Annotated in this window: 49 protein-coding genes (2 of these 49 running past the window's edge); 36 read left to right on the plus strand and 13 right to left on the minus strand. The window is 70.4% G+C overall.

Going from position 1 to position 57,293, the window contains the following annotated elements:
* Together A5481_RS01795 and speB are read right to left on the minus strand one after the other, a co-directional pair.
* Positions 1-541: the start of an SfnB family sulfur acquisition oxidoreductase gene (locus A5481_RS01795; RefSeq protein WP_048435453.1), read on the minus strand. The gene continues 716 nt to the left of window position 1, outside the view; the window shows 541 of its 1,257 coding nt (coding positions 1-541); it begins with the start codon at positions 539-541; the stop codon falls past the left edge of the window.
* Positions 542-1,105: 564 nt separating this feature from the next.
* Positions 1,106-2,002, minus strand: coding sequence for an agmatinase (speB, locus tag A5481_RS01800; protein ID WP_082173272.1), 897 nt, complete (start codon positions 2,000-2,002; stop codon positions 1,106-1,108).
* Between the two features lie 1,124 nt (positions 2,003-3,126).
* Between speB and A5481_RS01805 the strand changes: the two genes are divergently transcribed.
* Together A5481_RS01805 and A5481_RS01810 are read left to right on the plus strand one after the other, a co-directional pair.
* Positions 3,127-4,158, plus strand: a complete 1,032-nt coding sequence (locus tag A5481_RS01805; protein WP_048435451.1) for a Rossmann-fold NAD(P)-binding domain-containing protein — start codon at positions 3,127-3,129, stop codon at positions 4,156-4,158.
* Between the two features lie 146 nt (positions 4,159-4,304).
* The gene (locus A5481_RS01810; RefSeq protein WP_053082471.1) at positions 4,305-5,234 is read left to right on the plus strand and encodes a methionyl-tRNA formyltransferase; all 930 of its coding nucleotides are present in this window, start codon (positions 4,305-4,307) and stop codon (positions 5,232-5,234) included.
* A 172-nt stretch (positions 5,235-5,406) separates the two neighbouring features.
* Here the strand turns inward: A5481_RS01810 and A5481_RS01815 are convergent, their stop codons facing one another.
* Entirely contained in the window at positions 5,407-7,182 is a 1,776-nt protein-coding gene (locus A5481_RS01815; protein ID WP_048435450.1) for a glucan ABC transporter ATP-binding protein/ permease, read from the minus strand.
* A 281-nt stretch (positions 7,183-7,463) separates the two neighbouring features.
* Here A5481_RS01815 and A5481_RS01820 point away from each other — a divergent pair, with 281 nt between their 5' ends.
* From A5481_RS01820 to A5481_RS33215, 3 genes are all read left to right on the plus strand, one after another.
* On the plus strand, positions 7,464-8,237 hold the full coding sequence (locus tag A5481_RS01820; RefSeq protein ID WP_048435449.1) for a motility protein A: 774 nt from the start codon (positions 7,464-7,466) through the stop codon (positions 8,235-8,237).
* 40 nt (positions 8,238-8,277) lie between these two features.
* Positions 8,278-9,111 (plus strand): OmpA/MotB family protein, encoded by an 834-nt coding sequence (locus A5481_RS01825; protein ID WP_048435448.1) that lies wholly within the window; start codon positions 8,278-8,280, stop codon positions 9,109-9,111.
* A gap of 643 nt (positions 9,112-9,754) precedes the next feature.
* The gene (locus A5481_RS33215) at positions 9,755-10,480 is read left to right on the plus strand and encodes a DUF4760 domain-containing protein (RefSeq protein ID WP_156311960.1); all 726 of its coding nucleotides are present in this window, start codon (positions 9,755-9,757) and stop codon (positions 10,478-10,480) included.
* Between the two features lie 104 nt (positions 10,481-10,584).
* Here A5481_RS33215 and A5481_RS01835 read toward each other — a convergent pair whose 3' ends face one another.
* Both A5481_RS01835 and A5481_RS01840 read right to left on the minus strand, forming a co-directional pair.
* Complete coding sequence (locus tag A5481_RS01835) at positions 10,585-11,118, minus strand: CAP domain-containing protein (RefSeq protein WP_245239002.1); 534 nt, start codon at positions 11,116-11,118, stop codon at positions 10,585-10,587.
* Positions 11,115-13,805, minus strand: a complete 2,691-nt coding sequence (locus A5481_RS01840; RefSeq protein ID WP_048435460.1) for a DUF3772 domain-containing protein — start codon at positions 13,803-13,805, stop codon at positions 11,115-11,117. Before A5481_RS01840 ends, A5481_RS01835 begins: the two co-directional genes overlap by 4 nt.
* Positions 13,806-14,416: 611 nt before the next feature.
* Here A5481_RS01840 and A5481_RS01845 point away from each other — a divergent pair.
* Positions 14,417-14,965 (plus strand): HNH endonuclease, encoded by a 549-nt coding sequence (locus A5481_RS01845; protein WP_048431169.1) that lies wholly within the window; start codon positions 14,417-14,419, stop codon positions 14,963-14,965.
* A 31-nt stretch (positions 14,966-14,996) separates the two neighbouring features.
* Here the strand turns inward: A5481_RS01845 and A5481_RS01850 are convergent, their stop codons facing one another.
* On the minus strand, positions 14,997-16,058 hold the full coding sequence (locus A5481_RS01850) for an HD-GYP domain-containing protein (protein ID WP_048435446.1): 1,062 nt from the start codon (positions 16,056-16,058) through the stop codon (positions 14,997-14,999).
* Between the two features lie 306 nt (positions 16,059-16,364).
* Between A5481_RS01850 and A5481_RS01855 the strand changes: the two genes are divergently transcribed.
* From A5481_RS01855 to A5481_RS35880, 3 genes are all read left to right on the plus strand, one after another.
* Positions 16,365-18,041 carry a methyl-accepting chemotaxis protein gene (locus A5481_RS01855; RefSeq protein WP_048435445.1) on the plus strand — a complete coding sequence of 559 codons (1,677 nt, stop codon included), beginning with the start codon at positions 16,365-16,367 and terminating at the stop codon, positions 18,039-18,041.
* Positions 18,042-18,337: 296 nt separating this feature from the next.
* Positions 18,338-20,278, plus strand: a complete 1,941-nt coding sequence (locus tag A5481_RS35875; protein ID WP_053082470.1) for an autotransporter-associated beta strand repeat-containing protein — start codon at positions 18,338-18,340, stop codon at positions 20,276-20,278.
* 38 nt (positions 20,279-20,316) lie between these two features.
* The gene (locus A5481_RS35880) at positions 20,317-21,957 is read left to right on the plus strand and encodes an autotransporter family protein (protein ID WP_425339756.1); all 1,641 of its coding nucleotides are present in this window, start codon (positions 20,317-20,319) and stop codon (positions 21,955-21,957) included.
* A gap of 119 nt (positions 21,958-22,076) precedes the next feature.
* Here the strand turns inward: A5481_RS35880 and A5481_RS01870 are convergent, their stop codons facing one another.
* Entirely contained in the window at positions 22,077-22,274 is a 198-nt protein-coding gene (locus A5481_RS01870; protein WP_048435444.1) for a hypothetical protein, read from the minus strand.
* 400 nt (positions 22,275-22,674) lie between these two features.
* Between A5481_RS01870 and A5481_RS01875 the strand changes: the two genes are divergently transcribed.
* The 4 genes from A5481_RS01875 (at position 22,675) to A5481_RS01890 (ending at position 27,263) form a co-directional block, all read left to right on the plus strand.
* Complete coding sequence (locus tag A5481_RS01875; protein ID WP_082173269.1) at positions 22,675-24,048, plus strand: MFS transporter; 1,374 nt, start codon at positions 22,675-22,677, stop codon at positions 24,046-24,048.
* Positions 24,049-24,229: 181 nt separating this feature from the next.
* Positions 24,230-25,882 (plus strand): OFA family MFS transporter, encoded by a 1,653-nt coding sequence (locus tag A5481_RS01880; RefSeq protein WP_048435443.1) that lies wholly within the window; start codon positions 24,230-24,232, stop codon positions 25,880-25,882.
* A 134-nt stretch (positions 25,883-26,016) separates the two neighbouring features.
* Positions 26,017-26,397 carry a hypothetical protein gene (locus A5481_RS01885; protein WP_245298614.1) on the plus strand — a complete coding sequence of 127 codons (381 nt, stop codon included), beginning with the start codon at positions 26,017-26,019 and terminating at the stop codon, positions 26,395-26,397.
* Positions 26,398-26,567: 170 nt separating this feature from the next.
* A complete protein-coding gene (locus tag A5481_RS01890) occupies positions 26,568-27,263 on the plus strand; it encodes a DUF4142 domain-containing protein (RefSeq protein ID WP_064503744.1) in 696 nt (231 codons plus the stop codon).
* A gap of 63 nt (positions 27,264-27,326) precedes the next feature.
* Here the strand turns inward: A5481_RS01890 and A5481_RS01895 are convergent, their stop codons facing one another.
* Complete coding sequence (locus tag A5481_RS01895; protein WP_064503745.1) at positions 27,327-27,932, minus strand: DUF4142 domain-containing protein; 606 nt, start codon at positions 27,930-27,932, stop codon at positions 27,327-27,329.
* A gap of 298 nt (positions 27,933-28,230) precedes the next feature.
* Between A5481_RS01895 and A5481_RS33220 the strand changes: the two genes are divergently transcribed.
* The 5 genes from A5481_RS33220 to A5481_RS01915 all read left to right on the plus strand — a co-directional run bounded on the left by A5481_RS33220 (position 28,231) and on the right by A5481_RS01915 (position 31,768).
* A complete protein-coding gene (locus tag A5481_RS33220; RefSeq protein ID WP_156655605.1) occupies positions 28,231-28,401 on the plus strand; it encodes a hypothetical protein in 171 nt (56 codons plus the stop codon).
* 85 nt (positions 28,402-28,486) lie between these two features.
* Positions 28,487-29,005, plus strand: coding sequence for a Spy/CpxP family protein refolding chaperone (locus A5481_RS01900; protein ID WP_064503746.1), 519 nt, complete (start codon positions 28,487-28,489; stop codon positions 29,003-29,005).
* A gap of 286 nt (positions 29,006-29,291) precedes the next feature.
* Positions 29,292-29,618, plus strand: coding sequence for a hypothetical protein (locus A5481_RS01905; protein WP_053082559.1), 327 nt, complete (start codon positions 29,292-29,294; stop codon positions 29,616-29,618).
* A gap of 91 nt (positions 29,619-29,709) precedes the next feature.
* The gene (locus tag A5481_RS01910; protein ID WP_048436533.1) at positions 29,710-30,591 is read left to right on the plus strand and encodes a branched-chain amino acid aminotransferase; all 882 of its coding nucleotides are present in this window, start codon (positions 29,710-29,712) and stop codon (positions 30,589-30,591) included.
* Positions 30,592-30,670: 79 nt separating this feature from the next.
* Positions 30,671-31,768 (plus strand): calcium:cation antiporter, encoded by a 1,098-nt coding sequence (locus A5481_RS01915; protein ID WP_048436532.1) that lies wholly within the window; start codon positions 30,671-30,673, stop codon positions 31,766-31,768.
* Between the two features lie 566 nt (positions 31,769-32,334).
* On the opposite strand, the gene A5481_RS01920 is transcribed toward A5481_RS01915, so the two are convergent.
* Positions 32,335-33,369 carry a glutamine synthetase beta-grasp domain-containing protein gene (locus A5481_RS01920; RefSeq protein ID WP_048436531.1) on the minus strand — a complete coding sequence of 345 codons (1,035 nt, stop codon included), beginning with the start codon at positions 33,367-33,369 and terminating at the stop codon, positions 32,335-32,337.
* 404 nt (positions 33,370-33,773) lie between these two features.
* On the opposite strand from A5481_RS01920, the gene A5481_RS34505 reads away from it, so the two are divergent.
* Complete coding sequence (locus A5481_RS34505) at positions 33,774-33,962, plus strand: DUF2735 domain-containing protein (protein WP_048436530.1); 189 nt, start codon at positions 33,774-33,776, stop codon at positions 33,960-33,962.
* Positions 33,963-33,994: 32 nt separating this feature from the next.
* Here A5481_RS34505 and A5481_RS01930 read toward each other — a convergent pair whose 3' ends face one another.
* Positions 33,995-34,924 (minus strand): glutaminase, encoded by a 930-nt coding sequence (locus tag A5481_RS01930; RefSeq protein WP_048436529.1) that lies wholly within the window; start codon positions 34,922-34,924, stop codon positions 33,995-33,997.
* A 217-nt stretch (positions 34,925-35,141) separates the two neighbouring features.
* Between A5481_RS01930 and A5481_RS01935 the strand changes: the two genes are divergently transcribed.
* The 3 genes from A5481_RS01935 to A5481_RS01940 all read left to right on the plus strand — a co-directional run bounded on the left by A5481_RS01935 (position 35,142) and on the right by A5481_RS01940 (position 37,054).
* Positions 35,142-36,098 (plus strand): NAD(P)/FAD-dependent oxidoreductase, encoded by a 957-nt coding sequence (locus tag A5481_RS01935; protein ID WP_053082560.1) that lies wholly within the window; start codon positions 35,142-35,144, stop codon positions 36,096-36,098.
* A gap of 270 nt (positions 36,099-36,368) precedes the next feature.
* Positions 36,369-36,512, plus strand: a complete 144-nt coding sequence (locus A5481_RS34510) for a hypothetical protein (RefSeq protein ID WP_167350096.1) — start codon at positions 36,369-36,371, stop codon at positions 36,510-36,512.
* 44 nt (positions 36,513-36,556) lie between these two features.
* Positions 36,557-37,054, plus strand: a complete 498-nt coding sequence (locus tag A5481_RS01940) for a CinA family protein (RefSeq protein WP_245239122.1) — start codon at positions 36,557-36,559, stop codon at positions 37,052-37,054.
* 32 nt (positions 37,055-37,086) lie between these two features.
* Here the strand turns inward: A5481_RS01940 and A5481_RS01945 are convergent, their stop codons facing one another.
* Positions 37,087-38,322 carry a branched-chain amino acid ABC transporter substrate-binding protein gene (locus tag A5481_RS01945; protein WP_053082558.1) on the minus strand — a complete coding sequence of 412 codons (1,236 nt, stop codon included), beginning with the start codon at positions 38,320-38,322 and terminating at the stop codon, positions 37,087-37,089.
* A 418-nt stretch (positions 38,323-38,740) separates the two neighbouring features.
* Here A5481_RS01945 and A5481_RS01950 point away from each other — a divergent pair, with 418 nt between their 5' ends.
* The 8 genes from A5481_RS01950 (at position 38,741) to A5481_RS01985 (ending at position 45,822) form a co-directional block, all read left to right on the plus strand.
* Positions 38,741-39,889, plus strand: a complete 1,149-nt coding sequence (locus A5481_RS01950) for a PepSY-associated TM helix domain-containing protein (RefSeq protein WP_048436526.1) — start codon at positions 38,741-38,743, stop codon at positions 39,887-39,889.
* 94 nt (positions 39,890-39,983) lie between these two features.
* Entirely contained in the window at positions 39,984-42,206 is a 2,223-nt protein-coding gene (gene purL / locus A5481_RS01955; RefSeq protein ID WP_048436525.1) for a phosphoribosylformylglycinamidine synthase subunit PurL, read from the plus strand.
* A 394-nt stretch (positions 42,207-42,600) separates the two neighbouring features.
* The gene (locus tag A5481_RS01960; protein WP_048435231.1) at positions 42,601-42,837 is read left to right on the plus strand and encodes a BolA family protein; all 237 of its coding nucleotides are present in this window, start codon (positions 42,601-42,603) and stop codon (positions 42,835-42,837) included.
* Between the two features lie 34 nt (positions 42,838-42,871).
* Positions 42,872-43,393, plus strand: a complete 522-nt coding sequence (locus tag A5481_RS01965; RefSeq protein WP_048435232.1) for a DUF29 family protein — start codon at positions 42,872-42,874, stop codon at positions 43,391-43,393.
* Between the two features lie 25 nt (positions 43,394-43,418).
* Positions 43,419-43,757: a Grx4 family monothiol glutaredoxin gene (grxD, locus tag A5481_RS01970; RefSeq protein WP_048426955.1), complete on the plus strand. Its 339-nt coding sequence runs from the start codon at positions 43,419-43,421 to the stop codon at positions 43,755-43,757.
* Between the two features lie 123 nt (positions 43,758-43,880).
* A complete protein-coding gene (locus A5481_RS01975) occupies positions 43,881-44,777 on the plus strand; it encodes an NAD(P)/FAD-dependent oxidoreductase (protein ID WP_048435233.1) in 897 nt (298 codons plus the stop codon).
* 215 nt (positions 44,778-44,992) lie between these two features.
* Positions 44,993-45,175 (plus strand): hypothetical protein, encoded by a 183-nt coding sequence (locus A5481_RS01980; protein ID WP_048435234.1) that lies wholly within the window; start codon positions 44,993-44,995, stop codon positions 45,173-45,175.
* Positions 45,176-45,630: 455 nt separating this feature from the next.
* Positions 45,631-45,822 (plus strand): hypothetical protein, encoded by a 192-nt coding sequence (locus A5481_RS01985; RefSeq protein WP_048435235.1) that lies wholly within the window; start codon positions 45,631-45,633, stop codon positions 45,820-45,822.
* Between the two features lie 13 nt (positions 45,823-45,835).
* On the opposite strand, the gene A5481_RS01990 is transcribed toward A5481_RS01985, so the two are convergent.
* Together A5481_RS01990 and A5481_RS01995 are read right to left on the minus strand one after the other, a co-directional pair.
* Entirely contained in the window at positions 45,836-46,741 is a 906-nt protein-coding gene (locus A5481_RS01990; RefSeq protein ID WP_053082445.1) for a hypothetical protein, read from the minus strand.
* Positions 46,742-46,841: 100 nt separating this feature from the next.
* Positions 46,842-47,795, minus strand: coding sequence for a ring-cleaving dioxygenase (locus tag A5481_RS01995; protein ID WP_048435236.1), 954 nt, complete (start codon positions 47,793-47,795; stop codon positions 46,842-46,844).
* Between the two features lie 129 nt (positions 47,796-47,924).
* Between A5481_RS01995 and A5481_RS02000 the strand changes: the two genes are divergently transcribed.
* The 6 genes from A5481_RS02000 to A5481_RS02025 form a co-directional block, all read left to right on the plus strand.
* Entirely contained in the window at positions 47,925-48,884 is a 960-nt protein-coding gene (locus A5481_RS02000; protein ID WP_048435237.1) for a LysR family transcriptional regulator, read from the plus strand.
* 206 nt (positions 48,885-49,090) lie between these two features.
* A complete protein-coding gene (locus tag A5481_RS02005; protein ID WP_048435238.1) occupies positions 49,091-49,360 on the plus strand; it encodes a DUF6489 family protein in 270 nt (89 codons plus the stop codon).
* Positions 49,361-49,562: 202 nt separating this feature from the next.
* Entirely contained in the window at positions 49,563-52,220 is a 2,658-nt protein-coding gene (aceE, locus tag A5481_RS02010) for a pyruvate dehydrogenase (acetyl-transferring), homodimeric type (RefSeq protein WP_048435239.1), read from the plus strand.
* A 355-nt stretch (positions 52,221-52,575) separates the two neighbouring features.
* On the plus strand, positions 52,576-53,886 hold the full coding sequence (gene aceF / locus A5481_RS02015; protein ID WP_048435240.1) for a dihydrolipoyllysine-residue acetyltransferase: 1,311 nt from the start codon (positions 52,576-52,578) through the stop codon (positions 53,884-53,886).
* A gap of 24 nt (positions 53,887-53,910) precedes the next feature.
* Entirely contained in the window at positions 53,911-55,737 is a 1,827-nt protein-coding gene (gene lpdA / locus A5481_RS02020; protein WP_048435241.1) for a dihydrolipoyl dehydrogenase, read from the plus strand.
* Between the two features lie 455 nt (positions 55,738-56,192).
* A protein-coding gene (locus A5481_RS02025; RefSeq protein ID WP_048435242.1) for an NADP-dependent malic enzyme crosses the window boundary here: on the plus strand, positions 56,193-57,293 show its 5' portion. 1,176 nt of this gene lie beyond the right edge of the window; the window shows 1,101 of its 2,277 coding nt (coding positions 1-1,101); the start codon lies at positions 56,193-56,195; its stop codon lies beyond the right edge, outside the window.

Raw genomic sequence — 57,293 nt, forward strand, 5'->3', positions numbered from 1 at the left:
CCCCCGTTGCGTAGAACTTTTGGCCCCGGACGACGACGTGGTCGCCGTGATCGGTGAAGCGGGTCGCGAACTCGGCGGCCCGCGCCGTGCCCTTCTCCGAGAAGGCGTTGCCGAAGCGGGTGCCGGCGAGCACCTGGGCGAAGAGTTCCGCCTGCTGGTCGGGCTCCGACACGGTGCGGATCGCCGCGACGATGCCGAGATGGTTCTGGGCGATCTGGGCGATCGAGGGATCGGCCGCCGCGACGATCGCGATCACCTGTGCCAGCGTCCGGTACGACACCTCCGGCCCGCCGTGAGCGCGCGGCACGTTGATCGACCACAGCCCGCTCTGCGAGAAGGCGTCGAGCTCGGCCAGCGGACGGGCGCCGGTCCGGTCGCGCTCCGAGGCGCCCTCCCGGAACCGTGCCGCGAGGGCATGGGCGACCCGGATCGCCTCCGCGTCGTCGCGGATGACGTGGGCGGGATCGGCCGGGCGCGCGGGGCCGGGCGTACCTTGCGGCGCGGGGTCGGCGATGTGGCTCGGATTGACGGCGATGTTCATCGAGGGCTCCGCAATCGGTGGACAGGATTGCCGGTGGGCAGGCGCGTCCCCCTCCCCGGCACGCATGGGAAAGGGACAGGCTCTCGCACGGGCGGGATCGCCGGCTCGTCGGGGCGATCAAGACAAGGACGATGATCGCCGGTCGATTGCTTCGACTTGATCCCGCCGCAGAATAGTTACCGATGGCTGCCGCTTCGTCAAACGAAGCGTTCCGCTTAATTGCTGTGATTTATGGAAACTCGTTCTCGCCGACCGGCGATTGAGCGAAAGCATTTTTTTCAGCCGGCATCCGTCGGCTGCGACGCGCCGGACGCCTCGGCATCGACGTGTCGATGCCGAGGGGCGAGGGTATCGGTTCATCGCAGGTGGACCGGCCTCGAAGGAGGGCTCCGGACCCCGTCGCGATCGCCGAAGGCCTCCTTCGAGGTCGGCCGATCGTCGATCGGCCGATGCCTCATGATGAGGAAGGATAGGATGCTCCCGATCATCCGAGTCTGACCGACGCGAAAATCGTTCAGACAGGCTCCGAGAGCGCTTCCTTTGGCCATCGATTGACAGTCGACATCAACGGGGCGGGGGATCGATATCCGATGGATCCCGCGCCGCCATGGCGCAGAGGATTTCGAACAGCATGGTCGCCCCTGTCAGTGCTGTGAGGCCCGACGGGTCGAGCGGTGGTGAAACCTCCACGAGGTCGGCGCCGGCGATATTGACGCCGCCGAGCAGACGGATGAGCGCCTGCGCCTCGCGCGTCGTGAAGCCTCCGATCTCAGGGGTCCCAGTTCCTGGCGCCATCGAGGGGTCGATGCCGTCGATGTCGAAGGAAACGTAGGTCGGGCGGTCGCCGACGATGGCGCCGGCTTCCGCCATGACGTCAGCTGGCCCCCTTGAGATGAACTCCTCCATGAAGACGATGCGGATGCCGGCAGCCCGCGCCCAGTCGTAGTTCGCGGCATCCGAAATCGCCCCGCGAATGCCGATCTGGATCATCCGCTTCGGATCGAGAAGCCCTTCCTCGACCGCCCGCCGGAACGGGGTACCGTGGTTGTAGCGATTGCCGAAAAATGAGTCGTAGGTATCGGAATGGGCGTCGAAATGGATGAGCCCGAGCGGCGCCGTGGATCGCAATCCGCGCAGGATCGGAAGCGTGATGAGGTGGTCGCCGCCTACTGTCAGCGGACGAGCGCCTGCCGCGTGGATCTGGCGGAAGTAGTTCTCGATCAGCGCGAGGCTTTCTGCCGCGTCGAGGGGATTGACGGGTGCGTCGCCACAATCCCCGACGCGCAGGATGTCGAAGGGCGACAGCCCGGTCAGGTGGTGGACCCGGCGCACGAGGCTGGACTGGTTGCGGACCTCGCGCGGACCGTGTCGCGCGCCGGTCCGGTTCGTTGTTCCTCCGTCGAATGGCACGCCGACCAGGGCGATGTCGACCTCGCCGGGGTCGGCGACAGGCAACCGCATGAAGGTTGCAGGACCGGCAAAGCGCGGCACGATGCCCGAGTCCAGCGGATGGAACCGATGTGATGGTGCTTCGGTCAAGCTTCGATCTCCATACCCGCAACGTCCGCCGACGTCGGCTGGCCTCGGTGGGCCGTACGAGAAGCATGCTGCACGGCCGTGCCGCTGTGTCCATCCAACCCGGCACGGGCCGTGCTACATGCGCTGTCGGACGTGTTGACCGTAAGCACCAAGAATGGATGCTGGATAGGATACAAACTATCCGCCATTCCTGCAGCGCAAGCGGTGCGCCATTTCCGGATCTTCGATCAGGAATGCCGGAAAGGCCGTTCGTCACCGGGTGACGGACCTTGCGCGCGTGGGCGGAACACGTCCCCGGTCCCGACCCGCTCGCATCGGGGCGGCATATGGAACCGTCGGGAGCGGATCGGCCACCCTGATGTCGCCTGCACGATCAGGGTGGCCTCGAAGCGACAGGCCCGTCCGATACCGCAAGGTCTCTCTCCTCGCGCCGGCGCTGATGCGCCGGACGCCTGGGCGTCGCAGCGTCGATGCCGAGGCGCGAGGGTATCACGATCATCGCGCAGCCCGCTGCGCCCACCACCCGCCAGACCCGATGCGTATCCGCTCGGTGACCGCAAAGCTGGGCTGCTCCACCGAGCCTCGTTGCCTGCCCTACGGCTTTCGGCGAGGGTCGGTACCGCTGATTGCAATGCTTCTGCTGAGCCACGCGGTGACTAGTATGCGGTCTTGAATGGAGCCGATCCCACGAGACCGCTCCAAGTGAAGATTGCCCGCGATGCAGCGTCCACTGACTATTCTTGGCACCAGGAACATCGCCCTCGACATCCCGAATCGCGCGGAAAGCCTCTCACCGGCATGGCGAGTCGTTGGATTTTCAGGTGACACGAAGCCCATCGGCCGCCGGACAGCTGGCCTGCCCGTGCTCGGGGCCATCACGGAAGCGGCAGACGTCCCTGGTCACGCCTTCGTTGCCGCGTCTCGCCTCGTCACGGCGCCCGTTCGGGCAATGTCGTCGCGTTCTCACGCCGGTTCAGCCGTGAAACCCGGCTTGGCGAGGCAATGACGCGAAAGTTCTCCTCTGCTGAGACGAGGCAAGGTGCCAAATGAATCAGATTGCGCGAATTCAGTCCCGAGCGCTGCCGCCTGGCTTCTCGGCGGCTCGGCTCGCCGCCCTCATGCGGCGCGCCGTCTCGGCCACGGAACTGAACCTGTCCGGCATGACGGTCCTGACGGAGGCTGCGAGTGGCGCCTACGGCGTGACGCCCGTCATCGCTGCACTGGCCGGCGCGGAGCAGGTCTACGCCTTCTGCCGGGCGAGCCGCTACGGTTCGGTCGACGAGGTGACGGAATGGACGCTCCAGCTGGCACGCGCTGTCGACGTTGCCGAACGCATCACCATCATCGAAGAGATCCCCTCCGGCGTGCTCGGCCGGGTCGACATCGTCACCAATAGCGGTCACCTTCGCCCCTTGACCGCTGCCTTGATCGAAAGCCTGCCCGCCACTGCGGTGATCGCGCTGATGTTCGAAGCGTGGGAGCTCCGCGCCTCGGACATCGACCTCGAGGCCTGCAAGCGCCGAGGCATCCCGGTAGTCGGCGTCAACGAGCAACACGAGACTATCGACGTGTTCTCGTATCTCGGCCCGTTATCCGTGCGGCAGCTGCATGATTGCGGTTTGGCCGTCTACCGCAACAAGATCGCCGTCGCCTGTGACAACGGGTTCGCGGCACCGATCGCGCGCGGCCTCGGTGGCCTGGGGGCCGAGACTACCGTGTTCGCCGATATCACGAACATTCCGGCCGGTGACTGGGATGCGGTCGTGATCGCGCTGCAGCCCGGGCGCGAACCGCGCATCGGCCGCACCGAAGCGATGCACCTCGCGGACGTACTTCCGCCGGAGGCGGTGATCGTCCAGTTCTGGGGCGACATGGACCAAGATGCCACGAGGGAGTGCGGCTTGACCACCTGGCCGGCGCGGCCGCCTGCGGCTGGGCACATGGCAGTTCTCCTCTCGGAGATCGGGCCCGAACCGATTGTCCGTCTGCAGACCGGTGGCCTGCGGGCGGCCGAGTCGGTGAGGCGCGGATGTCCTGCGTCATCGGAGAGTTTTGCCCAGCTGGTACAGCTGTCATGAACAGACATACCTCTCACAGACATACCTCTCTTGGGGCACAGGATCCCGCGCGAGCAGGCGTACTGCTCATCGGTGACGGTCCCACGGCCCTCACGGCCCTCCGCTCGCTCGCGGCGTCGTGCCGGGTTCTCGGTGTCATACGGGCAGTGGCGGATCCGGTTGCCGACCCGGTTCGCATCTACGCGGCCGAGACGAACATTCCTGTCTGGAGCCTGGACGGGCTCCCGGACCTGCCCGGCCTGGTGGCGCGGCTGCGACCCGACGCCGTCGTCATCTCGTCGTTCAATCGCATTCTTCCGGCGAGCGTCCTGGCCCTCAGCCGGTTCATCAACGTCCATTACTCGCCGCTGCCCCGGTATCGGGGCCGTGCCAATGTCAACTGGGCCATCATCAACGGGGATCCGATCGCGGCAATCAGCATCCATTTGGTGCGCCCCGGTCTGGACGACGGCAATATCCTGTTTCAGGAGCAGATCTCGATTACGCCGATCGACACGGTCCAGACGCTTTACGAGCGATTGAGCGGGATCCAGGAACGGGAACTTGGCCCCGCTGTCCTGCGCGCCATTGCGGGGGATCCCGGTACCCCGCAGGATCATCGCGCCGCGACATACGGCTGTGGACGCTCCCCGGACGACGGCGAGATCACCTGGAGCGCGCCGTCCGCTGTCATCGACCGCCTTGTCCGGGCCCTGGCACCCCCCTTTCCGGGAGCCTTCACCCACCTGCAGGGTCGCCGCGTGATCGTGACGCGCGCCGAGATGCGGACCGCTCCTCTGCGCTTCGAGGGCCGGGTGCCCGGTCGGGTCGTGGATCGGTCAAGCCGAGAGGGATGGGCGGACGTCCTGACCGGCGATGGTGTGTTGCGGTTATTCGAGCTCGCTGTCGAGGGAGGCACCACGGCGCCGGCAGCTGCGCTCATCCGATCGACCCGCACCACCCTGGGGCTGTCGCGCCTCGACCTGCTGCGCTGCATCGAAGACTTGGCGAGGCGGGTCTCCACACTCGAAGCGCTCGTTCATCCGACCATGGGACCGGTGCAGCCGGCGTTCGACGACCACATCATGTCGGAGTGATCCCCGCAGCGCCGTCGAACGGGTGCGTTCGAGGGCGCCGGCGAAGCCGCCGATGCGTGGGTCCCGGCCAGCCGTTGCCCGGGCGGCCATCGGTGGAGACGAGCGGGCTTCCGCCTCCTCGGACCACCGGTGCGAGACGGGGCAGGCTCTCGCCCGCCCCTTCAGGTCCGCGTCACGCCGCCATCGCGTAGTCCGGCTCCGGCGCCGCCGCCATGAACTGGGCCCGGGCGAGGTCGGCGAAGCGGCCGCCCTCGGCCACCAGTTCCTCGAAGGTGCCGCTCTCGACGATCCGGCCCTGGTGGAAGACCAGGATGCGGTCGGCGTCGCGGATCGTCGACAGGCGGTGGGCGATCACGAAGGTGGTGCGCCCCTCCATCACCGCTTCCAGCGCGCCCTGGAGCTTGCGCTCGGTGGCGGCGTCGAGCGCGCTCGTCGCCTCGTCGAGGATCAGGACCGGCGGGTTCTTCAGGAGCGCCCGGGCGATCGAGAGCCGCTGGCGCTCGCCGCCCGACAGCGAGCGGCCGCGCTCGCCGATCACCGTGTCGAGCCCGTCGGGCTGGCGCGCCATGAACTCCGAGGCCTGGGCGCGGTCGAGGGCGTCGAGCATCTCGGCGTCGGTGGCGTCGGGCCGGCCGACCTGGAGGTTCTCGCGGATCGAGCGGGCGAACAGCATCGGCTCCTGGAACACCACGCCGATGTTGTGGCGCAGGGACGAGAGGCCGATATCGCGAAGATCCTCGCCGTCGATGCGGATCGTGCCGGCATCGGGGTCGAAGGCGCGGTGGAGTAAGCCCAGCGTCGTCGACTTGCCGGACCCCGTGGTGCCGACGAGGGCCACGGTCTCGCCGGCCCGCGCCGTGAACGACACCCCGTCGAGGGCCGGGCGGCGGCCGTCGTAGGAAAAGCGCACGTCCTCGAAGGCCACGTCGCCGGTGAGACGCGCCACCGCCTTGGCGCCGGGCCGGTCGTGGACCGCCGGGACGGTGTCGAGGATCTCGAAGAATTCCTGCATCTTCGGCGCCTGCAGGAAGACGCCGTTGACGAAGGCGACGACCTGGTCGAGCCGGGCGACCAGCATGGTGGCGAGGCTCATGAACGACACCACGTCGCCGACGGTGGCCATCCCGTGGCCGTGCAGCACGATGCCGGTGACGAAGATCGCCGTCATGGTCAGGGTCGCGGAGGCGCGGGTGGCGACCGAGGCCAGCGCCCACCACGACAGGACCGGGATCTGGGCGGCGAGCAGGTCGCGGATGATGCCGTGCATCGCCTCCTTCTCGGCCTTGGCGCGGGTGAAGGACTGGATCACCGCGACGTTGCCGAGCGCGTCCGAGGCGTGGGCGGCGAGGCCCGAATGATAGGCCTCGACCTTGCCCTGCAGGGATTCGGTGCGGCGCAGGACGAAGGTGGTGAGGGTCGTGAACACCACCATCAGGGCGACCAGGATCGAGCCGAGCTGCCAGTTGAGGAACAGCGTCAGCGGCAGCAGCACGACGAGGGAGACGAGCGCGGCGCAATGGTCGCGGAAGAAGCCGAGCCAGGTCGCCGCCATGCCGCTCGTGCCCTCCAGCATCGCCTTCAGCACCCGGCCGGAATGGTTGGCCGAGTGGAAGGCGAGCGGCAGGTCGAGGACGTGCTCGAAGTAGTTCGCCATCGCCGAGAGCCGGCTGCGATGGGTGAGCCGGTCGGCGTGGAGCGCGATCAGGACGCCGGCGCCGATCGAGAACAGCCCGAACCCGACCCAGGCGGCGACGAGGGCGAGCAGGCCCGACGTGCCGGCGCCGCCGGCCGGCAGGTGGGTGAGCCGGTCGATGATGCGGCCGAACAGCACCGGCTCGGCGAAGGCCGCCACCGCCAGCGCGACGTTGGCGGCGGCCAGAAGTGCGCCGAGGCGCAGGTCGGGCCCGAGCTGGCCCATGACCCGAACGTAGAGCCTGATCAACCGCATCGACGGTGAACCCTGATGAGATGCCCTTGTGACGCGGCCCGGGCCCTTGCCCGCCGCCTGCCCCGCGCGCGGCCTGTTGTGGCGGCCGTTCGATCGCATGGTCGTCTCTATGACAGATCCTCGCTGAACGGGGCATGACGGCGAGGGGTCGAGGCAGCGGCATTTTTACCGTTCGTTGACCGTGTTCGCCGTAGCGTCCGAGCCAGGACACACGCGCCGCCTCGGCGACGTGCCCCGCAGGCGCGGGGCCGCGCGACGGCGCATGAAGGGGCCGCCCACAGATGGATATCGCAACCGGCGCCGGCCTCGTCGGCGGCATCGCGGTCGTGTTCGTGCTCATCATGATCGACGGCGGCAACTTCGCCGCCTATTTCGACAAGCACGCGGTGATCGTGATCTTCGGCGGCGCCACCGCCGCCACCATGCTGCGGTTCCCGTTCTCGGTCATCGTCCACGGCGTGCCGATGGGCCTGCGCTACGCCTTCAACATGCGGGCGATCCGCCCGCGCGAGCTGATCGACGAGATCACCAAGATCGCCGACGTGGTGAAGCGCCAGGGCCCGATGGCGCTCGAGAGCCTCGAGATCTCGGACCCGTTCCTGGCGCAGGGCGTGCGCTACATCGCCGACGGCTACGACCGCGAGTTCATCCGCGACACGATGGAGCGCGACCGCGACAACTTCCTGATGCACCTCGACGAGGGATCGAAGGTGTACCGCGCCTTCGGCGACTGCGCCCCGGCCTGGGGCATGATCGGCACGATTCTCGGCATGGTGACGATGTTCGCCAACATGTCCGACCCCTCGAAGCTCGGCCCCGCCATGGCGACCGCCTTGCTCGCCACCCTGTACGGCGCGCTGATCGCCAACATGATCACCCTGCCGATCGCCGACAAGCTGCACGTCAAGCTCGAGGAGGAGGACGTCTCGCGCTCCCTCATCATCGACGGGGTGCTGCTGATCCGCGATGCCAAGAGCGCCTCGCTGGTGCGCGAGATGCTGATCGCCTACCTGCCCCACAACCATCGCGACGAGATGGCCGCCGAGGCGGCCTGAGGCCGCCGGCGGCCCCACGTCCTTCCGGGAGAACTGAGCGGTGGCCAAGAAGAAGCGCGGCGGGGCCCATGGCGGCCACGGCTGGTTCGTGACCTTCGCGGACCTGATGGCGCTGTTGATGAGCTTCTTCGTGATGATCGCCGCCTACTCGACCCAGGACCAGAAGAAGCTCCAGGCGGTGGCCGGCTCGATGCGCGACGCCTTCGGCACCAACCGGGAATCGCGCTTCAACGGCATCATCGCGAAGGACGGCCTGCCCTCGGCGACCAAGCTGCGCGACGTCCGCGACATCCCGCCCGAGAAGGCCTCGGACCGGGCCGAGCCGCCCTCGGACGACGAGGTCCTGGCCGACGGCGTCCAGCACAACGCCTACAAGGACGGCTTCGGCCTCGCCATGACCTCCCTGCGCCAGGCGCTGCAGGACCTGCCCGAGATCGCCGAACTGTCGAAGAGCATCGTGATCGAGGTGACGGCGCGCGGCCTCGACATCTCGCTCGTCGACCAGGACAACCGCTCGATGTTCCCGGAGGGCTCGACCCGGCCCAACGACCGCACCCGCCAGGTGCTGGAGCGGATCGTCCCGACCCTGCGCCGGCTGCCGAACCGCATCGCGGTCACCGGCTACACCGCCGCCGACCGCCCCGGCCGCCGCCCCGCCGCCCCGCCCTGGGAGCTCTCCGCCGGCCGCGCGATCAGCGTGCGCGAGATCCTGGCCGGCAACGGCCTGCCCGGCGACCGCTTCGCCTCGGTGTCGGGCAAAGCCGACACCGAACCGCTGTTCCCCGACAACCCGTACCTGCCGGCGAACCGGCGGGTGACGGTGACGCTGCTCAACGAGGCGCCGCCGACGCCGCGGGGGGTGGGCTTCCCGTAAGCCGGTCCCGTCGGCCGTCCGCCGCGTCATCGGCCGGGCCCGGGACCCGGTCGGAGCGAGACATGCGGGCTGGAGCGCCGCCCGATCGCGTTGCAATCGAACGCGGTTCCTGGTCTTTGATTTCGCCGCATTTTCTTCGACGACGCCGTGTTCACTTCGTCGACGAAAATGCCTTATCCTCGAATCATCATGCTCGCGGGCTCATTCATTCGAGCCGGCCCTCGCGTGTCAGATCGCTCACGACGCAGAGACCGTTACCTAGACCGGTGACGGCGGCGCTTCATCCCTAGGGATGACACCCGATTCGATGAACGTAAGGTGCGAGAATTTTCCAGCCTTGCGGGCCCTAATATCCTTGTTCATAATCGAAGTGCGACATAGCGCCTTGGGAGCTTCCATGCTTGTCTCGTGTGACCCACATGGACAGGTAGCCGCTGGGATGATGTGGAGCTAGGCATGACGAATGCTAAAAGATGCAAACTTTTAGTCTTCCAATTGCTTAAAATACAAGGCTCGGTGAGCGTTGTGACATCTGCAGCCGCTTCAACATAGGAGGTCGCGTATGCGTCGCGATATTCCCTGGACCTGAGTTCCAGAAAATTTAAAACTGGCCCCTGCCGCAACGTCGGCGGGGGTTTTTGCCATGACAATGACGTTCTCCGAAATCCTGGAATGGCTGCTTGGTGTATCTGATATAAAAGAAATAAAACAAGGCTACGCGGTTATAATTTCATCGACCGTTGTCGTCATCGGATGGTATTTTACAAGGATAGGACAGGCGAAAAGCGACAGAGTCAAAAATACGGCAGGCTTCGTCACGGTTCTCAGGGACAAGGAACTGGCGGATGCGCGCCAGCAGATCGCAGACATCGTCAACAATCGGCAGGAGTTCGTGCAAGGCAAAACCGCACAATCACTTGCCATGTCAAAGATATTAGCCCATCTCGAATATCAGTCCGCATCAGTCAGACTGGGACTGATCTCTGAAAGTTTCATCGATAAGACAGAAAGAACTTTCATACACACCGTATTTCGTAGCTGCTCCAAGCACGTACACAAGATGCGATTGGAAAGAAAATCGAAAACGATCTACGAAAACCTTGAAATGCTTTATATTCGATCGTTTATCGGTCGGATGAACCCGGTCATTCAGCTAATAGAGCTCATCACGGGCCGCCCCCAGTTCTATCTCAGCCTGCTGGATTTCAAGCTAAAATATTTTTTCATCAGAAATATCAATCATCTCGACAGGGACTATCTCCTGGAAGATTGGTTCAGGACAAAGAAATGCGCTTCCAATTTTAAGAGGCTGACCCTGCTGCTGGTCACGCTGACCGTCCTGATCGCGATCTTCTACAAGAGCCGGTGACGGGGCCCCGGTCCGGCGAAACGCCCCCGCCGGAGGACCGATCCCGCTCGGTCCGGGGCCGGCATCCGCCGGTCGCCGCCCCCCTGGGATCCTCGATCCGTCCCCTACTTGGCCACCAGCAAAGCCCAGTACACCTTGTACTTAGACCCCGGCGCATAGGCCGTCGCGATCCCCATCCGGGTCGCCGTCGGATCGAGCATCACGGCGTTGTGGGGCGGGCTCTCGCGCCATCCCGAAAAGGCCTCCGCCAGCGTGTGGTAGCCGGCCGAGAGGTTGGCGGCGGGCTCCGGGTAGCCCATCCGGGCCGCGACCGTCTTGACGATGTCGGCCTGGCTCGGGCGGCCGGCGGCGGCCATGGCGGCGGTCTCGGTCTCGGCGAGGCGCTGGAGGCCGGGGTCGAGGGCGAGCGGCGGCAGACCCTTGTTGCGGCGGTAGGCGGCGATCATGTCGCGGGCGGCGTCGGCGTCGATCTGCGCGCCGCTCGCCGCCATCGGCCAGTACAGGCTCGGTCCCGCCGGGCCGAGCGCCGGCGCCCGCGTCGCCTCGGTCGCCGCGCAGGCGGCGAGGGAGAGCGGCAGAGCCAGGATCGCGACCCGCTTGACGGCGAGGCGCCTCAGCGCGGCGGGAGGGAGTGTCACGGCACGGTCTCGGGGGTTCGGCGGCGCTCGGCCTCGGGCTCGGGCCGGGCCTCGCCCGGGCTCTCGGGGCGGAAGGCGGCAGGATTGGTCATGCGGGCGATGTGCCCCATGGCGTCCTGCATCGCGTCCAGCCCCTGAACCGTGACGATGCTCGATCCGGGACCGAGATTGGGGATGAGCCCGCCTTCGGACAAGGTCTTGAACACCGCGAAGTTGAGATCGCTCTGCACTTTCGCCTGCGAACCGACGTCGGTGATCATCGCGACCAGCTCGAACTCGAGGAAGGGGTCGCCGATCTTGCGGAACACCACCCGGGGCGGCGGCTCCTTGAGCACGTCGGGATGGGCCTTGGCACAACCGGCGATCAGCTCGGCGGCGTGGACCGGGTCCTGGTTGCGCAGGACGCTCACCGTGATGGTGACCCGGCCGGTGCGGTCGCCCCGCACCCGGTTCTTCACCACGCCGGAGATCAGGTTCGAGTTCGGCACGATCACCGCCGAGCGGTCGAAGGTCTGGATCTCGGTCGAGCGCACGCTGATGCGGCGGACATAGCCCTCGTTGTCGCCGATCACCACGAGGTCGCCGACCCGGATCGGCCGCTCCCAGAGCAGCAGCAGGCCGGAGACGAAGTTGTTGACGATCGATTGCAGGCCGAAGCCGATACCGACCGACAGCGCGCCGGCCACGATGGTCAGCTTCTCCAGGCTCAGGCCCAGATACGAGAAGGCGAGCGCCAGGGTGAGCAGGAAGCCGACATAGCCGCTCACCGTCGAGATCGAGTTGCGCAGGCCCGGGTCGAGGTCGGTCGCCGGCAGGTAGGTGTTCTCGAGCCAGCGCTGCACCGCCTTGGTGATGACGAGGCCGAGCGTGAACAGCCCGATGGCCAGCGCGATCGTCGAGAGCGAGATCGTCACCCCGCCGACGGTGAAGCCGAAGAACGCCGCCTGGGCCCAGGCGAAGATGTCGGTCGAATCGACGCCCCAGGAGGCGAGCAGCAGCACGCCGGCGGCGGTGAGCAGCACCACCCGGACGAAGCCCGAGATCAGCACCGCGATCTGGTTGAGCGAGCGCTTGCGCAGGCCCGTATTGGCCTGCAGCGCCGTGGCGATGCGCGAATCGTCCTGGAGGGCCGAGCTCACCACGGCGTCGACGCTCGAGATCGCCAGGTAGAGGAGCGCCGCGGCGATCGCGGTCCACATCAGCTGGTCGATCAGGAACGACGACAGGGCGATGTAGCCGACGAGCGCCGAGACGCCGATCGCCGCCACCACGATCCAGCCGAGGATACGCAAGGGGCCGCCGATGCCGGCGGTGGCTTCGGTCGCGATGTAGGGGCCGAGGCAGGCCTCGTCGGTCTCGGCGCGCGCCGCGAACCGGCGCAGGCCCTCCGCGAGCACCACGGCGACCACCGCGGCGAACACCCCCTTGGTGACGATGGTGATCGGCAGGCTGACCGAGATGCCCTCGTTCAGCCCCTCGATGGTGCGGCCGACCGCGATCACCGACGCGATGGCGATGATCAGGCGGTTGAGCCGGTCGGCGGTGGCGTCGGTCATCGCGACGAGGCGCCAGGCCGGGCGGTCGGGCGAGAGCAGCGCGTCGGCCATCGCCTCGACCACCGCCACGAAGGCGAGCGAGGCGACGATGCGGTGGGCCGCCGGCAGGAGGCGCAGCGGCAGGAGCCCGGTGACGTCGAGGGTATAGCCGACGAGGAAGCTGCCGAGCACCGCCGGCACCGCGCCGACGAGGAAGACCCGCCAGGCCGCCAGCACCCGGGCGTAGCGGGTCGGCTGGGCGTCCGTCGACGAGCGGTGCCCGACCCGCGGGGCGATGTGCCGGCGCCCGATATAGAGCGCCACCGACACGCCGATCGCGAGCGCGAGCAGGAACAGGTTGAGCGGCGTGCCCCGGCGCTGGACCTGGGCCACGGACTCGTCGACCGAACTCTTGAGCGCCCGCAGATCGCGGTCGAGGTCGCTCGCCGCGCGCATCCACAGGTTCGGGCTCACCAGGCCGTCGGTGCGCTCGAACAGGGCGCGGGTGAAGGCGGCGCGGCGCCGGTTGCTGATCTGGTCGGTGATCTGCTCGCTCTGGACGAGCAGCGAGCGGGCGAGCCGCAGGGTGTCGTCGATCTCGGCGACGCCGGCCTCGCGCTGGGCCCGCTCCTGGGCCACGTCGGCGCCCTCGGGCTCCTTCGGCTTGGGCCCGAGCTGGGTCAGCCGCTCCTTGGCGGCGTCGAGCCGGGGCCCGAGCTGGTCGATGACCTGGCGCAGCCGGTCGGCCACCGCCGGGATGCCGTCGCGCAGGAGCGCGAGGTCGTCCTTGTTCAGCTCCCGGTGGGTGAGGGCCTGCTCGCGCTGGTCGAGGTCGGCCTTCTCGGCGTCGAGCTGGGCGCGGATCTGCTTGATCTGCTCGGAGATCGGGGTCTGCGGCGCGGGCTTGGCAGGTTCCTTGGCCGGTTCGGCCGCGGCGGGCTGGCCGGCGGCGGGCTGGGCACCGGATTTCGCGTCGGCCTTGGGGTCAGCCTTGGGATCGGCCTTCGCGTCGGCCTTCGCGTCGGCCTTGCCGGCGGGCGCCTGGGCGACGACCGCCCGCTCCGGCTTCGCCGCGTGTCCCTGCGCCGCCGCGAGCCCGGGGCTCAGAAGAGCGGCCGCCAGGGCGATCGTCCATCGGCGAAGCTGTCTCATGCGCATTCCTTCTCACCCGCGTGTCGAGCTGGTCTCCCGGCGGCCCGGCCCGGTCATGGCGGGAGGCCCGGCGCGGCGGCCGGCAATCCTCGCGACGGGGTCGGTTCGAGCCGTCTACCTAGGTCATCCGCCCGGACGGGGAAACCGCGGGCGGGGCACGAGGCCGGCGGCATCGCGGATCAATGGGGCGAAAATCGGTGCCGCATGCCCGCGGACCCCGCCGGAGACCTGTGGGCGACGGATTCGTGTGGGGCGTGACGAGACGCCCCGAACGGAAACCTTCACAACCCTGTCATGCTGCTATTAGACTAAGCCCCGATGGACACGGCCATTTCGCTCTGCTGCGGGAGGATCCCGGTGATCGTCCGCTCCCGGCAGCCCGGACGGCGCCCGGATCGCATCCCGGCCGCGCCCCACGGCGTCCGCTGCCCGAGCGGCCGTGGCGGGCATCCGCCATGTCCTCCTACGCTTCCTCCGACGCTTCCCCCCACTCTCCCCGACCGGCTCGGAGGATAGGCGATGGTCCCCATCTCCTCTCCTGGCGAGCAAAGCGAGGACCGGCACCGTGCCGGCCCCCCTCGCCGCGGTCGGCCCGTCGCCAGGGCAGGATGATGCTGGACCTTCAAACCCTCGTGCTCAACGCGGATTATCGGCCGCTCTCGTACAATCCGCTCTCGCTGTGGTCGTGGAAGGATGCGTTCACGGCCCTGTTCCTCGACCGCGTCACGCTCGTGGCGAGCTACGACGTCGAGGCGCGCTCGCCCAGCCGGTCGCTCCGGGTGCCGAGCGTGGTGGCGCTCAAGAGCTACGTGGCGATGGCGCGCAGCCCCGCCTTCACGCGCTACAACATCTACCTGCGCGACACGTTCTCGTGCCAGTATTGCGGCCTGCGGCTGCCGTCGGGCGGCCTGACCTTCGACCACGTGGTGCCGCGCTCCCGCGGCGGCCTGTCGAGCTGGGAGAACGTGGTCGCGGCCTGCAGCCCGTGCAACCTGCGCAAGGCCAACCGCACGCCCGAGGAGGCCGAGATGCCCCTCCTCAACGAGCCGCGCCGGCCGAGCCGGCACGAGCTGCACCGCCGCCAGCCGGAATTCGACCACCGCCAGTACCACCACACCTGGATCGACTACCTGTACTGGGACAGCGAGCTCGAGACCTGAGGCCGGGCGCGCCGGCCCGGGTCCGGCCTGCCTAACTCGCGACGCGCATCGCCTCGCCGAAGGAGGCGACGAGGCGCGCCTCCAGCTTGCCCTCCATGGCGGCGAGGATCGCCATCGCGTCGGCCATCGGCATCGGGGCCTTGTAGGGCCGGCGCTCGGTCAGCGCGGCGTAGATGTCGCAGATGGTGAGCAGGCGCACCATGTCGCCGATCTGCTCGCCGACGAGCCCGTCGGGATAGCCGGAGCCGTCGAGCATCTCGTGGTGGTGGCGGACCGCCGCGAGGGTCAGCGGGTCGCGCTCGCCGCCGGCGACCAGCACCTCGTGCCCGACGGCCGCATGGGTGCGCATCACCGCCATCTCGTCGGTGTCGAGGCGGCCGGGCTTGTTGAGGATCTCGAGCGGGATGCGGGCTTTGCCGACATCGTGGATCAGCGCGGCGCGCACGAAGCGGAACTGGTCCTCGTGGCGGAAGCCCAGATGCAGGGCGAATTGCGCGGCGAGGCCCGCCACCAGCAGGCAGTGCTGGTAGGTGGCGTCGTCGTGGGTCCAGACCGTGTCGAGCCAGCGGGCGAGGCCGCCCTCCTGGACCGCGGTCAGGATCGGGCCGAGACCGGCCTCGACGGTGCCCATGCGGATCGGCTGGCCGGCGCGGGCCTCGGCCAGGAGGCCGTTCAGGGCCTCGCCGGCCCGGGCCACGCCCAGGCTCACCGCCTTCTCGGGCCCGCCGGCGACGATCCCGACCTGGTTGGCGAGGGCCGCCGCGACAGTCTCGGGCGGCACGTAGGCCGGCATGCACACCGTCGCCCCGAGGGTCTTGGCGTGGCGCAGGGCATCCTGGTTCGCCTTGCGCAGCAGGCAGATGACGGGCAGGTTCCGGTCGGCGAAGCGGCGCTTCAGGGTGCGCAGGCAGTGGTCGGCTTCCGGGCGCGACAGCGTCAGGTCGGAGACCACCCCGGCCAGGGCCTGGCGGTTCCGCCACGTCTCCTCGGGGCCGACGACGTCGCAGATCCCGATTCCCCGCAGGGCGGCGCTGATGGCGGCGCTGCGGTCCGGTCTGTCGGTCACGAGGACGAAGGTCCTCTCGTCGGGCATCGCGTCCCTCCCGGTGGCCGCACGGCTTGGCTGCACTCACCGATTACAGCGCCACTCCCGAACAAATGCTTACGGCGAAGCGGAACCGGGGAGCGGCGACGATCGGCGGGACGTCGATGACCGTGCGTTATGGTCCTCGTAACCGTTACTCTGCATCATCGCCTCGTACCCGATCGATTGGGGGCATGGTCGACCCGGGACGCCTGACGGCGCCGGACGGCCGCCGCCCCCCGCACGATCGCCGCGACCCAGCCGCGCCCCGAGGATCGGGTGCGAGGGCGCATCCCCTCCCTCGCAAGGGCCACCATGTCGCTCAAGATCGCCGCCCGGATCCAGGCCCTGACCGGGGTCGCCCTCGTCGGGCTCGTCCTCATCCTCGGCCTCGCCGCCTACGACCTCAGCGGGGCCATCACCAACGCCCGGGCCCTGAAGACCAAGGACCTGGTGGATGCCGCCCACGGCGTGCTGACCCATTTCGAGGCCGAGGAGCGCGCCGGGCGGACGACCCGCGAGGCCGCCCAGAAGAACGCCGCCGCCGCGGTCTCCGCCATGCGCTACGGCACGGGCGAGTTCTTCTGGATCAACGACATGCAATCGCGCCTGATCGCGCATGCCGATCCCAAGCTGGTCGGCCGCGACGTCAGCGGCCTCGCCGAGCCGTCGGGCCGCAAGTTTTTCGCCGAGATGATGCGCAACGTCCAGGCGAAGGGCGCCGCCTTCGAGACCTACATGTGGTCGAAGATCGGCTCGGACGTGCCGGTCCAGAAGGTGTCCTACGCCCGCAGCTTCCAGCCCTGGGGCTGGGTCGTCGGCAGCGGCATCTACGCCGACGACACCGCGGCCCAGATCCACGCCACCCTGTGGAACCTCTTTGCCGGCGCCGCCCTGGTGGCGGTCCTCGTCGGCGCCGCCGCCACGCTGATCGGCCGCGGCATCGCCCGGCCGCTGGTCGGGCTGTCCGGCAGCATGGCGGCGCTCGCCGCCGGCCGTCTCGACGAGACGGTGCCGGCGCAGGCACGCCGCGACGAGATCGGCGCGATGGCCGGCGCCGTGCAGGTATTCAAGGAGAGCATGGTGCGCGCCCGCGCCCTCGAGGAGGAGACGGCGCTCGCTCGCGCCTCGGCCGAGGAGCAGCGCAAGGCCGGCATGCGCCAGATGGCCGACGCCTTCGAGCGGGCGGTCGGCGGCATCGTCGGCCAGGTCTCGTCGGCGGCCACCGAGCTGCAGACCACCGCCCGGGCCATGACGGCGACCGCGCAGGAGACCGCCGGCCAGTCGGGCGGCGTCGCCGCCGCCGCGGCGCAGGCCGCCGCCAATGTCGGCACCGTCGCGGTGGCGGCCGAGGAGCTCGGCGCGTCCGTGCAGGAGATCGGCCGCCAGGTCGACGGCTCGGCCCGCCTCGCCCGGAATGCGGTGTCCGAGGCCGGCGAGACCGCCGATCAGGTGCGGGCGCTGACCGAGGCGACCGCCCGCATCGGCGACGTCGTCGGGCTGATCTCGTCGATCGCCAGCCAGACCAACCTCCTGGCGCTGAACGCCACCATCGAGGCCGCCCGCGCCGGGGCGGCGGGGCGCGGCTTCGCGGTGGTGGCCGCCGAGGTCAAGGAACTCGCCGGACAGACCGCGAAGGCGACCGAGGAGATCACGAGCCAGATCGCCACGATCCAGTCCACCACGGCCCAGGCGGCCGGCGCGATCGGCAAGATCACCGCGCGGATCGAGGAGATCTCGGGCGTCGCGACCTCGATCGCCGCGGCCGTCGAGGAGCAGGGCGCGGCGACCCAGGAGATCGTCCGCAACGTCGCGCAAGCCGCCGCCGGCACCGACGAGGTCACTCACAACGTGGCCGCGGTGGCGAGCGCCGCCGAGCAGTCCGGCCTCTCGGCGGGCCAGGTCCTCTCGGCCTCCTCCGAGCTGTTGCGCCAGTCCGAGCATCTCGGCGCCGAGGTCCACCGCTTCCTCGCCACCGTCCGGGCGGCATAACGCCCGGCCGGCGGCGCCGTCCGGAGACGAACCGAGGGGCGCAGCTCCTGCCCGTCCCGCCCGGGACGGGGGGAGACCTGCGCCCTTCCTCCGGTCCCGGCCGGTCCGCCCCTCGCGCGGGCGCCGCGGCGGCGGTGCGGGCGGCCCGGCGCCGTCGGTCATCTCGGCACCCGTCCGCATCGTCAGGCACCGGCGCTTTATTTCCCGATATTTCCATCTCTCTCGCGTCATCACGGCTTCATACGGCCAAGCTAGGCGCCGCTCCCGAACAGACGAAAGAGTTCTGTGAGGGGCTGATGCAATCGAAACTCAACGTCGCGCTGCTGGCGGCGACGTGTCTCTTCCCGATCGAGATCGGGATTCCGGCCGCCCGGGCGCAGGGCGTGCCGACCTCGCCCCCGGTCGGCTTCGCCAACAGCACCTCGGTCAATCCGGGCACGGTGATGAACCGCGTGCTCGATTCCTATGCCGGGCTGCTCGCCGGCAATCCGGCGGCGCTGACGCAGAACTACCGGACCGTCGTCGCGATGACGCAGGCGCGGACCGACGCGCAGACCCTGGCGGCGATCCACGACGACCGCACGGGCCAGGCCTACAGCATCCTCAACGGCCTCGGGCCCCTGACCTCGGCCTATCTCACGGGAGCCGGCGCCTCGTTCACCGGGACGACGCCGACGAGCCTGACGCCGACCGCGTACGTCGCCACGACGCTCGCCGATTACGCGGCCAACATCCGCACGGGCAACGACGCCAGCGCCGGCGCGACGACCTTCGGCAACGGCACCGCGACGCCGCTCGCGGCGGCCGTCGACTTCATCAACACCATCGCGCGGGCCAACGCCTCGACCGAGCCGGCCAAGCGCATCTTCGCCCGCTACCAGGGCGACGCCCCCGCCATCAATCCGCTCGACGCCCGCTTCAACAACTACAGCGCGACGACGAACAGGACCGGCCTCTCGACCCGCGACACCGCGGCCCTGGTGGTGCCGGCCTACCTGTCGAACTTCCCCGTCCCGGCGGTCTACGGCACGGCGGAAAGATGGGTGCGCGGCTTCACGGTCACGCAAGCGATGATCGACGCCAATGGCGGCCGGCCGCTCACCGTGCCGAACGTCGGCACCTTCTCGGGCTCGACCTTCACGCCCGCGACCTTCTCGGTCGGCGACTACGTGCCGGGCATCGGCACCTCGCCGCGGCCCTACCGCGTCGCGACCGACGTCGCCGTGCCGGTTCTGCTGCGGCCGATCATCAACAGCACCAACCCCTACGCCGACGGCGCCTATCCGAGCGGCCACACCAACTCGGGCTACCTGCAGGCGCTTTCCACCGCCTTCCTGGTACCGCAGCGGGCCCAGCAGCTGCTGACCCGGGCCTCCGAGCTCGGCAACAACCGCATCCTCGCCGGCATGCACTCGCCCTTCGACGTGATGGGCGGCCGGATGGAATCGTCGGCGATCGTCGCCACCAACATCTACGGCGCGCTCTACGACGCGAACGGCAACCGGCTCGACTGGACCGACCCGGCCAACGCGACCGCCTACGGTGTCTACCAGGCCTACCGGCAGACCCAGTCGTATCTCGCCTCCGCCTGCGGCGCGGCGAGCGTGACGGCCTGCCTCAACGCGGCCTCCGGGGCCAACGACGCCTTCGCCAACGCGGCGCAGAACAAGGCGGACTACACCGCCCGCCTGACCTACGGCTTCCAGCCGAGCGGCACCGTCGCACCGATGACGGCCGCCGACGTGCCGCTCCAGGCGCAGGTGCTGCTGCTCACCCGCTTCCCCTACCTCACCGACGCGCAGCGGACCGAGGTGCTGGCGAGCACCGGCCTGCCCTCCGGCTACCCGGTGCTCGGCGGCAACACCTACGACGGCTGGGGCCGGCTGAACCTCTACGCGGCGAATGACGGCTACGGTGCCTTCACCCGCAACGTCACCGTGACGATGGACGCCGCCCAGGGCGGGTACTCGGCCTTCGATTCCTGGCGCAACGACATCGCGGGGTCGGGCTCGCTGACCAAGGCCGGCACCGGTACCCTGGTGCTGACCGGGACCAACACCTATGCCGGCGGCACCACGATCTCGGGCGGCACCCTCGTCGGCCACGCCCGGGCCTTCGGCTCCGGGGCGATCCGCACCGACGCGAGCCTCGTCCTCGACCAGGCGAGCGACGCCGGCCTGGCCAACGCCATCTCGGGCGCCGGCAGCCTGACCAAGCTCAATGCCGGCACCCTCTGACGCTCACGGGCCAGAGCAGCTTCACCGGCGCCACCGCGGTGCTCGGCGGCACCCTCGCGGTGGACGGCTCGCTCGCCGGCTCGGTCGTCACGGTCGGCCAGGGCGCCCGCCTCGGCGGTACCGGCACCGTCGGCGGTGTCGTGGCTCAGGCCGGGTCGACGGTCGCCCCCGGCGCCTCCATCGGCACCCTCACGGTCGCCGGCAACGCCGCCTTCGCCCAGGGCTCCACCTTCCAGGTCGAGGCCAATGCGAGCGGCCAGTCCGACCGCCTCTCGGCCACCGGCGCCGCCACCCTCCAGGGCGGCACCGTCCAGGTGCTGGCCGCGAACGGCACGTACAACCCCCGCACCGCCTACACCATCCTGTCGGCCAATGGCGGCGTCGCCGGCTCCTTCGCGGGCGTCTCCTCCAGTCTCGCCTTCCTCACCCCGACGCTGCGCTACCAGCCGACGCAAGTCGACCTCACCCTCACCCGCAACGACGTCGCCTTCGCCGCCGTCGCCCGGACCCGCAACCAGGCGGCCGTGGCGAATGCCGTCCAGGGCGCCGGCGCGGGGGCCGGCGTCTACGACCGCACGGTCGGCCTCACCACGCCCGAGGCGGTCGCCGCCTTCCAGGCGCTGACCGGCGACATCCACGCCAGCGCCGTCTCGGCCGCCTACGAGACCGCCTTCTTCGTGCGCGAGGCGATCCTCGACCGCCTGCGCTGGGCGGCCGACGGCACCCGCGACTACGGCTCCCTGCCCGCCACCTACACCGCCGACCTGCCCGGCCGCGCCGCCCCGGTCGCCCCGGTGCCGGTGCGGGTGCTCGATCCCCGCGTGTTCGGCCTGTGGGGCCAGGGCTTCGGCAGCGTCGGCCAGGCCCGGACCGACGGCAACGCGGTGACGCTCAACCGCGACACCGCCGGCTTCGTGCTCGGCGCCGATCTGCGGCTCGAGAGCGGGATCCGCCTCGGCGTCGCCGGGGGCTACACCCGCACCACCCTCGACGCACCCGGCCAGACCGCGGGCGGCACGATCGAGAGCGGGTTCGGCGGCGTCTACGGCGGCACCGAGGCCGGGCCGTTCGCCCTGCGGCTCGGCGCGGTGTACGCCGACAACAGCCTGCGGCTGCGCCGCTCGGTGGCGTTCCCCGGTTTCTCGGAGACCGAGAGCGCGCGCTACGGCGGATCGACGGTGCAGGGCTTCGGCGAGATCGGCTACCGGATCGCGCTGGGTGCGGGCGGGCCGGACCGGGCGACGCCGGTCTCGGTGTCGTACATCGAGCCGTTCGTGGGCGGCGCCTATGTCGGCATCGACCGCGACCGGTTCGCCGAGACCGGCGGGGTCGCGGCGCTGACGGGCGCCGCGCGGACCTCCGAGATCCCGACCCTGACGGCGGGTGTCCGTGGGCAGACCGAGGTGGATCCGGGCTTCGGGGCGCCGGTGTCGCTGCACGGGCTTCTGGGCTACCGGCGGGCGTTCGGGGACGTGGTCCCGACGGCGCTCCTGGCCTTCGGGACGGGCCCGAGCTTCGTGACGGCGGGGATCCCGATCACCCGGGACGCGCTGGTGGCGTCGGCGGGCATCGACCTGCGGATGTCGGCGGCGGCGACGATCGGGGTGTCGTATACCGGCCAGGTCGGCGCGCGGGCCGAGGACCACGCGGTGAAGGGCAGCTTCACCTACCGGTTCTGAGCCTGGGGCGAGTGATGTACGGGGGCGCGGCGCGAGCCGCGCCCTTCGTCGTTTGCGGGGTCGGCCCGGGTGATGGCGCGAGAGCCCTGCCCGCAGAGGGAGAGGGCCCAGGCGGGCGCTTACGCCGCCTGGAGAAGCGGTGCGGGACAGCGGGTCGGGGTGTCGGTCCCCTCGCCGTCCGCGCTCCACCGGCAGACCGGCCGGCCGGTCTCCGGATCGAGGGACCAGGTGGCGCGCAGGACCGTCCTGGGGACGGCGACGGGCGGGCGAACGGGAACGGCGCCCTTCGGCGCGAAGGGCAGGACGGTGAAGGTCATGGGGCACCTCTCGGGGGCGGCCGTCCGCGCGGCCGGTCCCGGAGGCGCGCCGTCAGGCGTCCCTGCGAGGAGCGGCCGGCGCGAACGGCGCGGGCGATCGACTGTGACTGTTGCTCGGCATGGGGTTGACGGTTCCTGGGTGAGCGTGGCGGGCCGCGAGGCGCGGGCCGGTCCACGACGGGCTCCATACGCCTGCGGCCGGACGTGTCAACGCGGCCCTGCGCCCCCCGCCTGCGACCGAATCGCCCCAGGATCTACGCCTTCATCTTCGCCTTCATCTTCGCCCTCATCTCCGCCCCCCGCGCAGGGCCGGGATGAGGCCGGCGGCAGGTGTCGCCCGCGCGGCTTTGCGGTACGGCTCCGGCGGATGCCTGAAGCGCGGCGTGGAGCGCGAGAACCGATGACGGGTGCGGCGAGGCCGGTGGCGGCGGAGGCGGCCGACGGCCTGCCGGGCCGGGAGAGGCTGTGGGCGATGCTGGCGATCGGCATCGCCATGTCGATGGCGGTGCTCGACGGGGCCATCGTCAACGTCGCCCTGCCGGTGATGGCCCGCGACCTGCAGGTCGGCCCGGGCGCCGCGATCTTCATCACCAACGGCTACCAGCTCGCGGTCACCGCCGCCCTGCTGCCGCTGGCCTCGCTCGGCGACATCCTCGGCTACAAGCGGGTCTACTGCACCGGGCTCGCCCTGTTCACCGCCGCATCGCTCGCCTGCGCGCTCGCCGGCTCGCTGCCGGTTCTGGTCGCGGCCCGCATCGTCCAGGGCCTGGGCGCGGCCGGGATCATGAGCGTCAACATCGCGCTCGTGCGCTTCGTCTATCCGCACCGGATGATCGGGCGCGGCGTCGGCACCATGGCGCTCATCGTGGCGATCGCCTCGGCGGCGGGCCCGAGCGTCGCGGCGGCGGTGCTGTCGGTGGCGAGCTGGCCGTGGCTGTTCCTGGTCAACGTGCCGCTCGGCCTCGCGGCGCTCACCCTCGCGACCCGGACGCTGCCGGTGACGCCGCGCAGCGGCGCCCGGTTCGACGCCCTGAGCGCGCTCCTCAACGCGCTGGTCTTCTGCCTGCTCATCACCGGCGTCGACGGGCTCGGCGAGCCGGAGCGCCGGGGCACGGCCCTCGTCCTCCTGGCCGCGGCCGGGCTCGTCGGCGCCGCCTTCGTGTGGATGCAGGCCCGGCTGCCGGCGCCGCTGCTGCCGATCGACCTCCTGCGCATCCCGGTCTTCGCGCTGTCGATGATGAGCTCGGTCTGCTCGTTCTCGGCCCAGATGATGGCCTACGTGGCGCTGCCGTTCTACTTCCAGGACGTTCTGCACCTCACCAGCACCCGGACCGGCCTGCTGATGACGCCCTGGCCGATCGCCATCGCGGTGATCGCCCCCTTCGCCGGGCGGCTGGCCGACCGCTACCCGCCGGGCCTGCTCGGCGGCATCGGCCTCGTCGCCCTGTCGGCCGGCCTCGCCCTGATGGCCTCCCTGCCGGCGGACCCGTCGCCGCTGGCGATCGCCTGGCGGCTGACCCTGTGCGGCCTCGGCTTCGGGCTGTTCCAGTCGCCCAACAACAAGGTGATCATCACCAGCGCGCCGCGCGAGCGCAGCGGCGGCGCCAGCGGCATGCAATCGACCGCGCGGCTGCTGGGCCAGTCCCTCGGCGCCGCGATGGTGGCGGTGATCTTCGGCACCCTGCACGCCCGCGGGACGACGACGGTGCTGTGGCTGGCGAGCGCGCTGGCGCTGACCGGCGCCGTGACGAGCGGGCTCCGGGTGCGGCGCTGAAAAATCGCGCCGGGAAGGTCTCGTCCCGGACGACGCAACGGAAATCCCGGCACTGCCACCCCGACGAAAGGATGATGGATCGACGTCCCGGCCCACCGCCCATCGACTACCCGGGATGAAAACCAACCCCTAAACGTAGCGACCGAATGGCCCGACACGGGGTCGGACCAGGAGGACGTTCATGGACGCCAGCGTCGTCAATCGCTCCCCGGGTGTCGTCGCACCCGGCCTCCTGACCCGCGAGCGCATCGTCGCCCGCGCCGGCTTCAACCGCTGGCTCGTCCCGCCGGCGGCGCTCGCCATCCACCTCTGCATCGGCATGTCGTACGGGCTGTCGGTGTTCTGGCTGCCGCTGTCGCGGGCGCTGAGCGTCGGCCAGGCGACGCCGGCCGCCTGCCCGGACATGGGGCTCGCGACCGCCCTCGTCACCACGACCTGCGACTGGCGCGTCAGCGACCTCGTCCTGGTCTTCTCCATCGGCATCGTGATGCTCGGCCTCTCCGCCGCCCTGTTCGGCGGCTGGCTCGAGCGGGCGGGCCCGCGCAAGGCCGGGCTCGTCGCGGCGCTGGCTTGGGGCGGCGGCTTCCTGATCGGGTCGCTCGGCGTCTATCTCCACCAGCTCTGGCTGGTCTGGCTCGGCATGGGGCTGATCGGCGGCATCGGGCTCGGCCTCGGCTACATCTCACCGGTCTCGACCCTGGTGAAGTGGTTCCCCGACCGGCGCGGCATGGCGACCGGCATGGCGATCATGGGCTTCGGCGGCGGCGCGATGATCGGCTCGCCGCTCGCCGACCTGCTCATCACCCACTTCAAGGGGCCGGGGCAGGCCGGCGTGTGGCAGACGCTCGCGATCATGGGCGCCGGCTACCTCGTCGTCATGCTCTGCGGCGCCTTCGGCTACCGCGTGCCGCCGGAGGGCTGGCAGCCGGAGGGCTGGACCTCGCCGGCCGCCCGCAACCGGATGATCACCAGCGGCCACGTCCACCTCTCGAACGCCCACAGGACACCGCAATTCTGGCTGCTCTGGGCGATGCTGTGCCTGAACGTCTCGGCCGGGATCGGCGTTCTGGCGCTCGCCTCGCCGATGCTGCAGGAGATCTTCGGCGGTGCGCTGATCGGCCGGCCGGAGGTCGGGTTCGGGCAGCTCGATGCCGGCCAGAAGGCGCAGGTCGCCGCGATCGCCGCCGGCTTCGTCGGGCTCCTGTCGCTGTTCAACATCCTCGGCCGGTTCTTCTGGGCGACGCTCTCCGACCGCATCGGCCGGAAGGTCACCTACGCGACCTTCTTCGCGCTCGGCTGCGTGCTCTACGGTGCGGCGCCCTGGGCGGCCGGCATCGGCTCGAAGGCGCTGTTCGTGCTGTTCTTCTGCGTGATCCTGTCGATGTATGGCGGCGGCTTCGCGACGATCCCCGCCTACCTCGCCGACGTGTTCGGCACCCGCTTCGTCGGCGCCATCCACGGCCGCCTGCTGACCGCCTGGTCGACCGCCGGCGTCGTCGGCCCCCTCGTCGTCACGGCGATCCGGCAGGCGCAGGTCGATGCGGGCGTCCAGGGCGCGGCGCTCTACAGCCGCACGCTCCTGATCCTCGCCGGCTTCCTGGCCCTCGGCTTCGTGGCGAACCTCCTGGTGCGCCCGCTCGCCGAGCGCTGGTTCATGACGCCGGCCGATATCGGCTCCGGCACGAGCGCGGCGTCGACAGCGCCGTCCGGCGCGTTCGGGATCGGCCGGGGCGGCCTGACGCCGGTGGCGCTCCTTGCCTGGGCGGCGGTCGGCCTGCCGATCCTGTGGGGGGTATGGATCACCCTGGCGAAGGCCCTGATCCTGTTCCGGTGACGAACCGGCGCCCCCGCGCGGATCGCGTGCGGGGGCGCGAGACCCTGGAGACGGGGACGCGGATTGCGCTACACGCTGCAGGCTTGTCCCGTCGCGGCCGCGCCCGAGCGCGGCCCGCCAGCGCCGAAAGCCGCATGCCGCACCCGACCGTGACCGACGCCCCCGCCTCCGCCCGCACCCGCCGCGACTGGCCCGGGCTGTTCCTGCGCGCCGTCCTCTCGCTGTTCCTCGGCCTGCCGCTCGGCGGCGTGCTCTTCGCCCTCACCGGCCTCGGGCTCGCGGTGGCCGGCGACGACCCGCTGCTGCAGCATCCCTGGCTCCTCGCCTTCCGCACCCTGGCGGCGGCCGTCAGCTACGTCTTCCTCGGCGGCTTCGCCTGGACGCCGGAGGGCGGCTACGAGAGCCTGCACGCCTGGTACGCCGCCGGCGTGGTGCTGGCCTTCCTGCTCATGAGCCGGCCGTGGCGGCGCTGGACGCGCAAGCCCCGGGCCGAAGCCTGGCCGCGGCGGGCCTGATCGGCGCCCACCGAGGGCATCGCCCGAGGCGGGCGCCGCTGCGCGATATTGCCGCGGTTGTGGCCCGGGAAGGCGGCGGAGCGGAACGTCCGCCGGACGAGAAATTTACTCCCCCGGAGCATCCGGGCCGATGAGCGCCGGGATGCGCGCCCTCACCGGAGCCCCATCTCATGCATCGTCGCGACGTCCTGGTCAGCATGCTCTCCGCCACCGCGGCCCTCGCGGTCACCCGCACCGCGGTCGCCCAGCCGGTTCCGGCCGGCGCGGTCCCGACGCCCGCTTACCTGGCGATGGCCACCAAGGGCGGCCTCTTCCTCGAGAACACCGCGCGCGACGCCTACGCGAAGACCGGGAATCCGCGGGTCAGGCGGTTCGCGCGGGCCGAGGTGACCGAGCAGGTCAACCTCGCCGACAAGATCGGTGCCGTCACCGGCGGCAACGTCGCGGTGCCGGTCGGCGGCGGCCGGCCCGAGCCCGGGGGGCTCGTCGGCGGCCTCGTCGCGGCACCGCTCGCGGTCGCGGGCGGCGTGGCCGGCGCGGCGGCCGGGACCGTCGGCGGCGTGCTCGGCGTCCCGGGCGGCGGGCCCTCGGGAGGCATGCCCGGCGGCATGACCACGGACGAGCAGAAGGCGCAGATCCAGGCGCAGCTCTCGGGCCTGCAGGGCGGTCCGCAATACGACGCCGCCTTCGTCAACGCCTCGCTCCAGGGCCACCGCGAGGCCCTGATGATCCACGGCTCCTACGCCCAGGGCGGCGAGGACCCGGCCCTGCGCCGCATCGCCCGGGGGGCGATCCCGCTGATCCGGCTGCACATCTCGCAGCTCTCCCAGATGCAGCGGATGATGGGCGGGGCCGCCGAGGGCTGAACGGTCCCGGGACAGGAACACTGCCGGCGCCCCCGGACGACACCGTCCGGGGCCGTTTCTTCGTCAGTCCTTCAGGTCCTTCTCGATGTCGGCGAGCAGCGCCAGGTGCTCGCGGATCTGGCCGCAGGCGAGCTTGGTCACGCCGAGCGTCTCCCGGTCCTTGCCGGTGGCGAGGTAGGCCTCCTGGATCTTCAGGAGCGCCTGGTGGCCCTCGATCTGCCCGCGGACGTATTCGCGGTCGAAGGCCTTGCCGGACTTGGCCTGTTCGAGCTTGTCCAGCATCGCCTTGCCCTTCGGGTCGAGCTGGCCGGTGACCTCGGGCTCGGCCGGCGGCTTCACCTGGCCGGAGGCGGCCTGGGCGGGGTCGCGCATCGCCTTGAGCACGTCGGCGATGGTCTCCTGCTCGGCGACCTCGAAGCCGGCGAACTGCTTCACGTCGTCGTCGGAGGCCTTCTGCAGCGCGACGCGGCTTGCCGCCAGGGAGGCCGCGCCGGCCGCCAGGGTGTCGGCGGCGTGCTTGGCCTCGGCCTCGCCCATCCGGGCGCCGGTATTGCCGGTGGCTGCGGCGGTCGGTCCGCCCTGTTGCTGCTGCTGCGCGAAGGCCGCCGTGACGAGGGAGGGAATCGCCACGGCCGAGGCGATGGCGGTCAGTGCGAGACGACGATGCATGGGAATACCTGACTGTCGACGGGTGAGCGGCACCGGGCGGAGGGCCGCGCCGTGCGGGGCGCCCGGGATCCAAGCGCTAACGACATCGCGAAAGACGCGGTTTCAGCGTTGCCTTTCGGAAATCGCGCCCCGCGGCGCCGGCACCGCCCCACTCCGATCGCGCCCTGGCCTTACGCCCATCGTCGAGGTTCCGCCGATCGCCGCGAGCGTGTCGTCTCACGGGGTCGACGTCCGGCCGGCGGGGGGCCGGCGGACGGGGACCAGGTCTCGGATCACGCGCGAATCACGGGGGGCGGCGATGACCACGATCTTCTTCGGAGAGTTCCGCCCGGGCCCGAGCGCGACCGGCCAGGGCGCCGTCGGCCGGGGCACCGCCGAAGCGGGCATCGTCCTGCCGGTCGCTCCCGTCAGCTGCTCCGCGATCGTCGTCTGCCACCTCGCCGGGCGGCGCCGGATGACGAAACCGTAATCCTCCGGTGAGGCCCGGGCCATCCGGCCCGGCGCATCCTGCAACCTCGGCGGTCCGGCTGGCGGCCCGCGCGAGGATCCGTGTCATGCAGCGTCGTCTCACCATCGGGGGCCTGGCGGGGGTCCTGAGCCTTGGACTGCTCGGCGGCGCGCAGGCGCAGGCGCCGGACGGGGCGCGGCCGATCCAGGTCGCGCATGCGGGCGGGCCGGAGGGCCGGCCCCGCCTCAGCGCCGAGGACGCCCAGGCCTTCGCCGATGCGCGGGTCGCGGCCCTGCATGCCGGCCTGAAGCTGACACCCGACCAGGAGAAGCTGTGGCCGCCGGTCGAGGAGGCGATGCGCAACCTCGCCAAGGTCCGGCGCGACCAGCGCGAGGCCCGGCGCGACCGCGATCCCGTGGCCGAGACCGCCCCGGACGCGATCCGGGCCCGGGCCGACGCCCTGACGACGCGGGCGGACGCCCTGCGCAAGCTCGCCGACGCCTCCCAGCCGCTCTACGCCACGCTCGACGCGGCCCAGAAGCAGCGCGCCGCGATGCTGACCCGGCCGATGGGCGGGCATCGCGGGCATCCGGGGCGGCACGGCGGGCGCCATCGCGACGACTGATCCCCTCCCCTAGCCCCCTCCCCCTCCGATCACCGCCGCCCCGGCTCCGCCGCGGGCGGCGGAGCCGCATCCGCGCGGGCGCAACAATCGGCGCAATCCGCACGCAATCCAGCCATGCGATACCGGACGGTACGGGAAAGCTCGGCCGGATTTGCGAGGCCGGCCGGGTCCCCCGCACGGGCCGTCGCAGCTACGGCTCCACGGGGGGCCGGCGACCCGGACCGGAGAGCAGCCACCGCCGATCGGCGGCCAGGGATCGATCGGGCGGCAAGAGCGGGAGAGGCAGATGGACAACGTCATCCGTCCGGATTTCCAGCGCGCGGCCAAGGCCCGGGGCGGCGAACGGAAGGCATCCTGCACCGCTCCGGCCGCGCAATACGTCAAGACCTACGGCGAGGTCGGCCACCATGCCGTGTCGCTGGTGCGGGACCGCTCGAGCCCGCAGGGCGACGTCTACAAGGTCATGATCGACACGCCCGGCGGACAGATCGGCCCGGTCGGGGTCGAGCCGGCGACCGCCGACGGGATGTTCGACGTCGACCTCGTCGGCGTCGCGGTGGTCCGCACCCTCGAGCTGATGGCGCAGCGCTCCGGCGACTTCGACGTCGCCTGAGCCACGCGCGCCCCGCCCGACGATCACCCCGCATGGACAGGCGGCGGCGCGCCGCGCCATCATGCGGGAATCGACGGGCGGGATGCGAGCGATGGCCGAGACCAAGACGGCTGGGACGAAGACGGTCGAAGAGACCTGGACCTATTTCGAGGGCGCCTGGCACCCCGGGAACGTGCGGATGATGGGGCCGCGCACCCATGCCGCCTGGCTCGCCTCGACGGTGTTCGACGGCGCCCGGGCCTTCGAGGGGGTGACGCCGGACCTCGACCTCCACCTCGCCCGGATCAACCGCTCGGCCGCGGCCTTCGGCCTCGAGCCGGTGGTGGCGCAGGCGACCTGGGCCGAGCTGGTGCGCGACGGGCTGACGCGCTTCGCGCCCGATGCCGCGCTCTACATCCGGCCAATGTACTGGGCCGAAGGGGGGCTCGGCGGCGCGGTGCGGCTCGATCCGGCCTCGACCGCCTGGTGCCTGTGCCTCTACGAGGCGCCGATGCCGCCGCCGACCGGCTTCACCGCCACCCTGTCGCCGTTCCGGCGCCCGACCCCGGACGCCGCGCCCCTCGACGCCAAGGCGGGCTGCCTCTACCCCAACAGCTCGCGGGCGATCGCGGAGGCCGCCTCGCGCGGCTTCGGCAACGCGCTGATGCGCGACGCGCTCGGCAACGTCGCCGAGTTCGCCACCGCCAACGTGCTGATGGCCCGCGACGGCGTGGTCCACACGCCGGTGCCGAACGGCACCTTCCTCGCCGGCATCACCCGCGGCCGGGTGATCGCGCTCCTGCGCGGCGCCGGGATCACGGTCGTCGAGAGGACCCTGACCGTCGACGACCTGATGGGTGCCGACGAGGTGTTCTCGGTCGGCAACTTCGCCAAGGTCGTGCCGGTGACGGCCCTCGACGAGCGGACCTTCGCCCCCGGGCCGATGTTCCGGAAGGCGCGCGAGCTGTACTGGGCCTTCGCGCACGGGGGCTGACGGGCCGCTTCGTCCCGCACGGGCCCTTGCTCCCCCGCCCCGCCCTTGAGACAAGCGGGCCGGTTCGGGGGACGGGGTCATGATGCTGGTGCGGTTGGCGGTGGCGTGGGCGACGGTGGCGGCCTTCGCGGTGTTCGGCGGCGGATGGCTCGGCGGGCTCGAGGCGCCGCTGGTGGCGGCCGGGCTGTTCGCCTGGCTGTTCGGCGTCATCCTGTGGTCGGCCTTCGGGGTGGTGCACGAGGCCGAGGAACTCGCCGACCGCCTCGGCGAGCCCTACGGCACGCTGATCCTCACGCTCTCGATCGTCGTCATCGAGGTCGCGCTCGTCGCCGCCGTGATGCTCGGCGCCAAGGCCGCCCCGACGCTCGGGCGCGACACGATGTTCGCCGTCATCATGATCGTGATGAACGGCCTCGTCGGCCTCGGGCTGATCCTCGGCGGCCTGCGCCACCACCGCCAGAACTACAACCTCGACGGCGCCGGCGCCTATCTCGCGGCGATCATCCCGCTCACCACCATCGCGCTCATCATCCCGAACTTCACCACCTCGACGCCGGACGGCTCGCTGACGGTGATCCAGGCGGTGGCGTTCTCGGTCCTGACCGTGGTGCTCTACGGCATCTTCCTGCTGCTGCAGACCGGCCGCCACAGCGACTTCTTCACCGATTTCGCCGAGCCGGGCGCCGTGACGGAGGCGGCCGCGCCCCACCCGGATGCCGGGACCGGCGCGATCCTGCGCCATGCCGGCCTGCTCCTCGTCAGCCTGCTGCCGATCGTGCTCCTGTCGAAGAGCCTCGCGGCGATCCTCGACCACGGCATCAAGGCGCTGGGCGCGCCCTCGGCGCTGGGCGGCGTCATCATCGCCGCCATCGTGTTCACCCCGGAGGGCATCAGCGCCATCAAGGCGATCCGGCGCGACCAGCTCCAGCGGGCGATCAACCTCTGCCTCGGCGCGGTGACCTCGACGGTGGGCCTGACCGTGCCGGCGGTGCTCGCCATCGGGCTGATCTCGGGCCAGCGGGTGGTGCTGGGCCTGGCGCCGGCCGAGATGGCGGTGCTCGCCATGACGCTGCTTCTCAGCGTCATCACCTTCTCGCGCCAGGGCACGACGGTGCTGGAGGGCGCGGTGCACCTCGTGGTGTTCCTGACCTACCTGACGCTGATCTTCAGTCCGTGAGGCAGGATAGGCTGGCCCGCCTCATCCCGTTTGCGATCTGCGACGCGATCGAAGCTCCGTCGCTCAACGAGATCCGGAGTGGTTGCCGGGCTGTGTCGTGCTACGATAATGGCATGTTTTGCATGCTCGGCAGATTCTTCGAAAGCGAGATGCTTCGGCTCTGATCCCCCCGAATAGAGTACATAAGCACTCAGGGCCAGAGCCTACATCAGGGTCTCTTTTGGAAAAGTACCGTCGTGGGGTGCGCCGCCACCATCGTACGCGGCGGATAAAGGCTCGTAAGGATTACCACGGCGGAGTGACCGATCGGCTGCTTTCGCCCCGGGCCACTCTCTCCTTCTGGCCCCGACGCCAACCCCGTGTTGTTGCTGGATGTGCGGCAATCCTCGCCGGTGGCTCGACGACGTCGCGATGCAGGAGCGCCGAGCCTTCCAGGCGGATGACGTGAGGCCGCGTAGCTCAGATGGCGGAATCCCGGCCTGACGCATAACGCCAAGCCAGAAAAATAGAATACGGCGCGGGCCGCCAGGCCCGCGCCGCTCGATTTTTTACCGATCCGACGATGCTCAGGCCGCGGCCGAGACCTCGGTCGGGACGGTCGAGATGGTCTTCAGGATCTGCGAGGCGATCTGGTAGGGGTCGCCCATCGAGTTCGGGCGGCGATCCTCGAGATAGCCCTTGTAGCCGTTGTTGACGAAGCTGTGGGGCACCCGGATCGAGGCGCCGCGGTCGGCCACGCCCCAGCTGAAGGTGTGGATCGAGGCGGTCTCGTGCTTGCCGGTCAGCCGCATGTGGTTGTCCGGGCCGTAGACGGCGATGTGGTCCTCGCGGGCATCGCCGAAGGCCGTCATCAGCTTCTCGAAGTACTCCTTGCCGCCGACTTCGCGCATGTAAGCGGTCGAGAAGTTGGCGTGCATGCCCGACCCGTTCCAGTCGGTGTCGCCGAGCGGCTTGCAGTGGTACTCGATGTCGATCTCGTACTTCTCGCACAGGCGCTGCATCAGGTAGCGCGCCATCCACATCTCGTCGGCGGCCCGCTTGGAGCCCTTGCCGAAGATCTGGAACTCCCACTGGCCCTTCGCCACCTCGGCGTTGATGCCCTCGTGGTTGATGCCGGCGGCGAGGCAGAGGTCGAGGTGCTCCTCGACGATCTGGCGGGCGACCGCGCCGACGTTCGAGTAGCCGACGCCGGTGTAGTACGGGCCCTGCGGCGCCGGGAAGCCGGTCTCGGGGAAGCCGAGCGGACGGCCGTTCTTGTAGAAGAAGTATTCCTGCTCGAAGCCGAACCAGGCGCCTTCGTCATCCAGGATGGTGGCGCGCTTGTTCGACGGGTGCGGGGTCTTGCCGTCCGGCATCATGACTTCGCACAAGACCAGGACGCCGTTGGTGCGGGCCGGGTCGGGGAAGTGGCGGACGGGCTTGAGCACGCAATCCGAGGAGCTGCCCTCGGCCTGCTTGGTCGAGCTGCCGTCGAAGCCCCAGAGCGGGAGCTGCTCGAGGGTCGGGAAGCTGTCGAAGGCCTTGATCTGGGTCTTGCCGCGAAGGTTCGGGGTCGGCGCATAGCCGTCAAGCCAAATATACTCGAGCTTGTATTTGGTCATCTCGCGTCTCTCTATCAGGTTCCGATGGAGCCCGGGAATCCTCGTCGGCGCCCATCACCCGCCAGCGGCAACCCCCTCGCTAGCAGGTCCCGTGCCAACCCGGGCCGCGGATGGAACGATCGCCCGGACGAGGCGTTTTCAGCGACCTGCGCCCGGGTCGGACGCCCTTGCGGCACCCGTCGTCCCAGTGGCGGCGCTCCCCCTGCCCGGTTGCGCGCCAGGACGCCAGGACGCCCATCCGCGCGCCACACCCACCAATCCGGTCGGAGATGCAAGCGCGGGCATGCACGAATTTTAGCCAACGACTGATTTTTTCGTGGTCAAACCGCGCAGCGACCGGGCACACTTCGTTACGATCTCAGAGGCCGTCGCCGGCGAGCGCGGCCCTCACGGGAGGCCAGCTCATGAGCACCACCAGCCCGCGCATCTCCGCGAAGATCTACGCCTTTCCGACCGGCGGCCGCAGCCGCGGCGGCCGCAACGACTGGGCCGCCCCCGGCCCGGCGGGGCGGGAGCGCGCCCCGGAGATCATGCCGGCGAGCGGCGGCTACCACGACGAGGCGATCCGCGAGGAGCGCGCGCGCAAGCCGTAGGGCAAGCCGTAGGACCTGTGGCGGGGCGCGCCCTACTCGCCGAAGATCGACCAGCCGAGGCGCTTCGTCAGGCGCTCGAGGGCGATGCGCCCGAGATGGGAATTGCCGGCGGCATCGAGCCCCGGCGCCCACACGGCGATCGAGGCACGCCCGGGAGCCACCGCCAGGATGCCGCCGCCGACGCCGCTCTTGCCCGGCAGGCCGACCCGGTAGGCGAACTCGCCCGAGCCGTCGTAGTGGCCGCAGGTCAGCATGACTGCGTTGATGCGCTTGGCCCGCTCGGCCTGCACCACCGACAGGCCGGTGCTGGGATCGCGCCCGGAATGGGCCAGAAACCGGCCCGCCACCGCGAGCTGCCGGCACGTCATGCTGATGGCGCAGTGGTGGAAATAGACCCCGAGCGTGTACTCGACCGGATTGTCGATCACCCCGAACGACTTCATGTAGTTGGCGAGCGCGACGTTGCGGAATCCGGTGCGCTGCTCGGAGGCCGCCACCGCCTCGTCGATGGTGATGCTTGCGTCCTGGGCCAGGTACTGCATGAAGCGCAGGATCTCGCCGAGCGCCTCGCGCGGCTGGTGGCCCGACAGGATCAGGTCGGTGACGGCGATCGCGCCGGCATTGATGAACGGGTTGCGGGGGATGCCACGCTCGTATTCGAGCTGCACGACGGAGTTGAACGGGCTGCCCGACGGCTCGCGCCCGACCCGCCGCCACAGCTTGTCGCCGACCATGCCCAGCGCCAGCGTCAGGGTGAAGACCTTCGAGATGCTCTGGATCGAGAACGGCACGTCGCAATCGCCCGCCGCCGCCATCGTGCCGTCGGCGCCGATCACCGCGAGGCCGAACTGCCCCGGATCGACCCGGGCGAGCTCGGGGATGTAGCGCGCCACCTCGCCGCGGTCGGGACGCTGGCGCATCTCGTCGACGATCTCGCTCACGACGGTTTCGAGGTTCGGCACGGATCGGGAATCCCGGGCAGGAGGACGGAGGGTTTCGGGGCGACGGCTTCAGGGCAAGCGCGGCCTTAATCGTGCAAGTTCGAGGCCTCAAGCCGCCGGCCGAAAGTTCCCTCCTCCCAACGGGAAGATTTCGCACGATCGATTGGCACCACAGGGAAATCTCGTGCGTTGACGCAGCGACCGCATGGAGCGCGGCGGCAGCACGGGAGCGGCGGAGTTGGGGCAGGACGGGACCATCGCGATCATCGGGGCGGGCATCGCCGGCGCCGCGGCGGCGCACCGTCTGCGCGAGGCCGGCCGCCCGGTCGTCGTGCTCGACAAGGGCCGCGGCCCCGGCGGCCGGATGGCGACGCGGCGCGGCCCGGATTCCCTGCGCTTCGACCACGGCGCCCAGTACTTCACCGCCCGCGACCCGCGCTTCAAGGCCCGGGTGGAGGACTGGACGACCCGGGGCGTCGCGGCCCCCTGGGGCGGGGCGGAGCGGTTCGTCGGCGTGACCGGCATGACCGCCCCGGTGCGCGACCTTCTCGACGGGATCGACCTGCGCTGCGGGCGTGCCGTCGGCCGCCTGGTGCGCGACGGACGGAGCTGGCGGCTGCAGGAGGCCGACGGTGCGGCCCTGTGCGAGGATGCCGCGTTCTCGGCCGTGCTCCTGACCTGCCCGGCGCCTCAGGCCCTGGCGCTGCTCGCGGGCGCCGGAGAGGATCTGCCGGGCGTGGCCGAGGTGCGCTACGCTCCGTGCTGGACCCTGATGCTCGCGCATGACGGCCCTCCCCTCGCCGATGCGCCGGTGCGGGAGGATCGCGACCCCGACGCGACGATCGCCTGGATCGCGCGAAACGACAGCAAGCCGGGACGCGACGGCGGCGGGACCCTGGTGGCGCACGCCGCCCCGGCCTGGTCGCGCGCCCACCTCGAGGACGCGGCCGAGGACGTGGCCGAGCGGCTGGTCGCGGCCCTGCGGGAGCGGATGCCCGTCGGGGCGATCCGCCACCGCGCCGCCCATCGCTGGCGCTACGCCGCCGTGGAACGGGCGGTCGGCGAGCCCTGCCTGTTCGCGCCGGAGACCGGCCTCGGCTTCGCCGGCGACGGCTGCCTCGGCCCCCGGGTCGAGTTCGCCTTCCTGAGCGGCCTGGCGCTCGCCGGGCGGGCGCTCGGGGAGGCGGCGCGATGACCGGGGTGCGGGAGCGCACCGCCCGGCCGCCCCGGCCGGGCCAAGCTCGGCGAGACCACACGTCCCGCCACACCGGGACCATCGTTCCGCCCAAAGGCGGTGCGACACCTCTTCCGATCGGGAGGGGACCCCCCATCGATGCCGGCGCGGCCGGCCCTCGAAGGTCGGACTCCTCCGGCCCCGCCGCAGCCACAGGGAGCCCATGAACCCGGACCGGGAGGCGCGTAGCCTCGGCGGTCCTCCTCGAATCCTTCCTATCGGGTGAGTACGATGACAGATGCGTCCCTCTTCCTCCACATCGCCGGGTCGCTGACCTTCGTGGGCCTCGCCGGCCTCGGGATCGGCCGGGCCCTCGACGCCTGGGTGCGGCAGGCACCGACCGGGGCCGACGACGACGGCGCGCTGGCGGAGTAGGACCTCGTCCGCAGACGCTGCCGACCGAGCAGGAGGACGACGCCTTGCGTGAATCGATGGACAGGGCCGGGCGGATCGCCGCCCTGCTGACGGCGCGGCGGGAGACCGTCGCGGTGGCCGAATCCTCGGCGGGCGGCCTCGTCTCGGCCGCGCTCCTCGCCGTGCCGGGCGCCTCCGCCTACTATCTCGGCGGCGCGGTGGTCTACACCGCCCAGGCGCGCAGTGCCCTGATCGGCCTCGACGCGGCCGCGATGGCGGGCCTGCGCAGCGCCAGCGAGCCCTATGCCGAGCGCGTCGCCACCCTGGTGCGCGAGCGCCACGGCGCGGTCTGGGGCCTGTGCGAGACCGGCGCCGCGGGCCCGGGCGGCAACCGCTACGGCGACGCCGCCGGCCATACCTGCCTGGCGGTCGTCGGACCGGCACACCGCCGTCTGACCCTCGAGACCGGCCACGGCGACCGCGCCGCCAACATGGAGGCCTTCGCGGCCGCCATGCTCGACGCCTTCCTGGACGCGCTGACGGAAGCGGACCGGGCCCGCTGAGGGGAGCGCGGCCCGAAGAGCCCGCTCCGCCTTCAGCCCGGCCGGTTCATCCGGCAGGTGGTCGGCACCACCGTGTCCTTCGTCTCGACCCGGCCGGCCATCTTCCAGCCCCAGCCGGTGCCCTCCTCGTCGAAGCGCATTCCCTTCTCCATCGGGCCGAAGGAGGAGACGAACATCGTCTGGAAATACTGGTGGTCGTCGGGCCGCACGTAGCCCTCGCTGCCGACATACGGCTTGAGACGGGCCTGCTCGAGCTTCGGCGCCACCTTGCGCGCCTCGGACGAGCCGGCCTCCTGCATCGCGGTCAGCAGGGCGTTCATCGCGTTGAGGGCGCGCGGATAGATCACCCCGGTGCCGGTGCGGGCCCGGAACGCGGCCTCGAATTCCTGCGCGGCGGCGTCGCCCTCGTTGGCGCCGCCCTGCGTCACCTCGAACACCCGGTGGGCGAGCCCGGTCTGGCGCACCACGCTCGGACCGCCGGTGCCACCGGCGTAGTAGGTGTAGAAGCCCGCCTGCAGCCCCGCCTCGGCCGCCGCCTTGAGCAGCAGGTTGAAGTCCTGGGCCCAGTTGCCGGTGATGACCGAATCGGCGCCGGAGGCCCGGATCTTGGCGATGTAGGGCGCGAAGTCGTTGACCTTCTGCAGCGGCGTCACCTCGTCGCCGACGATCTCGATGTCGGGGCGCTTGGCCTTCAGCATCGCCCGCGCCTCCCGCCGCACCGACTGGCCGAACGAGTAATCCTGGTTGATCAGGTAGACTTTTTTAATCTCGGGCCGCGTCTTCATGAAGCTCGTCAGCGCCTCCATCTTGATGTCCGAGTTGGCATCGAAGCGGAAGTGCCAGTAGTTGCATTTCTCGTTGGTGAGCGAGGGATCGACCGCCGAGTAGTTGATGTAGATGACCTGGCGGTCGGGGTTGCGCTCGTTGTGCTTGGCGACGAACTCGGTGAGCGCCGCGGCGGCCGAGGAGCCGTTGCCCTGCACCAGCACCCGGGCGCCGGCATCGATGCCCTTCTGGGCGGCGATCAGGGTCTCCTGCGGGTTGACCTTGTTGTCGTAGGCCAGCACCTCGAAGCGGAAATTCTTCTGGCGGCCGTTCAGCACCTCGGCCATGTACTGGAAGTGGCGCAGGCCCGCCTCGCCGGTCGGCGCGCCGCCGCCCGAGAGCGGATCGATGAAGGCGATCTTCACCGTCTCCTGCGCGGCGGCGGGGCCGCACAGGCTGAAGACGAGGACGGCGCCGCGCAGCGCCTGGCGGATGGGCGTCATGCTTTCCTCTCCTCTCGGCCGCGGTCGTCTCGGGTCCCGTCCGGGCCGGCGCCGTCTTGCCGGGACAGAGGATCCGGCCCGGGATCCAATCCCGTCAAGACGAAAACCACGACCGGCGCGCCGCGGCTCCATCTTACAGGTAATATGCACGTTGTCGGCAAACATATACTTAGACTATACATCATTCATTGATGAAAATTGGAATCATTATAATGAAACTCACGTCTTCGATCCGGCGGAGGATCGTTGACACTCGGTTCGGTCACGGCATAAGCGTCGCGGAGACGACGATTCACGACCGGCGATCTTTCGGCGGGGATCCGTCGGCCGGACGCGACGCGGGACGACCGACCATGTTTCAGCCCGACGCGGCCGCCGCGACGAGGGCGGCCCCGGCCCGCCGAGGGTGCCGCAAGGGATGCCGCCGGTGAGGAACGTCCTGTTCCAGTTCCACTGGCTCCTCGGCCTGACCGCCGGCCTCGTCCTGATGGTGATCGGGGCCACCGGGGGCCTGCTCAGCCTCGAGGACGCGGTGACGGAGGCGCTCAGCCCCGGCATCGTCGCCGTCCCGGTGCGGGAGGGCCCGCGGCTGACGCCGGACGGGCTGGTCGCCCGCCTGAAGGACGAGGCGCCGGGGCGGCGGGTGACGCTGATGGTCTTGAGCGGCGCTCCCGACCGCGCGGCGCGGGTCCGCCTCGCCGACGGCCCGGGCCGGGGGAGCGAGACCTACGTCGACCCCTACGACGGAAAGATCCTCGGGCCGGCGCGGGGCGAGGCTTTCTTCGACGACGTGCGGCGGCTGCACCGCTGGCTGCTCCTGCCCGGCCACGGCGACGGCTGGGGGCGCACGATCACCGGCGCCTCGGCGCTGGCGCTCGTCTATCTCGCGCTGTCGGGCCTGTACCTGCGCTGGCCGAAGGGCCGGCGCGACTGGCGGGTCTGGCTGAAGCCGGCACTCAACCGCCGCGGCCGGGCGCTGTACTGGTCGCTGCACGCGGTCGTCGGCACCTGGGCGCTGGTGCTCTACCTGGTGATGGCGCTCACCGGCCTGTGGTGGTCATACGGTTGGTACCGCGACGGGGCGACGGTCCTGCTCACCGGCCGGCCGCCCGCCGCCGCGCAGGCCCGGGGCAAGGGCTTGGACAAGGGCATGGACAGGCGCGAGGGCGCGCCCGCCTCCCTCGATCCAGCCTTCGCGGCCTTCGCTGCGGCGACGAACGGGCGCTACGCCACCGCCTCGCTCGCGCCCGTCCGCGAAGGCGAGACGGTCCGCATCCGCGCCGTGGCGCCCGATGCCGCCCATTTCCAGGCCCGCGACGAGTGGCGCTTCCGCCCCGACGGGAGCCTCGAATCCCGCGACCTCTACGCCGAGCGGCCGCTCGGGCTCAGGCTCACCGGCAGCATGCTCGCCCTGCACGAGGGCCGCTTCTTCGGGCCGCTCGGGACGGTGGCGTTCACGGCGGCGGCGCTCGCCCTGCCGCTCTTCGGGGTGACGGGTCTCCTGCTCTATCTCGGCCGCCGCCGCAGCCGGCGGCGCCACGCGATCGCCGCCGCCCAGGCCGCCTGAGGGGCTCTCCCGCATTCGCGCGAGTTGCCTTTCGGTCCCCACAGGCAGTAAGCGCACGGGCAGCAGGGCCGCCCGACCGGCGAGAGGATGCCGCATGATCCGCAACGACGTCTCCATCACGCCCGAGCTCGTGCGCCAGCACGGCCTGACCGAGGACGAGTACCAGCGCTTCGTCGGGCTGATCGGGCGCGAGCCGACCATCACCGAGCTCGGCATCGTCTCGGCGATGTGGAACGAGCATTGCTCGTACAAGTCCTCGCGCCTTCACCTGAAGACGCTGCCGACCAAGGCGCCGTGGGTGATCCAGGGCCCGGGCGAGAATGCCGGCGTCATCGACATCGGCGACGGCCTCGCCTGCGTGTTCAAGATGGAGAGCCACAACCACCCGAGCTTCATCGAGCCCTACCAGGGCGCGGGCACCGGGGTCGGCGGCATCCTGCGCGACGTCTTCACCATGGGCGCGCGGCCGATCGCGGCCTTGAACGCGCTCCGCTTCGGCTCGCCGGACCATCCGCGCACGCCCCACCTCGTCTCGGGTGTGGTCGCGGGCATCGGCGGCTACGGCAATTCCTTCGGCGTGCCGACGGTCGGCGGGGCGGTGGGCTTCCACACCCGCTACGACGGCAACATCCTGGTCAACGCCATGGCGGTCGGCCTCGCGAAGACCGACGCGATCTTCTACGCCGCCGCCACGGGCGTCGGTAACCCGATCGTCTATCTCGGCTCGAAGACCGGCCGCGACGGCATCCACGGCGCCACCATGGCGTCGGCCGCCTTCGACGCCTCGTCGGAGGAGAAGCGCCCGACCGTGCAGGTCGGCGACCCCTTCGCCGAGAAGCTGCTGCTCGAGGCCTGCCTGGAGCTGATGGCCTCGGGCGCGGTGATCGCGATCCAGGACATGGGGGCTGCGGGCCTGACCTGCTCGGCGGTCGAGATGGGCGCCAAGGGCAATCTCGGGGTGGAGCTGAACCTCGACGCGGTGCCGACCCGCGAGCCCGGCATGACTCCTTACGAGATGATGCTGTCGGAGAGCCAGGAGCGCATGCTCATGGTGCTCAAGCCCGGCATGGAGCGGGAGGCCGAGGCCATCTTCGTGAAGTGGGGCCTCGACTTCGCGATCATCGGCCACACCACCGACAGCTTACGCTTCGTCATCAAGCACGGCGGCGAGACGGTGGCCGACCTGCCGATCAAGGAACTCGGCGACGAGGCGCCGCTCTACGACCGGCCGCACCGCCAGAACGCCTACCAGCCCGAGATCAAGGCGGAGGACGTGGCGGCGCCGATGCGCAACGTCGACGCGCTCACGAGGCTCGTCGGCTCGCCGGACCTGTGCTCGAAGCGCTGGGTCTACGAGCAGTACGACCACTTCATCCTCGGCAACACCGTCGAGAAGCCCGGCGGCGACGCCGCGGTGGTGCGGGTCGAGGACGGGCCGAAGGGCCTGGCGCTCACCACCGACGTGACCCCGCGCTACTGCGAGGCCGATCCGGTCGAGGGCGGCAAGCAGGCGGTGGCGGAAGCCTGGCGCAACATCACGGCGGTCGGCGGCCGTCCGCTCGCCATCACCGACAACCTCAACTTCGGCAACCCGGAGAAGCCGGAGGTGATGGGCCAGTTCGTCGGCTGCATCCAGGGCATCGGCGAGGCCTGCCGCGCCCTCGACTTCCCGGTCGTGTCCGGCAACGTCTCGCTCTACAACGAGACCGAGGGCGTGGGCATCCTGCCGACCCCGTCGATCGGCGGCGTCGGCGTGGTCGACGACGTGAACCGCATCGCCACGGTGGCGTTCAAGCGCGACGGCGACGCCCTGGTGCTGATCGGCGCCACCAAGGGCTGGCTCGGCCAGTCGGCGTACCTCGCCACGATCTGCGGCCGCGAAGAGGGGGCGCCGCCCCCGGTCGATCTCGCCGCCGAGAAGCGCAACGGCGACTTCGTGCGCGGGCTCATCACCTCGGGCCTCGTCGACACCGTCCACGACCTCTCCGACGGCGGGCTGGCCGTCGCGGTGGCCGAGATGGCGCTCGCCGGCAATATCGGCGCCGTGCTCCCCGAATGCCCGCTGCCGGTGGCCTGCCACGCCTACCTGTTCGGCGAGGACCAGGGCCGCTACCTCCTGGCGGTGGAGCCCGACGCGGTCGCCGACCTGCTCTACAGCGCGAGCGCGCAGGGCATCGACGCGGCGGTGATCGGCGTCACCGGCGCCGATTCACTGACCCTGCCGGGCGACGAGATCGTCGCGCTGGACACCCTGCGCAAGGCGCACGAGGGCTGGCTTCCGGGCTACATGGCGGGTCCGGCGGCCGACGCGGCCTAAACAGGAACCGCTCCCAAACGCATGATGTCACGATCATATTTTTGGGCACGGGATCCCCTCTCCAGGCGATGCCGGGCTTGCCCGGTATCGCTGCAAGGTGTGGGAGAGGGGTAGGGGCGATCGAAGATCGCGCGAGGGTGGCTCGGTTCAGTGTGAAACTGAGAGCGTCGAGCTGCGCAGCTCGACGGATCAGGGTCCTTGCGGAAGCCGAGCCACCCTCACGCGGGATCTTCGATCCCCTGTCCCCTCTCCCAAACGGGAGAGGGGGACCCGTGCCAGTGCGAAGACCGATTTCGAGATTGCAGCGTATGAAGACGATCACCGCCTCGTTTTATCCGCCAGAGGCTTCAAAGCCGGTGACCGAATAAGATTCTCGAACAAGGAGACGACCCCGATGCCGATGGATGCCCGCGAGATCGAGGCGATGATCAAGGAGGCCCTGCCCGACGCCACGGTCGAGATCCGCGACCTCGCCGGCGACGGCGACCACTACGCCGCCACCGTCGTGTCGGCGGCGTTCAAGGGCAAGTCGCGGGTGCAGCAGCACCAGATGGTCTACGGCGCGCTCCAGGGGCGCATGGGCGGGGTGCTGCACGCCCTTGCCCTGACCACGGGCGTGCCTCAGGATTGACGCCCTAGGATCGACGCCCTCGGAGGGCCGCCGCATGGACGAGATCCGCACGGATCAGCCGAGCCTCTACGACGAGGATGTCGTCGCCTGGGCCGAGCAGCAGGCGGCGGCCCTCCGCGCTCTCGGGGCGCGCCCCGACCTCTCGAACGCCCTCGACTGGGACAACGTCATCGAGGAGTTCGAGAGCGTGGGGCTGTCGGAGATCAGGGCGGTCGAAAGCGCCCTCCGGGCCATGCTGGTCAACCTCCTGAAGTACTTCTCGACCCCGACCGCGCAGTCGATGCGCTCCTGGCCGGCCGAGATCGTCGCGTTCCACGCGACGAGCAGTCGGCGCTATACGCCATCAATGCGGCAGCGGATCCGCTGGAACGGCCTCTGGCGCGACGCGGCGAAGCTCGCCGCGGCCGAACTGGCAGTCTGGGGTAAGCTGCTGGCCGTCGGGCTGCCCGACGAGAACCCGTTCACGCCCGAAGAGCTGATGGGCGAGGATTTCACCCTCCACTGGGCGCTCCTGCGCCTCGCCTCCATCTTGCAAAACCCGAACGACCATCACTAGCTAGAGCCCACACAGGGGTAGAGCCATGACCGACGTCAACAGCCGCATCGAGACCGAGATCAAGTCCCAGGACGTGGTGGTGTTCATGAAGGGCACGCCGCAATTCCCGATGTGCGGCTTCTCGGGCCAGGTGGCCCAGATCCTCAACTACCTCGGCGTGCCGTTCAAGGGCGTGAACGTGCTCGAGGACATGGAGATCCGCGAGGGCATCAAGGCCTTCTCGCAGTGGCCGACCATCCCGCAGGTCTACGTCAAGGGCGAGTTCGTCGGCGGCTGCGACATCACCCGCGAGATGTTCCAGTCCGGCGAGCTGCAGCAGATGCTGACCGAGAAGGGCATCGCCACCAACACCGCCGCGGCCTGATCGCGAATCCCGGGACGGACGACGAGGAAGGGCGCGCGAGCGCCCTTTTTTCGTTGTCCGTACGGCGAACCCGGCCTGCCGCCGGTGCGTCTACCCTCAGACGACGGCGTGCGGGACGGCGACATGCGGGACGTGATCATCGTGGGCGGGGGGCCGGCGGGCCTGTCCGCCGCCCTCATCCTCGGGCGCTGCCGGCGCCGGGTGCTGCTGATCGATGCCGGCCACCCGCGCAACGCGGTGACACCGCGCATGCACGGCTTCCTCGGCCGCGACGGGCGCGGGCCCGGCGCCTTGCGCGACGAGGGCCGCCGGGAGCTCGCCGCCTACGACACCGTCGAGGTCTGGGACGGGCGCGTCGTCGACGCGGTGCGGTCGCCGGACGGCTTCCGGGTGGTGATGGAGGACCAGCGCCGGGCGGACGGCCGCCGGATGATCCTCGCCACCGGCCTGCGCACCGACCTGCCGGCGATCGAGGGGTTCTCGGAGTTCTGGGGCCACGGCGTCCATCACTGCCCCTATTGCGACGGCTACGAGAACCGCGACCGGCCGCTCGCCGTCTACGGCCCGGGCGACGCGGGCAAAGGTCTCGCCCTCGAACTGACCGCCTGGAGCCGCGACCTCACGCTCTGCACCGATGGGCCCTGCGACCTCGACCCCGCGGAGCGCGACCGCCTCGCCCGCCACGGCGTCCGGATCGAGGAGCGCAGGGTCGCCCGGCTCGAGGGCGAGGACGGGCGATTCGCGAAGGTCCGCCTGCGCGACGGCGAGGCGCTGGCCTGCGGCGCCCTGTTCTTCACCACCGGGCCCTGCATTCCCTCCCCCCTCGTCGAGCGGCTCGGCTGCGACCTGTCGCGCAAGGGCACGGTGCCGACCGGCGACTACGAGGAGACGAACGTGCCGGGCCTCTACGTGGCGGGGGATGCGTCGCGGCGCGTCCAGCTCGCCATCGTCGCCGCCGCCGAGGGCGCCATGGCGGCCTTCGCCATCAATACCGAGCTCCTGCGCGAGGATACCCGCTGATTCGCCGGGGCGCTCCCGCACCAGCATAGAGCCAGGACAGGATTCCTCCATCCGCCCCCGCGCCGCCGGCGGACCAATCATGCGGCAGCATCAGGCACTTGGCACCCCGGGCGGGGCCCCTCCCGCACCCGGATGAGCGAACAATCGTCCTGTCAAGACTTTATCGCACGGCGAAGGTTTGTTAGCCTTTATTGGACATCACGGGAGGGGCGCCCATGATAGCGTTGGCGCAGGCATGGCGGGCCGGGCTCACCCGGCGCACGCAGCGCACGGCCATGGTCCGCGAGGCCGTAGGGGTCCGGGGCGAGCCGGAGCCGCCCGAGCATCACGAGCTCACCGCGCGGGAGCTGATCCGCATGGCCCAGTCCGCCCGGGCCGCCACCGAGGCCCGCGGCTGACCGGAGCGTCCGCGAGGAGATCTCGGACCCTCGCCTCGCACGCGCGGACGGCGCCTCGCGGCGATCGTCGGACGCGAGCGGCCGGGCCCGTGCAACACATGGCCGTCGCGACCGCGGAACCGTTTCCCGGCGCAACGGGTTGGGAAGCATCCGGCGCGACGAGCGGCCCTGACGACCGGGCGCCCGGCCTCCTGATTCGCTGCAATGCAGGCAGACCCAGCGTGCACCGCACAATGCCCGGCGTGCGTTGGCGCACCGCGATCCTCCGGTTGCAAAGCTAGACGCTTGGGCATCGCTGCGCGAGGCCACCTCCATCTTTGGGTGGTGGGCTCGAAGTTTTCCTTGCGCGGCGATGCGCGGTGCGGAACTGTCTGAGTTCTTCGCCGTTACTGTTCCTCAAGCGTGAGTACTGCGTACCCCCCACCAGCCACGGGCCGCGCGCCCGGGGGACCACCATGCCCGACTTCGAGTCACGGAACCTCGACGACACCGAAGGCCTCGCCTGCCTCGCCGAGCTTCTCCATCCCACCAAGGCCGCGCAGACCGAGGCGAAGGCCCGCGGCCGCCGGCGTGCGGCGGCCGGCTTCCTGCCGGCCAAGGAGCCCGCGCCGGCCGATCCGGAGCCGCAGGCGCTGCAGCACGCCTGATTCGGCGTCGCGCCTACCAGGCCTGCGGGGTGATGAGCCCCTTGCTGGTGACCACGACCCAGCTCCTGCCGCGGCGCTCGATCGCCTCGACCCGACCGGCACCGGGCAGCGTGTCGCCCGGGCCGACCTCGACCAAGCGGCGGTTGCGGTTCTCGATCATCGCCACCCCGTCGTAGACGTCGCGGAGGATCCAGGTCTCGATGGTGGCCGGCTTCGCCTTGTCGGCGGGCTTGTCGGGCAGGCTGCCGGTCAGGGCCGGCTCCGCCGCCGCGACGTGCCTTTGCGCCGTGGGACCGGGCGCGACCGGGCTCGCCACCGCGGCGGGAGCGGCGGCCACCGGCACCGGAACCGTCGGCGCCGCGGCGACCGGCGCCTGACGCTTCTCCAGCTTGTCCGTGAGGGCCGCGAGGCGGACCGCCTGCTCGCGGTCGGCGTGCTCCTGGCGCTCGGCCATGGCGGCGAGGCGGTCGGCCACGGCCACGACCTTGCCGGCGAGGTCGGCTTCCTGGCGGTGCAGCCGCTCCAGCCGCTCGGAGACCTGCCCGAGGCGGGCGCCGGTCTCGACCCGGCCCTTGTCGGCGGCCTCCTGGGCCTGTGCTGCGCGGTCGCGCAGGAGCGAGAGATCGGTGGTGAGGCGGGTCGCCTCGGTGGCCCCGGTCTCGACCCGGCCCGAGAGCCGTGCCCACTCGGCCTGCGGGATGCCGGCCCCGCCGCCCTGGGCGGCGTTCATCAGCGCCACCGTGGCGCCGCCGGCGAGCGCGCCGATGCAGGCCGCACAGAGCAGCCCGGCCGCGGTCGTCGTCTTCAGCTTCGGGTTCAGCCACGAATGCGGCCGGGAAAGCCCGGCCGGGGCCGCGGAACCGCCTGTCGTCGAGGGTGCCGCGGCCGGCGCGGCGGCGACGTCGTTCTGATCCACCATGACCCGAGCTTCCCAGAAATCCAGGAAGGTTTGGGTAACCATGTTTGGTTAACCGGTGGTTATCGGGCGGCCCGGACCGTCAGGCCCGGGCCGCCGCCCCTCACGCCAGCGCCGGCAGCACCCGCTCGATCTCGGCCCGGTGCGGCTCGAGGAAGGCCGGCAGCTTCAGGTCGGCGCCCAGGGCCTCCGCCGGCTCGTCGGCGGAAAAGCCCGGATCGTCGGTGGCGATCTCGAACAGCACGCCGCCGGGCTCGCGGAAGTAGACCGAGCGGAAGTAGTTGCGGTCGCGCTGCTCGGTCACCTGCAGCCCGAGCGCCCCGGCCCGCTCCGCCATCGCGGCTTGCGCCGCATCGTCCGCCGCCCGGAAGGCGACGTGGTGCACCGAGCCGCCGCCGGAGCGGCCGGGCAGGAAGTCGCCGGCCTCCCGGAGCGTGACGGACGCTCCGAGCCCGGCCGTGCCCCGATAGCGGGTGAGCGCGCCCTCGCGCCCGGTCTCCGAGAAGCCGAACACCTCGGTCAGCACCCGGGCGGTGGGAGCGGCGTGGCGCAGCATCAGCGTGACGCCGTGGAAGCCCCGCACCGCGTGCTCGGGCGGCACCTCGGACCCGCTCCAGGCCGGCTCGGCCTCGGCACCCGGCACGCCGACGAGGGCGAGGCGCATCCCGTCGGGGTCGCGGAACGGCAGCACCGTCTCGCCGAAGACCTTGGCCGGCGCCTCGAAGGCGATGCCCGCCGCGACCAGGCGATGCGTCCAGTAGCCGATCGAGCCCTCGGACACCCGGAACGCCGTCTCCTCGGTCTGCCCGACCCCGACCCGGCCCGGGGCGACGTGCTCCCAGGGGAAGAAGGTCAGGATGGTGCCGGGCGCGCCGTCCGCGTCGCCGTAATAGAGGTGGTAGGTGCCGGGATCGTCGAAATTGACGGTCTTCTTCACCAGCCGCAGCCCGAGGACCCGGGTATAGAAGTCGAGGTTCCGGCGCGCCGGGCCCGAGATGGCGGTGACGTGATGCAAGCCCGCCGAGACGATGCCGGCGGAGGTGGCGGTCGTGGTCATGGCCGGTGGCTCCTGGAGGGCGATCCGTCGGGACCGCCGCGATGGAGGCAATCTAGGACTTGCCCCGACGGCCAGAAATAGAAACAATCGAAACCCATCGTTTCTGCAAGAAGCCTCCTGGGAGCCGCCATGGCCCTGCCCGATTTCGAGGCCTGGGCGATCTTCGCCCGGGTGGCGCAGACCGCTTCGTTCTCCCGCGCCGCGACCGAGCTCGGCCTGTCGAAGGCGACGGTCTCGAAGGCGGTGAGCCGGCTCGAACGGCGCCTCGGCGCCGCCCTCCTGCACCGCACCTCGCGCCGTCTCGCCCTCACCGAGGCCGGGCGCCTCGCCCTCGACGGCGCCGCCCGCATCCTGGCGGCCGGCGAGGCCGCGGAGGCCGAGGCCCTGGCGCAGTCGGCCTCGCCGCGGGGCCTCGTGCGCCTCGCCGCCCCGATGTCGTTCGGGCTCGCCCACGTGGCGCCGCTTCTGCCCGACTTCCTCGCGGCGCACCCGGACGTCGCGGTCGACCTGCACCTCAGCGACGCGCAGGTCGACCTCGTCGGCGGCGGCTTCGACCTCGGCCTGCGCATCGCGGCGCTCGCCGATTCGAGCCTGCGCCTGCGCCGCCTCTGCGCCGTCGGCCGCTCGCTGGTGGCAGCCCCCGCCTATCTCGACCGGGCCGGGCGGCCCGGGCATCCGCGCGAGCTCCAGAACCATGCCTGCCTCGGCTACGCCTACCTGCCGAACCCGGAGCGCTGGCACTTCCACGACGCGACCGGCGCGGAGGCGACCGTGACGCCGGCCGGGCGGCTGCGGGCGAACAACGCCGACGCGCTGACCCCGGCGCTCCGCGCCGGCCTCGGCCTCGCGGTGCAGCCCGACTTCCTGGTCTGGGACGACCTGCGCGCCGGGCGGCTCGAGCGGGTGATGCCGGGCTGGTCGCCGCCGCCGGTCGGGCTCAACCTGCTGATGCCGCCGGGTGCCGCCCGGCCCGCCCGGGTCACCGCCCTGGTGGCGTTCCTGGAACGGCGGCTCGCCGCAGCCCCCTGGGCGAGCGACACGCCCCGGGCGAGCGGCGCGACGGCCGGTGACAGAATGGCCGACCCGTAACAATGTGGCTTTACAACGCCGCCGGAATCGTCGAGGGGGCGCATACGACCTTCGTCGTAGGCCGCAAGGCGGAGAAGCGCGCGCGGCCGTCCCCTCGCGTGTTAGACTAGGTCGTTGATATCACCGCAGTTTTTTGCATCCGGGCCGGTTCCCACCGCGACCGAAAGGTGCTCTAAGCTCGGACCGGGACCCGGAGGAAGAGTACGATGAAGTTCCGCGTCGAGGTCGATTGCACCCCGGTCGAGGCCCGCCAGTTCGTTGGACTTCCCAACGTGGAACCGATGCAGGCGGCGGTGATGGCCGAGGTCGAGCGGCGCATGCTGGCCGAGATGGACCGGTTCTCGCCCGACGCGATCATGCGCAGCTGGTTCTCGGTCTTCCCGCAGAATGCCGATCAGATGCAGAATCTTTTCCTCAAGATGTTCCAGCAGGGGTTCGGCGGCTCGACCGCGCCGACGGCCAAGTCCGACTCGTGATGTCGGCCGCGCTTCGCGGTGGTTCCGGTTTCCCGCACTGCACCGATGCAGGCGATGCGAACCGCCGGAACGCCCGCGACCGTCGCATCGGCTAAAGCCTTGCAATCCTTGATGAGCTGCGAAAGCATAGCGGTGGCACGAACGATGCTGACGCCTGCGGCAGCTCGGCCCACCAAACGAGTATGACCTTAGGGAGGACAACGTGGAACGCAGTCGCGATCTCGACCCGGTCGAGACCCAGGAGTGGCTCGACTCGCTCGACGGCGTGCTGGAGGTCGAAGGCCCGGACCGGGCGCACTTCCTCATCGAGCAGGTCATCGAGGGCGCCCGCAAGAAGGGCGCGCCGGTGCCGTACTCGGCCAATACGGCGTACCTGAACACGATCCCGGTCGACAAGCAGCCCCCCCATCCGGGCGACCGGGTGATCGAGCACCGCATCCGCTCGGCGATCCGCTGGAACGCCATCGCGATCATCCTGCGCAACAACAAGGATTCGTCGGAGCTCGGCGGCCACATCGCCAGCTTCCAGTCCGCCGCGACCCTCTACGACACCGGCTTCATGCATTTCTGGCACGGCGCCGAGGGGGAGCGCGGCGGCGACCTGATCTACGTCCAGGGCCATTCCTCGCCGGGCATCTACGCCCGCGCCTACCTGGAAGGGCGCCTGACCGAGGAGCAGATGCTGAGCTTCCGCCAGGAAGTCGGCGGCAAGGGCCTCTCCTCCTATCCCCATCCCTGGCTGATGCCGGATTTCTGGCAGTTCCCGACCGTCTCGATGGGCCTCGGCCCCCTGATGGCGATCTACCAGGCGCGGTATCTCCGCTACCTGCACCATCGCGGGCTCGCGCAGACCGACGGCCGTAAGGTTTGGGCCTTCATGGGCGACGGCGAGATGGACGAGCCGGAATCGCTCGGCGCGATCTCGCTCGCGGCGCGCGAGAAGCTCGACAACCTGGTCTTCGTCATCAACTGCAACCTGCAGCGCCTCGACGGCCCGGTGCGCGGCAACGGCAAGATCGTCCAGGAGCTCGAGGCCAACTTCCGCGGCGCCGGCTGGAACGTCATCAAGGTGCTGTGGGGCTCGGGCTGGGACCAGCTCCTCGCCCGCGACACCTCCGGCATGCTGGCGCGCCTGATGGAGGAGTGCGTCGACGGCGAGTACCAGGACTTCAAGTCGAAGAACGGCGCCTACATCCGCGAGCACTTCTTCGGCAAGTACCCGGAGACCGCTGCCCTGGTGAAGGACTGGAGCGACGAGGACATCTGGCGCCTCACCCGCGGCGGCCACGATCCGAGCAAGGTGTTCGCGGCCTACTCGGCGGCGGTGAAGCACAAGGGCCAGCCGACCCTCATCCTCGCCAAGACCGTCAAGGGCTACGGCATGGGCGAGGCCGGTGAGGCGCAGAACATCACCCATCAGCAGAAGAAGATGGGCGAGGCGGTGCTCAAGCAGTTCCGCGACCGCTTCCAGATCGACCTCAACGACGACCAGATCGCCGAGATCCCGTTCATCCGCTTCCCCGAGGGGTCGCCGGAGCACGAGTATCTCATGGCCCGCCGCAAGGCCCTCGGCGGCCCGCTGCCGGCGCGGCGCGCGAAGTCTCAGGCGCTTCAGATCCCGCCGCTGGACGCCTTCTCGGCCCAGCTGAAGGAGACCGCGGGCCGCGAGATCTCCACCACCATGGCCTTCGTGCGGGTGCTCAACACCCTGCTTCGCGACAAGAACATCGGCAACCGCATCGTGCCGATCGTGCCCGACGAGAGCCGGACCTTCGGCATGGAGGGCATGTTCCGGCAGTTCGGCATCTTCAGCCAGGTCGGCCAGCTCTACCGGCCCGAAGACGCCAACCAGCTGATGTACTACCGCGAGGACGAGAAGGGCCAGATGCTCCAGGAGGGCATCAACGAGGCCGGCGCGATGTCGTCCTGGATCGCGGCCGCGACCTCGTACTCGCATTCCGACGCGCCGACGATCCCGTTCTACATCTACTACTCGATGTTCGGGTTCCAGCGCATCGGCGACCTCGCCTGGGCCGCCGGCGACATGCGCGCCCGCGGCTTCATGATCGGCGGCACCGCCGGCCGCACGACGCTGAACGGCGAGGGCCTCCAGCACGAGGACGGGCACAGCCACCTGATCTCGGCCACCATCCCGAACTGCGTCTCCTACGACCCGACCTTCTCCTACGAGGTGGCGGTGATCGTGCAGGACGGCCTGCGCCGGATGTATGCCGAGCAGGAGGACGTGTTCTACTACATCACGGTGATGAACGAGAACTACGAGCATCCCGGCATGCCCGAAGGGGCCGAGGCCGGGATCCTCAAGGGGATGTACCTGTTCCGCGAGGGCAAGGCCGGCGCCGCGAACCGCGTCCAGCTGATGGGCTCGGGCACGATCCTGCGCGAGGTCATCGCCGGGGCCGAGCTCCTGGAGCAGGATTTCGGCGTTGCGGCCGACATCTGGTCCTGCCCGAGCTTCACGGAGTTGCGCCGCGAGGCGATGGCGGTGGAGCGCTGGAACATGCTCCACCCGACCGAGACGCAGAAGACGTCCTACGTCGAGACCTGCCTGTCGGGCCGCCAGGGCCCGGTGATCGCGGCGACCGACTACATGCGTCTCTTCGCCGACCAGATCCGCCCCTACGTGCCGGGCCGCTACAAGGTGCTCGGCACCGACGGCTTCGGCCGCTCGGATTACCGGGTGCGCCTGCGCGAGTTCTTCGAGGTCAACCGCTACTGGGTCGTCGTCGCGGCGCTCAAGAGCCTGGCCGAGGAGGGCGCCGTGCCGGCCGCCAAGGTCGCCGAGGCGATCGCCAAGTACGGGCTGAACCCGGAGAAGCCGGCCCCCTGGACGGTCTGATCGGCTGAGACGCGCGAGGCCGCCTCTCCCGGATGCCCCAGGGGTGGTGTCCGGGACAGGATAAGGCGCGGGGCTCCCCTCTCCCGAGTGGGAGAGGGGCCGGGGGTGAGGGTGCTACGGTCCTGAATCGGGCTCGTGACGTCGTGCTGACAGCGGAGCGGAACGGTTCAGTGTTCTGCGGAACCGTAGCACCCTCACCCCTACCCCTCTCCCACTCGGGAGAGGGGATCCCGCGTTTCGTTCTCAAAGGGATTCGCCCTGACGACCCTGCGGATGTCAGGGAATGGGGCGCCTCGCGCGCCAAGAGTTCCATCTGCATAAAATATCTTGAGCGAATAAACTGGGAGAGTGCGCAGTGTCGATCGAGGTCAAGATCCCGGATATCGGTGATTTTAAGGACATCCCGATCATCGAGATCCTGGTGAAGGAGGGTGACACCATCGGGGCCGAGGACCCGATCGTGTCGCTTGAATCCGACAAGGCGACGATGGAGGTGCCCTCCCCGTCGGCCGGCGTGATCGAGAAGATCCTGGTCAAGGTCGGCGACACGGTGAGCGAGGGCAGCGCGGTCCTGCTGCTGAAGGGCGAGGGCGAGGCGAAGGCCCCGGCCGCCGCCGCGGCGGCCACGCCTGCCGCCGGCGCCGCCCCGTCCGCCGATACCGCCGCGCTGATGCCGCAGCAGGAGCCGGACCCGGCGAAGCCCGCCGCTCCCCCGGCCCCGGCCGCTCCGGCCTCGTCGGCGCCGGACTTCTCGAACGTCCATGCCAGCCCCGCCGTGCGGCGGCTCGCCCGCGAACTCGGCGTCGACCTCAACGGCATCAAGGGTTCCGGCGAGAAGGGCCGGATCACCAAGGAGGACGTGAAGGGCACGCTGGTGCGCTCCGCCGCGCCCGCGCCGGCCGCAGGCACTGCGGTCGCCACCGGCAGCATGGGCATCCCGGAGATTCCGGCGGTCGACTTCTCGAAGTTCGGCCCGACCGAGGTCAAGCCGCTGCCGCGGATCAAGAAGATCTCCGGCCCGCACCTGCACCGCGCCTGGCTCAACGTGCCGCTCGTCACCCATTCGGACGAGTCGGACATCACCGAGACCGACGCCTACCGCAAGGAGCTCGATACCGCCGGCAAGGACAAGGGCTACCGCGTCACCCTGCTGTCGTTCCTGATCAAGGCCGCGGTCTCGGCGCTGCGCCAGCACCCGGAGTTCAATTCGTCGCTGAACCCCGAGAAGGACGCGCTGATCCTCAAGAAGTACTACAACATCGGCGTCGCCGTCGACACGCCGGACGGCCTCGTCGTCCCGGTGGTCAAGGACGCCGACCGCAAGGGCATCGTCGAGATCAGCCAGGAACTCGGCTCGCTGTCGAAGAAGGCCCGCGACGGCAAGCTCGGCAGCGGCGACATGCAGGGCGCCACCTTCACGATCTCGTCGCTCGGCGGCATCGGCGGCACCGGCTTCACGCCGCTCGTCAACGCTCCCGAGGTCGCGATCCTGGGCGTGGTGCGCTCCAAGATGGCGCCGGTCTGGAACGGCTCCGAGTTCAAGCCGCGGCTGATGCTGCCGCTCTCGGTCTCCTACGACCACCGCGTGATCGACGGCGCGCTGGCCGCGCGCTTCACCCGCCACCTCGCCCACGTCCTCGAGGACGTCCGGCGCCTCGTCGTCTGACGAATCACGCAGCGAGGTGATCCGATGAGCAACGAAGTCCGTCTGCCGGATATCGGCGACTTCAAGAACGTCCCGGTGATCGAGGTGCTGGTCAAGGCCGGCGACACGATCGCGGTCGACGACACCATCGTCGTCCTGGAATCCGACAAGGCGACCATGGACGTCCCCTCCTCCGTGGCCGGCACGGTCGCGGAGGTGAAGATCAAGCCCGGCGACACGGTCACGCAGGGCGATCTGCTCCTGGTGCTGGAGGGCGCGGCCGCTGCGGCCCCGGCGAAGCCTGCGGTCGCCGAGAAGGCGGCCTCGGCAGCGGCCGGCGGCTCGCCGCTGGCGGCGGGTGCGGGCCAGGCGGGCTACGGCTCGCCCGCCACCGCCGGCGGGCAGGGAGCCTCCGCCGCTCCCGCCCCGAAGGGCGCGGCCCCGGTCTCCGGCGAGGAGATGCGGGCCGAGGTACTGGTGCTCGGCGCCGGCCCCGGCGGCTACACGGCGGCGTTCCGCGCCGCCGATCTCGGCAAGAAGGTCGTGCTGGTCGAGCGCTGGCCGAGCCTCGGCGGGGTCTGTCTCAACGTCGGCTGCATCCCCTCGAAGGCGCTGCTCCACGCGGCCAAGGTGATCGACGAGAGCCAGGCGATGGCCTCGCACGGCATCAGCTTCGCCGCGCCGCAGATCGACATCGACCAGCTCCGCAGCTGGAAGGAGGGCGTGGTCAAGCGCCTGACCGGCGGCCTCGGGGGTCTCGCCAAGCAGCGCAAGGTGACGGTGGTGACCGGCACCGCCCGCTTCGTCAGCCCGCACCAGATCGAGGTCGAGCACGAGGGTACCAAGAAGATCATCGGCTTCGACAACGCGGTCATCGCGGCCGGCTCCGAGCCGATCAAGATGCCGTTCATCCCGCATGACGACCCGCGGGTGATCGACTCGACCGGGGCGCTCGAACTCGACGGGGTGCCGAAGCGCCTGCTGGTCATCGGCGGCGGCATCATCGGCCTCGAGATGGCGACGGTCTACCACGCGCTCGGGTCCAAGGTGACCATCGTCGAGCTGATGGACCAGATCATCCCGGGCGCCGACAAGGACATCGTCACGCCGCTGTTCAAGCGGATCTCGAAGCAGTACGAGGCGATCCACCTCAAGGCCAAGGTCACGGCCGTCGAGGCGACCCCGGAAGGCCTCAAGGTGACGTTCGAGGGCGGCTCGGCGCCGGCGACCGACACCTTCGACAAGATCCTGGTCTCGGTCGGCCGCCGTCCCAACGGCAAGCTGATCGGCGCGGAAGCCGCCGGCGTCGCGGTGGACGAGCGGGGCTTCATCCCGGTCGACAAGCAGATGCGCACGACCGCAGGCCACATCTTCGCCATCGGCGACGTGGTCGGCCAGCCGATGCTCGCCCACAAGGCGGTGCACGAGGGCAAGGTCGCGGCGGAAGCCGCCGCGGGCAAGAACTCGTTCTTCGACGCCAAGGTGATCCCGTCGGTGGCCTATACCGATCCGGAGGTGGCCTGGGTCGGCCTGTCCGAGACCGAGGCCAAGGCCAAGGGCATCAAGGTCGGCAAGGGCGTGTTCCCGTGGGCGGCGAGCGGACGCTCGCTGTCGCTCGGGCGCGACGAGGGCCTGACCAAGGTGCTGTTCGACGAGGAATCGAACCGTATCGTCGGCTGCGGCATCGTCGGCCCGTCCGCCGGCGACCTGATCGCCGAGGCCGCGCTCGCCATCGAGATGGGGGCGGATGCCGAGGATATCGGGATGACCATCCACCCGCACCCGACCCTGTCGGAGACGGTCGGCATGGCGGCCGAGGCCTTCGAGGGCACGATCACCGACCTCTACATGCCGAAGAAGAAGGCGCATTGAGGTCAATCTTCAGGGTGGGACGGCGACCTCGCTGCCGCCCCACCCGATCTTGGACAAGTAGAGCGCGGGATCCCCTCTCCCGTGTGGGAGAGGGGTAGGGGTGAGGGTGGAGACGGCACAGCAAGAAGTCTGAACCGTATCGCTGCCAGCACAACGGTTTAAGCTTTAGTCAGGACCGTAGCACCCTCACCCCCGGCCCCTCTCCCACACGGGAGAGGGGAGATCCCGCGCTAAATCTTCAAACGACTTTCGAGGCCAAGTCATTCGAGCGACCGTGCGGGGATCTCACGTCCCGGCCACGGCTTCTCGCGGCCGAAACAGACCCTGATCCACCGCAGCCCGGCGGGATCACGACCCTAACCTTGAGCGTTGCCATCCCGATCGGTGCCCACGAATGGCGCCGGCCGGGAGACGGCTCCGCGCGCCGCCAGCCCACCCCCATCAGGAGGAACCCCATGGACGAGCAACTCGAGAAGGCCGCCCTCGACTATCACCGCTTCCCGACCCCGGGGAAGATCGCGGTGCTGCCGACCAAGGACATGAGCACGCAGCGCGACCTCGCGCTCGCCTACTCGCCGGGCGTCGCCGCGGCCTGCCTCGCCATCGAGAAGGACCCGGCCCAGGCCGCGGAACTCACCTCCCGCGGCAACCTCGTGGCGGTGATCTCGAACGGCACCGCGGTGCTGGGGCTGGGCAATATCGGCGCCCTCGCCGGCAAGCCGGTGATGGAGGGCAAGGGCTGCCTGTTCCGCAAGTTCGCCGGCATCGACGTCTTCGACATCGAGATCGACGAGACCGACCCGGACAAGCTCGTCGACATCATCGCGAGCCTGGAGCCGACCTTCGGGGGCATCAACCTCGAGGACATCAAGGCGCCGGAATGCTTCGAGATCGAGACCCGCCTGCGTGAGCGGATGAAGATCCCGGTCTTCCACGACGACCAGCACGGCACCGCGATCATCGCCGCCGCGGCGATCCTCAACGGCCTCGAAGTGGTCGGCAAGCGCATCGAGGACGTGCGCGTCGTCTGCTCGGGTGCCGGGGCCGCCGCCATCGCGTGCCTCAACCTGCTCGTCAGCCTCGGCCTCGACAAGGCGAAGGTGCTCGTCACCGACAGCCGCGGCGTGATCTACCAGGGCCGCAACAACCTCGACGCCCAGAAGGCGCAATACGCGCAAGCGACCGAGGCCCGGACCCTCGCCGACGCGGTGCCGGGCGCCGACATCTTCCTCGGCCTCTCGGCGGCCGGCGCGCTGACGCCCGAGATGGTCAAGGGCATGGCCGACAAGCCCCTGATCCTGGCCCTCGCCAACCCCGAGCCGGAGATCCGGCCGGAGGCCGCCAAGGCCGTGCGCCCCGACGCGATCATCGCCACCGGCCGGTCGGATTATCCGAACCAGGTCAACAACGTCCTGTGCTTCCCGTTCATCTTCCGCGGCGCGCTCGATGTCGGTGCGACCACGATCAACGAGGAGATGAAGCTCGCGGCGGTGAAGGCCATCGCCGAACTCGCCCGCGCCGAGCAGTCGGACGTGGTGACGGCGGCCTACGGCACG

The organism is Methylobacterium platani (genome assembly GCF_001653715.1).
GTDB lineage: Bacteria > Pseudomonadota > Alphaproteobacteria > Rhizobiales > Beijerinckiaceae > Methylobacterium > Methylobacterium platani.

Excerpts from the sequence above, each read along its gene's own strand:
- A5481_RS01875 (WP_082173269.1), top strand. The coding sequence starts at position 22,675 with ATGACGGGTGCGGCGAGGCCGGTGGCGGCGGAGGCGGCCGACGGCCTG.
- A5481_RS35875 (WP_053082470.1), top strand. The coding sequence starts at position 18,338 with ATGCAATCGAAACTCAACGTCGCGCTGCTGGCGGCGACGTGTCTCTTC.
- A5481_RS01885 (WP_245298614.1), top strand. The coding sequence starts at position 26,017 with ATGCCGCACCCGACCGTGACCGACGCCCCCGCCTCCGCCCGCACCCGC.
- A5481_RS33220 (WP_156655605.1), top strand. The coding sequence starts at position 28,231 with ATGACCACGATCTTCTTCGGAGAGTTCCGCCCGGGCCCGAGCGCGACC.
- grxD (WP_048426955.1), top strand. The coding sequence starts at position 43,419 with ATGACCGACGTCAACAGCCGCATCGAGACCGAGATCAAGTCCCAGGAC.
- A5481_RS01805 (WP_048435451.1), top strand. The coding sequence starts at position 3,127 with ATGAATCAGATTGCGCGAATTCAGTCCCGAGCGCTGCCGCCTGGCTTC.
- A5481_RS34505 (WP_048436530.1), top strand. The coding sequence starts at position 33,774 with ATGAGCACCACCAGCCCGCGCATCTCCGCGAAGATCTACGCCTTTCCG.
- A5481_RS01815 (WP_048435450.1), bottom strand. The coding sequence starts at position 7,182 with ATGCGGTTGATCAGGCTCTACGTTCGGGTCATGGGCCAGCTCGGGCCC.
- A5481_RS01900 (WP_064503746.1), top strand. The coding sequence starts at position 28,487 with ATGCAGCGTCGTCTCACCATCGGGGGCCTGGCGGGGGTCCTGAGCCTT.
- A5481_RS01845 (WP_048431169.1), top strand. The coding sequence starts at position 14,417 with ATGCTGGACCTTCAAACCCTCGTGCTCAACGCGGATTATCGGCCGCTC.
- A5481_RS01975 (WP_048435233.1), top strand. The coding sequence starts at position 43,881 with ATGCGGGACGTGATCATCGTGGGCGGGGGGCCGGCGGGCCTGTCCGCC.
- A5481_RS01980 (WP_048435234.1), top strand. The coding sequence starts at position 44,993 with ATGATAGCGTTGGCGCAGGCATGGCGGGCCGGGCTCACCCGGCGCACG.
- A5481_RS01965 (WP_048435232.1), top strand. The coding sequence starts at position 42,872 with ATGGACGAGATCCGCACGGATCAGCCGAGCCTCTACGACGAGGATGTC.
- A5481_RS01920 (WP_048436531.1), bottom strand. The coding sequence starts at position 33,369 with ATGACCAAATACAAGCTCGAGTATATTTGGCTTGACGGCTATGCGCCG.
- A5481_RS01985 (WP_048435235.1), top strand. The coding sequence starts at position 45,631 with ATGCCCGACTTCGAGTCACGGAACCTCGACGACACCGAAGGCCTCGCC.
- A5481_RS01890 (WP_064503744.1), top strand. The coding sequence starts at position 26,568 with ATGCATCGTCGCGACGTCCTGGTCAGCATGCTCTCCGCCACCGCGGCC.
- A5481_RS02005 (WP_048435238.1), top strand. The coding sequence starts at position 49,091 with ATGAAGTTCCGCGTCGAGGTCGATTGCACCCCGGTCGAGGCCCGCCAG.
- A5481_RS01850 (WP_048435446.1), bottom strand. The coding sequence starts at position 16,058 with ATGCCCGACGAGAGGACCTTCGTCCTCGTGACCGACAGACCGGACCGC.
- A5481_RS01855 (WP_048435445.1), top strand. The coding sequence starts at position 16,365 with ATGTCGCTCAAGATCGCCGCCCGGATCCAGGCCCTGACCGGGGTCGCC.
- A5481_RS01905 (WP_053082559.1), top strand. The coding sequence starts at position 29,292 with ATGGACAACGTCATCCGTCCGGATTTCCAGCGCGCGGCCAAGGCCCGG.
- A5481_RS34510 (WP_167350096.1), top strand. The coding sequence starts at position 36,369 with ATGACAGATGCGTCCCTCTTCCTCCACATCGCCGGGTCGCTGACCTTC.
- A5481_RS01820 (WP_048435449.1), top strand. The coding sequence starts at position 7,464 with ATGGATATCGCAACCGGCGCCGGCCTCGTCGGCGGCATCGCGGTCGTG.
- A5481_RS01995 (WP_048435236.1), bottom strand. The coding sequence starts at position 47,795 with ATGACCACGACCGCCACCTCCGCCGGCATCGTCTCGGCGGGCTTGCAT.
- A5481_RS01950 (WP_048436526.1), top strand. The coding sequence starts at position 38,741 with ATGCCGCCGGTGAGGAACGTCCTGTTCCAGTTCCACTGGCTCCTCGGC.
- lpdA (WP_048435241.1), top strand. The coding sequence starts at position 53,911 with ATGAGCAACGAAGTCCGTCTGCCGGATATCGGCGACTTCAAGAACGTC.
- speB (WP_082173272.1), bottom strand. The coding sequence starts at position 2,002 with ATGCGGTTGCCTGTCGCCGACCCCGGCGAGGTCGACATCGCCCTGGTC.
- purL (WP_048436525.1), top strand. The coding sequence starts at position 39,984 with ATGATCCGCAACGACGTCTCCATCACGCCCGAGCTCGTGCGCCAGCAC.
- A5481_RS01945 (WP_053082558.1), bottom strand. The coding sequence starts at position 38,322 with ATGACGCCCATCCGCCAGGCGCTGCGCGGCGCCGTCCTCGTCTTCAGC.
- A5481_RS01880 (WP_048435443.1), top strand. The coding sequence starts at position 24,230 with ATGGACGCCAGCGTCGTCAATCGCTCCCCGGGTGTCGTCGCACCCGGC.
- A5481_RS01840 (WP_048435460.1), bottom strand. The coding sequence starts at position 13,805 with ATGAGACAGCTTCGCCGATGGACGATCGCCCTGGCGGCCGCTCTTCTG.
- A5481_RS01910 (WP_048436533.1), top strand. The coding sequence starts at position 29,710 with ATGGCCGAGACCAAGACGGCTGGGACGAAGACGGTCGAAGAGACCTGG.
- A5481_RS01960 (WP_048435231.1), top strand. The coding sequence starts at position 42,601 with ATGCCGATGGATGCCCGCGAGATCGAGGCGATGATCAAGGAGGCCCTG.
- A5481_RS02000 (WP_048435237.1), top strand. The coding sequence starts at position 47,925 with ATGGCCCTGCCCGATTTCGAGGCCTGGGCGATCTTCGCCCGGGTGGCG.
- A5481_RS01915 (WP_048436532.1), top strand. The coding sequence starts at position 30,671 with ATGATGCTGGTGCGGTTGGCGGTGGCGTGGGCGACGGTGGCGGCCTTC.
- A5481_RS01990 (WP_053082445.1), bottom strand. The coding sequence starts at position 46,741 with ATGGTGGATCAGAACGACGTCGCCGCCGCGCCGGCCGCGGCACCCTCG.
- A5481_RS33215 (WP_156311960.1), top strand. The coding sequence starts at position 9,755 with ATGACAATGACGTTCTCCGAAATCCTGGAATGGCTGCTTGGTGTATCT.
- A5481_RS01895 (WP_064503745.1), bottom strand. The coding sequence starts at position 27,932 with ATGCATCGTCGTCTCGCACTGACCGCCATCGCCTCGGCCGTGGCGATT.
- A5481_RS01870 (WP_048435444.1), bottom strand. The coding sequence starts at position 22,274 with ATGACCTTCACCGTCCTGCCCTTCGCGCCGAAGGGCGCCGTTCCCGTT.